The sequence below is a fragment of the Methanogenium marinum genome, from assembly GCF_028912405.1.
GTDB classification, from domain to species: Archaea; Halobacteriota; Methanomicrobia; order Methanomicrobiales; family Methanomicrobiaceae; genus Methanogenium; species Methanogenium marinum.
The window spans coordinates 1,325,457-1,383,127 of record NZ_JAKELO010000002.1 but is presented as its reverse complement, the minus strand read 5'-3'; the positions used below and the strand labels follow the sequence as shown (position 1 = coordinate 1,383,127).

Sequence of the window (57,671 nt, the reverse complement as noted above, 5' to 3'; positions counted from 1 at the left end):
TTTTATCCGGAATTAGTTCATCCTCATCAATATTTATCTCTACGAGGTATCAATGAACTAATAGAGGAGAACGGATTGAATTATTCAACAATACCCATAATTTTGTGTGTCCTGCTCTTTTTTGCAGGAGTCGGAATCATTCCTGCCACCGCAGGTGTGCCCGGTGAAGTGGCATATGAAAATTCCACGGCAACTCTGAATTATACAGCATTGGATGAGGGAGGAAATTTCAATGTATCATCCATCCCGTTCCAGGCGGAATCAGTCGCTAAGGGTTCTTCTTCAATAAAAGAGGATATTTCTGAAATTTCCTATCCTGATTATGTGCCCGGAAGCGTTCTTGTTATCTACGAGAATGATAACCAGAAAACAACATCTGATTCCTTTGATTCGGCAGCACTGAGTGCCAACGCGGTTGTAGGTGCCACTGTTACACAGGAATTCGTGGGTGGTGTTCTACCCGGGTGTCAGGTTGTCTCTCTCCCTGATGACATCACCGTTGATGAAGCAGTCAGCTACTATGAAAATCAGCCTGGTGTGGCGTATGCCCAGCCAAACTACATCTATACGATAGACGCGGTGCCGAATGATCCATATTATTCTCTTCAGTGGGGATTGCAGAACACAGGCCAGTCGACTTCTGGTTTTCCTTCCACGGCCGGTGCTGACATCAGTGCAGAGGAAGCATGGGATTCCACAACAGGGTCAGATGATATTGTTATTGCGGTCATAGACACTGGTGTCGATTACCTGCATGATGACCTTGCGGCAAACATGTGGGATGATGGGAGTGGCAACCATGGATATGATTTCGTCAATGATGACAATGATCCGATGGATGACAACAGCCACGGAACCCATTGTGCAGGCATCATTGCTGCTGTGGGGAATAATGGCGTTGGTGTCAGCGGTGTCTGCTGGGATGCGAGAATCATGGCACTCAAGGTCTTAAATGCAGAAGGAACTGGGACGAGCACGGATGACATCGAAGCCATCAACTATGCGGTTACCAACGGGGCAGACATCCTCTCATGTTCATGGGGTGGAACCGGGTATGATCCCGCGCTGAAAGAGGCAATTGATAACTCCGGTCTCCTTGTTGTATGTGCGGCGGGAAATGATGGTACAAATAATGATGACAGCCCTCATTATCCGTCAAACTATGAAAGTCCAAACATCCTCAGTGTAGCCGCCACTGCACCGGATGACTCCCTCTCCTCCTTCAGCAATTATGGTGCAACGAGTGTCGATGTCGGTGCTCCCGGTACTAACATCTACAGCACTATCCCGCGGGAGATATCGGTAGGGACGAGCGTTTACAGTGATGATTTTTCATCTGCAGCCGGATGGTATGAATATGACAATACCCAATCCGATCGGGAGGCATGGCATCTTGATACCACTACCTACATCAGTGCGGCATCCTCGTTGGCAACAGGGCAGTACGACAATAACTGGGATCAGTGGATCATAAAAGAGGACAAAATATCCCTTGTCGGTCTAACTAACCCGGTTGTCCGGTATCAGTGGTTGGTTGATACTCAGATTTATTCCGATCCCGCATATCTGGGTATATCAGAAGATGGGTCGAATTTTTCATTCAAAGGTTTGTCAGGAAAGACAGGAGGTTTTATCGAACAGACGTATGATCTCACAGATTTCGGTGGCACAGACTACACAGGCAAGGATATCTGGATCGCCTTCCGGCTGAAAAGTGATGCATCAACCACCGGCAGAGGAGTCTGGGTAGATGACATTCAGATCGGGGAGCTGAACGGCCCGATGACGTCAGTCTATGGCTACAAGTCAGGGACGTCCATGGCAACACCGATGGTTTCAGGTGTGGCAGGTTTGGTTCTCGCGGAGAACCCCACTTATACTGCCGCTGATTTGAAGGAGGCAATCGTGGATACTGCAGATCCCATCCCCGCCCTCGCCGGAAAATGTGTCAGTGGCGGCCGGATAAATGCATATGCCGGAATAGCAGGCCGGGTGAATGCGGACTTTATTGTTGATGCAACGAATGCTACTGCCCCATTTTTGGTGAATTTCACAGATATTTCTACCGGAGATCCAACCGACTGGGCATGGGACTTTGGCGACGATGGCATTTCATCTGACGAAAATCCATCACATATCTACAACACCACTGGAATATACAATGTGAGCCTATCCGTCACAAATGGTGCATTTTCGGATACAATTACGAAGACCGGCCTGGTAACGATTTTGCCACCTGCACCAACAGCAGAGTTTGACCTAAACAGGAATTTAATTGTACAAACAGATAATGACACATTCAGCGCCGGAACCTACCATTCTGACCTTACCTACCGGCTCCATGCAGCGAATACTGATTTGAATACCACACTTGGAAATCTTGTGTATCGTGCAGCGGCGGAGAATATCACCTGGGTTGATAATCCGTCTTATGCGACATGGAATACAACCAATGTAGAATGGGATTTCCCGTCCGAATATGTGCTTTTTCCCGGAAGCGGTCTTGATGCACAGGCAAAAACATCATCTTCAGAGGCGAATGTCTACAACCACACCATCACCCGCATTAATAATGTGAGCCTCTTCCGGACAGACGGGGGTCAACGGACAAATGTTTCTGTCGTTTTTAATGGCCTCGACTTTGAATCGGTCTTTGTCGGATTTGCATCGGCAAATAATACAAATGTGACAACTGAAATAATTTCAGATTCGGTTGAAACCAATGCACCACTTGCAGAACCACTTCCATCAGGTGGGGATTATCATCTGAAGCTTGATACAGCAGAGCTTTTCACCGGGAAAGAATATTACTTCACCTTTGATACGGGGGTTTTCCTCAATGGTTCTGCGGTAATTCACAAACCGTTTGTCTATATCTGGGAAGGAATGAGCCATGATGGTGCAAATATCGGTGAAACCTACAAAGCCGAAGTGCCGGCGGCCCTGCTTCCGGCTGATGCCTCAGGTTTTTCCGTTGAGACCAATACATCCTGTGAATGGAACGTTACCCGGCAAAACAACCTGCTTTCCGTTCTGAATGGAAGTTCAGTAAAGGTCAGAACGCCTCCGGTTGCGGATTTCTCCGCAACGCCCAAGACAGGGGATCCGTCAATGACGGTCACCTTCACAGATCTCTCCACCGGAGATGTGGATTCATGGCTGTGGACATTTGGAGACGGCACCAGTTCAACAGAACAGAGTCCGGTGCACACCTACACTGAAAACGGTGTTTATACCGTCACTCTCTCGGTAAACGGAGGTGAATCCATCTCAACGGAAGATGACTACATCCGGGTTACTTCACTTCTCCTCGGAGATGCTAACAGTGATGGGGAAGTGAATCAGGCAGATACCCTGCGTGTGCTGAAAGAGGTCGTAGGGATGATGACACCACCGGTACAGGATACGGATGAATTTGAACAGACCGATGTCCACTGGAACAGTGCCATTGATATTGGTGATGCGATGTTTATCGCCCAATATAAAGTAGGTCTGCGGGACAAGTGGTTTGAACTGGTTTGAGTTAGTCTGAATTTTTTTTCATTTTCTCTTTTCCCTTTTCTGCGATCCTTTTTTTGTGTTTTTTGGCTCGTATTGATAACATAGTATACTTTGGGATGCGAAGGGGGCTGTTATCTGCGTATTTAAACACAATCCCGGTGGGACGGGCCGTGTGGAGAAACAAAAGAAAATCCTGACAGAAATGAAAGAGGCTGGAAGAGTTTCCGAAAATAAATGGGAAAAAAAAGCAACAAACAGGCCTGCATTAAAAAAAAAACCACAGTTACCATAATAGCCAAAATGATACACCCACTTTCGGGGCAAAAAAATAAAATTAGAGGAAGAGTGGTGCAAAGACCACTGCGACGATGCTCATCAGCTTCAGAAGAATGTTGATAGCAGGGCCGGAGGTATCCTTGAACGGATCACCGACGGTGTCACCAGTTACAGCAGCCTTGTGGGCATCTGATCCCTTGCCGCCGAGGTGGCCCATTTCGATGTATTTCTTTGCATTGTCCCAAGCACCACCGGCGTTTGCCATGGTGATTGCAAGCATGAAACCAGCGCCGAGTGAACCAACGAGAAGACCGCCGAGTGCGTCTTTCCCGAGGACAATACCAACGATAATTGGTGCTGCAATTGCGATGACACCCGGAAGAATCATCTCACGCAGAGCAGAGTTGGTGGAAATAGAGATACATGCTGCATAGTCAGGCTCTGTGGTGCCTTCCATGATGCCTGCGATCTCCTTGAACTGACGGCGGACTTCAATTACAATAGCATATGCTGCACGTCCGACTGCCATCATTGTCATGGATGAGAAGAGGAACGGAAGCATAGCACCGATGAGAAGACCGATGAAGACAGTAGGCTGCATGACATCGATTGATTCGAGGCCTACTGCAATACCGTATGACGCAAAGAGAGCGAGAGCAGTGAGTGCTGCTGAACCGATTGCAAATCCCTTACCGATGGCTGCGGTGGTGTTCCCGACTGCATCAAGGGTATCTGTTATCTTACGGACAGACTCTGGCTGGTGGCTCATCTCTGCAATACCGCCTGCATTGTCTGCGACAGGTCCGTATGCATCGACTGCAAGGGAGATACCGAGCGTTGCAAGCATACCGACTGCAGCAATGGCAATACCATAGAGGCCTGCGAAGTGGAATGCGAGGTAGATTGCAAGTCCGATCAGGAGGGTTGGGATGAGTGTAGACTCCATACCCTTTGCAAATCCGGTGATGATGTTTGTTGCAGCGCCTGTCTCACAGGACTCTGCGATGGTCATGGTTGGTTTGCGTTCGTAGGAGGTGTAGTACTCGGTGACCTGTCCAATCAGGAACCCTGCCACAAGACCGGAGACACAGGCAACAAAGACACCGAATCCATAGCTTCCGAGAAGCATGGTTGCGATGAAATAGGTTGCTGCGACGACAAGAACCAGTGCTGCCACAAGGCCCATGTTGAATGCCATGTGAATCGCGGAAGACTCGGTCTTCTTTGTTCTGACGAAGAATGAACCGATGATGGAACAGATGATACCGACTGCGGCAATGATCATCGGGAGGACGACAAGGTTGTACTCTGGCATGCCGCTGAGAGCTGCGGTAGAATCGATGCCCAGAATCAGGCTGATGTCTCCGCCCTTGCTGATAGTGAGAATTGCTGCAGCAGCAAGAAGCATGGTGGAGATGATTGAGCCAACGTAGGACTCGTACAGGTCCGCACCCATACCTGCGATGTCACCGACATTGTCACCGACATTGTCTGCAATAACAGCAGGGTTTCGTGCGTCATCTTCGGGGATACCTGCCTCGACTTTACCGACGAGGTCAGCACCAACGTCTGCGGCCTTCGTAAAGATACCGCCACCGACACGGGCGAAGAGAGCAATCGAACTTGCACCAAGGGAAAATCCTGCTATGACATTGACAATCTCATAGATGTTGGCGCCTTCCATCAGAGTGGACACTCCGATAAATGCAACGGAAAGACCAAAGAGGCCGAGACCAACAACGGTCATACCCATGACCGTACCGGATGCAAAGGAGACGCGGAATGCATCAGCAATGCCACGGGTGGCTGCATGTGCTGTCCGGCCGTTTGCGGAGGTTGCGGTGAACATGCCAATATATCCGGCAGTTGCGGAGAGAACCGCTCCGATGACGAAACAGACCGCGGTTAACGGGCTGATGATTAACGTCAGGATGATCGCGAGTACAATCACAAAGACCGCGATATACTTGTACTGGGTGTTTAAGTACACCATCGCACTTTTGTGTATCACGGTTGTGAGCTTCTTGATGAGCTCACTGCCTTCCCCTTCGGACTGAACCTTTTTAAAGGACAGTCCCGCAAAGAGAAGAGCAATCAGGGCACATAATGGTGCCAGATAGACGAGTGAATCCATGGTTTATTCAAATCCCCCTTTATGGTTTCAGGCACAAAACCACACGGGTAATCGATTCCATAGAAATTAGGGTTCTCTATATAAAAAAAGAATAGGAATGATTTAGGGTAATGCGGTTGGTTTACCCCACTGTATCTTATGAGATTCCTGTTTCTTTTCATTTCTTTCTCCCTGTCGTTATTCTGAGCGTGCGTCCGGGTTAAACTCAAAATTTAATTCATTTTTTCTGGTTTCTCTTTTCGAATAAGGATTGTCCGGATACCGAGATACAGGGATACTGAGAGTGCGATTATTTTATTCAGACGGCAGAAACTGAGTTGAAATCGCGGGTATAGAGTATAGATTTGGAAAAATGAGGGATTTGGTGAGTTTAATGATTCTGAAAAAAATTGGAGAGAATTCTCCATCTCACTGTATGTCAGATCCCCGCACGACGAGCACAGGTTGGTGGGCGCGGCGGATGACGTCAGCGGAGACTGATCCAAGAAATGCCTGTTTGAGGCCTTTTCTGGCGTGGGCACCCACTATGATGAGGGAGGCATCCCGGCTCTCTGCAATTCGCACGATTTCATCTGCAGGGTTGCCGCTGATGATCACTGGTTCAACTTCGAGCCCTGCTTCCTGGAAGCGGGTTGCGGTCTCCAGCATAAGTTGTTGTGCTTCCCTGTGAAGATGGTCACGGAGGGTGTCCTCATAAATTGTGGCCGAATCCGCATCAAGACCGGGGGGTTCACTGATGATTAAGTGGTGTTTTGGGCCATCGGAGACATGTAGGAGGACAACCTTCCTGCACCCGGCATTCGTGAGCCGGAGGACATAATCTACCGCCCTCGCTGAAATAGGAGAGAAGTCGGTTGCAAGGCAGACTGTGTCAAAAAGCATACATCCTCCTCTCTGGAACGGTATGTGGCATTCTCTGGTATATCATGAAAAACCTTCCTGACAGAAATGGTAATTCAGGCAATAAAATAGGTTGTGGCATTTATCTTCGTTTTTGTGGCTGAAAACAGGTTTTGCACCACCTGTGTACTACAAAATGAAGGTGAGACAGTGAGTATGCATCCGTGTCTGAAGTGATGATCTGCTTTGTCACACCAATGAATCATCGATAGGATGATACTGTGCAGAATGGAAAAAAAGAGAGTACTATAAGTGTCTGTACGAAGAAGAGCGCACAATGAAGACGATGCAGGAAGTCCGGGACCGGCTGACACGAGGGGAGGCTGCCGTCTGGACAGCGATGGAGATGAAAGAACGGGTGCGAAAAGGGGACATTCCCACAGTAGACGAGGTGGATATCGTCACGACCGGCACCTTTGGGATTATGTCGGGCACTGCCGCTGTGATGACCGTTCCCGTCGCAGCACCTGGTACGTTTATCCGGGCAGATACTGTCACCCTTAATGGTGTTCCTGCTGTCCCCGGACCCTGTCCGAATGAACGTCTGGGCACCGTTGATCTCATCGTCTATGGTACTGCTGCTGCATCAGAGTCTTATGGCGGCGGTCATATCTTCCGGGATCTGGTGGATGGTAAAGAGGTTGATGTGGTGGCAGAGGCCGGTGGGAAGACCTATGAGAACACCATCTACATCGAGGATCTCACTACCGCCCGCATCTTCACCACACGGAGTTGTTTCCGTAATTATACCGCCTTTGTGAACCGTGCGTCGGACTCCATCCACACCATCTTTTCGGTCCTCCCCCTGAAGGGTCGTATGAGTGCAGCAACTGTCTCCGGGTGTGGAGAGATAAATCCGGTCGAAAATGATCCTGACCTCACCCATATCCGGCCGGGCACGCCACTTCTGTTAAATGGTGCCCCTGGTCTGGTGATGGGGGAAGGTACCCGGAGTACGCCGGAACGTCGCAACCTCGCCGCCTGTGCTGAACTCAGTGCGATGGTTGGTGAGTGGATGGGGGGATTTATTACCTCTCATGGTCCGGAGTGCCTCACCTCGGTTACTATACCCCTACCCATCCTCTCTGCAGATGACATCACCCGCCTCTCTGTTACAGATGATCAGATTTCTCTCCCGGTGGCAGATATTACCGATCGTATCCCATTTTCCGCTGCTTCCTATGGCGATGTCTGGCAGCAGACCGATTTCACCGTGCAGGTCAATCCCATGAACTGTCTCTTCTGCGGGCCCTGCACCGCTGCCGAGGCCTGCCCGACAAAGGCTGTGATGATGGGTGGTGGAATTATGCGCTCACGCTGTGTTGCCTGCGGGACCTGTGTCCACACCTGCCCGAATGGTGTATATACAATGAAAGCCGGTGCCCTGCACCTGAGAGATGACAGTGAAGCAGTTGTGCCAATTGTGCTCCGACAGTCAGACCGATCACGGGCTGAGATGCTTTGTGGACATCTGAAAGATCAATTGTTAACGGGGGAATTTCAACTATGATAGCTAAATGTCGCATTATAGCAGCAGAATCCGCAGCAGATATTACTCCAGGGGGGGTAGTGGATGGTGACTTCCTGTCGGCGGTGTCGATACTTTTTTGTGATGGAGGAGATATGCCTGAAGGGGAGATCCCTCCGGAAACGGAGCAGATGTGTCCCGGGGAGATGATGTTCTATGCATGAAGAAAGCGCCCTGCGCTACGCTGCTTCTGCCGGTGTGGATACGGTTGTCAGCCTGCCTTGTGATCGGACACAGGGTCTCTATTGTATGATTCAGGATAATTTCCGGCATATTACCGTTATGCGGGAGGAGGACGGTGTCGGCCTCTGTGCGGGTCTCTTCCTCGCAGGAAATCGTCCGATGATGCATATACAGAGTTCAGGCCTTGGTACGATGCTCAATGCAATCATGACACTTCCTGTGCCGTATGAACTCCCACTCCCCATCCTTGCTTCGTGGCGAGGTATTCACAGGGAGAGAGTTGAGGTTCAGATGCCGTTTAATATCCGTATCCCCGACCTTTTGGATGCACTGGATATTGTCTATACGGTAGTCCATGAGGCAGGCGATCTTGACCGCATTGAGGGAGCCATTGCTGATGCATTTGAGCACCACCGGCCGCATATAATCCTCATCTCTCCGAAGGTTTGGGAAGGAATCGGAGGTACCTCTGGCACTCCTCCAGCTTTGGATTATCCTCCCCGCAATCGTGAAATAAACCTAGCTTATGAACGAACTATTACCACACCACTCTGGCAGAGGGCAGATGCCATCGCTGCGGTGGCACCACTTTTAACCAGTGAACTGGCAGTATCCAATCTTGGAATCCCTGGTAATGAGCTCTATGCGGCCCGGGACCGGCCGGAAAATTTCTACATGATGGGGAGCTATACACAGGCGACGCCCATAGGGCTGGGCCTTGCTCTCGGACAGGACCGTGATGTGGTTGTCTTTGATGGGGATGGTAGTCTCCTGGGGACTGCGATTCTCCCGGTGGTGGCAGCAGAAGCGCCAAAAAATCTCACGATAATCGCTCTTGACAACGGGTCATTCGGCAGCACCGGTAACCAGCCGACTCATGCATATGCCACAGCCGACCTCGAACTTATTGCCCGTGGGGCAGGGTTTACCCGGACCTGCAAGGTGCAGGATGAGGAGAGCATCCGGGCAGCATATCGTTCCCATGGGCCGGGTCCCCACTTCATCCATGCGGTCATCGCTCCCGGCAATACGAGAGCACCGGGTATTCCCTTCCGGGCACGGGAGATCAGGGATCGGTTCATGGGGGCGGTCTGGTCTCCTGCGATGAAACAAACTTTGTTTGGTTAAAGCAAACACATTTTAGTTAATCGATCCAACGGTAGTGAGAATACCTATGTCAGAGACCTCCCGTACCCGTACTGTCAGTATTGTCACCATCCTTGTTGCAGCGCTTGTCTGTGCATTCTTTTTTGCACTGAGCCTTGGGCCAACAACGGTTCCATTTGCTGCATTTATCCCGGACGATATGGTGGGAATGATGCTCACACTTTTCTCCGGCGGGGACATTGCGGGGTTTTTTCCTGACCAGACGTCATACCTCATCATATATTCCATTCGTCTGCCACGGGTTATTGCAGCGATACTCGTCGGTGCCGGCCTTGCTGCCGCCGGCACAGCGATGCAGGGGCTCTTTCGTAACTCGATGGCGGACCCCTATATCATCGGAACATCTTCCGGAGGAGCGTTTGGTGCTGCCTTTACCATTGTCTTTATGGGCGGTCTCTTTCTGCCGATCTTTGCTTTTATTGGTGCCATTGGCTCAACTTTTCTGGTCTATGCCATCGCGACCTGCAACGGTCGTGCACCGGTGGAAACTCTTCTGTTAACTGGTGTCGCGATTTCAATGTTCTTCTCATCCATCCTCTCGTTTCTTATGTATTCGGCAGGGAACAGCCTGCACCAGATCATATTCTGGCTGATGGGTGGCTTCTGGAACGTCTCCTGGGATGATGTCTGGCTTGCGCTTCTCATCCCTGTTGGAGGTATTATCCTGTTCATCCTTGCCCGTGACCTGAATATCCTCTCCCTCGGTGAGGAGGATGCTCTGCATCTTGGGGTCAATGTGGAGCAATTCAAGCGGATTTTACTCTTTGTCGCATCGGCTCTTACGGCGGTTGCGGTTTCCATTGCCGGGTCAATCGGTTTCATCGGGCTCATCACCCCGCATGTGATGCGGCTTGTTGTCGGACCTGATCACCGGATTCTCTTTCCGACGGCGATGCTTGCAGGGGGTCTCTTTCTCCTCGGTGCTGATACCATAGTCCGCTCGTTTCTGGGAGAGATGCCGGTGGGTGTTATTACCTCCTTTGTCGGGGCACCCTTCTTCATCATGCTGCTGCGCAGGAGGATGCGGGCATGATTAATGTGGACGATCTCTGTGCGGGATATGGTGGAAAAGATATCATCGGGGACATCACATTTGCAGCGGGAAAAGGGGCTTTCATCGGCATAATTGGGCCCAACGGCTCCGGGAAGACCACGCTCCTAAAAGCAATCAGCCGGGTGCTGGATATCTCCAGCGGTGTGGTGACCCTTGAGGGGCGGACTCTCACTGACTTTGGACAGAAGGAACTGGCCAGAACAGTAGGTGTCGTCCCGCAGGAGACGGCGATGAACTTCTCGTACACGGTCGGAGACATCGTCATGATGGGCCGTTTCCCCCATAAAGAACGGTTTGCAAAGGATGATCCGGATGATTACCGTATTGTGCGGGAGGCAATGGAGGTGACCAATGTTGCCCACCTTGCAGACCGGCCGGTGACCGACATTTCCGGAGGTGAGCGGCAGCGGGTAATCATTGCCCGTGCGCTTGCCCAGCAGCCAAAGGTGATTCTTCTGGATGAGGCGACTGCCCATCTTGACATCAACCACCAGGTGGAGATCCTCTCCATCGTCCGTGACCTGGGTGAAAGTGTCACAAAAATCGGGGTATTCCATGACCTGAACCTGGCGTCAGAGTTCTGTGACCGGATTGTTCTCATGTCAGAGGGTCGTATTCGTGCAATCGGCACACCTGCTGAGGTGCTCACGATGGGTCACCTGCGGGATGAGTATGGGATAACAGCGATGATCCAGACCAATCCTATCACCGGTCGGCCGCTGGTGACACCCCTGAGTGAAGGGGTGCCGCCCGCCCTGCGGGGTGCCCGCATTCATCTAATTTCTGGCGGGGGCACCGGAGCAGGTCTGATGTATATGCTCTCAGCTGCCGGTTGTATTCTGACGACAGGTGTGCTTTCACCCATGGATTCAGATTATACTGCAGCTAAACAGTTGGGAATCCCCTGCATAACGGTGCCTGCATTTGCACCTATCACCCCTGCCGTTTGTGATGCACTCGGGTCATACCTTGATGAGTCAGATGTGATTATTCTCACCGCAATGCCAGTAGGGGAGGGAAATCTCCCAAATATTCGGGCCATCACCAGTGCACGGCGCTCCCGGCTTGTGCTCTATGTGCCTCCTGAAGAGGGATTCACCGACTGCACACCGGCAGGAGATAACTCCTTCCTTGCAGCGATCCGGTCTGCGGGGTGTTCGGTTGTTTCATCCCGGAGCAGCTTGTATTCGGAGATTGAGCGGCTGGTTTTGGTCCGTGAGCATCTCTAATCGGTTTCCCTCCTTTTTCACATCATCATGGGTAATACACAATTAATCGGATATAACTAAATATAATTTGAGCAAACCAAATTGTGTTAGGAGCAATTGGTTTGTTTATGATTCCCAAAACTACTCTTCGTCTTTCTCTCCTCATCATGGTTATTTTCCTCATGGTGCAGGGTTGTACAGCATTTGATTACCCGACGTTCCACGGCGATGCCCAGCGTACGGGCTATGTCGAGGATGTGGGCCCACTTTCTGAGAATATCCGCTGGTCGGTTTCACCCGGGTCGATTGATTCATCCCCTGCCGTGGTGGATGGTCGTGTCTTTGTTGCGACCGGTCCCGATATGAACGATCCAGAGGTAACGCTTGCGGTATACTGTTATGATACCGACACCGGAGACGAGCTCTGGATGTATGAAATCGGATCAGAATCCGGTCTCACTGTCGCAGATGATCTGCTCATTGTTGGTGACCTTGACGGCTACCTCACCGCACTGGACACCACAGATGGGAGCGAAGAATGGTCAGTTCTTGTGGATGAAAATGCCGGATTCTTTGGTCTTACCTCATCACCACTCTATTATGGTGATCTCCTCTATGTGCTGACCCCATCCGACGGCGGTCTGCATGTCTATAACCTGGCAGACGGTAGTGAGGAATGGTCGGTCGCATTTGGTGCCTGGGACGTTGGGTGGACCAATGCGACGTATTTCACTGCTCCTGCAGCAGCAGATGGTGTGGTCTATTTCCCGTCCAATCTTTCAGAACTCTATGCGTATGATATATCAACACAAGAAGAGATCTGGAACATCTCCCTTGATTCTACCATCGCATCGGCACCGGTAATCGATTTAGACTCGCTTTATATCACGACCTCCACGACGCTCTATGAAGTATCTCTTGCAGATGGGAGTATACTTGAGACACGGGAGATTGCAGGCACCTCCAGTACGCCGGCACTGGACAGCTTGAACAACCGAGTCTATGTAGGAACCGGAAGCGGTCTTATCTGTCTGGATGTAACTGATATCTGCGGAGTTCCTGTATGGAATGCGGATATAGCAAAAATAACTACTTCACCGGTGATAGCAGGTGAGTATGTTTATGCTGCAACGAATGAAGAAAAATCTTCTCTCTATGCCTTCTCTGCCGTAAATGGCACAGAAATGTGGAGCTATCCTCTCCCGGAACCGGAAGGTGGTAACTGGGCCTCATTCTGGGGTTCTTCTCCTGCAGTTGCTGATGGGACGCTCTACATCGGTGCTGAATACACGAACACCCTCTTTGCATTTGGTCCGGGTGCTTCCTGTGAAGCAAGCGTGGTCCTGCGTGAAGGAGAACAGACAGCGCTCTCTGACGGCACGCTTGTGAACGAGACAACTGCGGCAGGAGCTCTGCAAGCCGCATCCGAGGCCTTTGGATTTACAACCGACACCTCAGCCGGTGACTGGGGCTCAGTTCTGAACGTTCTTGGTGATATGGGATATGACGCTGACACAGGACAATACTGGCAGCAGTTTGACAATGGCGAAGTTTCCATGATTGGGATTGACCAGAAAGTCCGTGACGGTGACACCATCTCATTCTGGTACTCAGGATGGGGCGATGTGCTCCCTGCCGAACCAACCGGTGTGGCCAACCTCGTGACAATTCACGTGAGTGTTCCCGAAGATGACATTGGCGCCTTCACGATTACAGAAACAGAAGTCCCCCAGGGTGGGTCAATTCTCGGGCGCCTCGATGTGACGAAGGCATCTGCGGGATGGTATGTAATTGACGTTTCTGGCGTAAATTCCGAAGGAAACAGCCTTTCAGGTCTTGCTACCGTTGAACTGGAAGCAGGCACGGAAAAGACCGGAGTTCCGGTGTATATACAGGTGCCCCTGAATGCCCCGGCCGGTGAGTATGAACTCTTTGCCGTGGTTTACTCTTTCGATACTTTCCCATACACAAAGCCAGTTACCTCAGAGGGAATCGTATGCACCGTGCTGTAGGCGTCTGTGCGGCATTCCTTGCCCTTCTTATCTGTGTGACAGCACCGGCTGCTGCGATCAGCATTCTGAGTGTCACTCAGGACGGGGCTGGTGAACCGGTGATGGTAACACTTGACAGGGAAGGCACCGTCTCTTTCCAATATAACGGTGGTACACCTATTTTTGCCCACGGAATAACCGTGAAGTTCATTCCACCGGGAGAAGGGGTTGTCACATTCTCGGCAACTGATCCAGTCTCCGGCATGATCACTACCCCACGGAGTATCACTATCACTGATGAAACTCTTTCCCCGACACCGACTCCACAGATTGGGGGAGGCGGTGGTGGCAGTGACACGCCGTCTGTTGTCTGGAAGAGTGTGACTCTGCCCGCGGGCACCTTTGACGTCGTCGCAGACAATTCCGAAGAGACCTGTGCTGTCTCATGGCAGAGTGCCTTGGGCACCCTGAAAGCAGCGGGTGTCAGCTTTAAGGTGAGTGATAAATGGGATGGTGGCCTCTTCATCTTTGAAGTGGATGGTACACCCTCTGAAGATGTCGCAGGCTGGATGTACCAGGTAAACGGAGCATCACCGGTTACAACCGCAGAAAAATGCACTGTCTCAGCGGGTGATAAGGTGATCTGGTACTACAGCGAGTCGATGAGTCAGACACCTGAACAGTCACCAAAGGCATTCTACTACAAAGTGCAGACAAGCACTGCCCCTGCTCCCGGTGTTTCATCCACTGAAAATGGAGAAACGGAAAAAGGGCAGGATGTAACGGCGGATGCGGTCTCGTATCCACTCTCCCTTCCGCCGGGATCTGACCTCCGCCTGAGCGAGGGCCGGATGTACCTGAGCGTCAATGTTCCGATGGCCGCGTCCGCAGGAGATGAGATCACATTTGTTGGCAATACGATGTTCATCACCCGTGAAGATGTCGTCTTAAAGATACGCTTTGCAGATTTCACCGACAAGAGCGGTGTTATCTCAGGAGAGATCACAGATGTTACCGTTGAGACCACACCGGTTATGGTTACCTGTGCAAGCGGGGCGGCTCCTGAGATTTGCCTCCTGATAAATCTCATGACGATCCCGATGGATGCAGACATTGATGTTATTGCGACTCCAATCTCCGGTCTCTCTGCTGTACCGGCACAGATTCTGGGTGCTGCAAATGCAGCACTCGGCGTTGAAGGAAAGTGCGTCAGCACTGCCGGATGGCAGATGGACGCTGAAAAACGGGGTTTGGAAAATGGCGTGGATGTGGGTGATGTAATAGTCCGCATCACGGCAGACCCCGCATGTATCACAAAGATGGGTGGTCTCTCTGTCCTGCGTCTGGTGCATATCATGGATGATGGCACAGCAGAGGTTCTCGCTCTTCGGTCTGCAGGCACCACAGAGGATGGGAAGATGATCCTTGAAGCTGATCCTGCAGCAGGACTCTCATCATTCATCTTTGTCTCCATCGCTAAAGCACCGGCCGCGTCCGGCACAGCAGTCACAACAACGGCCCCTGAAGCGCAGGCGACTCCTGAACCAACCGAGTCGGGAACACCTCTCACCGCACTCTGTGCAGCAGTGGGCCTCCTTGCAGTAACCGGCATATACCGGAACAAAAAAAGATAACTAAAACAAGACAGGCTGAATAAAATGGACAAAAAAACACATATTTTTTTTTTAATACTTCTTCTCGTTCCGTGCCTTGTGGTCACGGTCGGGGCATATCCGCTCACAGCAGACAATGATGAAGTCAATAGTGCGCTTGCCTACCTTTCCTCCTGCCAGCAGGCAGACGGTGGGTTTGCTGAAGATGGAAAAGAGTCTTCTCCCGCACTCTCCACCTGGGCTATCATTGCAATAGCGGCAGCAGGCAGCGATCCTGACCAGTGGTCGGCGGGCGGTGCCTCAGCGGGTGAGTACCTGCATACTGTGGCAGATGAAACTGTTGGAATCGATGGCACCTCAGAAACATCAAAACTCATCATCACGCTTGTTGCAGCAGGCGAAGACCCCCGGAATTTTGAGGGGTATGACTTCGTTGAACTCCTGCAGAAGAAACAGCGGGAAGATGGTCGTTATGGAGAACATATCTACACGACAAGCTGGGCAGTGATGGCCCTCTCTGCGGTCGGTGAGGATACTGCAAACGCGGTTGCATGGCTCAAATCTCAGCAGAATGAAGATGGCGGCTTTGGCTGGGCAGTAGGAGCTGAAAGTGACTGTGATGATACATCATCGGTAACAGAGGCCCTCATTGCAGGGGGCACACCAAAAGATGCACCTGTTATTCGTGATGTGGTTATGTATCTGAAGTCCAAACAACAGGCGGACGGTGGGTTTAATTACGGCGGATCGAGTGCGACAAACTCAGCTTCAGACTCCTGGGTCATTCAGGCACTCGTCGCCGCAGGTGAGGATCCTCTTACCTGGACGACTGCGACTGGCAACACACCGGTCTCCCACCTGTTGGCATTCCAGGCAGATGAGGGATATTTCCGGTGGACGTCCGTTCTGACTGACCTTCCCTGCAGGATGACAGCGACTGCAATCCCGGCATTAACCGGCAAACCATTTCCTATCATTCCGGATGAGAATGCAGTACCCGTTGCACCGCCAACACCCGTGGCAAAACCGGTGGCAACAGTGACCCCCCCTCCCTCTCCCGGAGCAATCCCTGTCCAGGACGCAGGTGGGCGAACTGTTACTGATGATTTTGGAAAGGAGGTATACATCCCTGCCAAACCTCAGCGGATTGTCTCTCTCGCACCTGCAAATACTGAGATCCTCTATGCACTGGGTCTTGGGGACAAGGTGGTTGGGGTGACCGACTACTGCAACTACCCTGAAGAGGCACTTACTGTTGAGAAGGTTGGCGGCTACAGTTCGGTGAATATCGAAAAAGTCCTGCAGGCAAAACCCGACCTTGTTTTGGCGGCGTATGGCAATACTGCAGAGGTAATTGATCATCTGGACAGTCTGGGCCTCACTGTCATTTCCCTCAACCCTACATCGATTGGAGATGTGATGGACAATATTCAGCTCGTTGGTGAAGCGACCTGGTCGGATGATGAAGCCGCAGCTGTGGTGGGTGACATGCAGGCCAGAATTGACGCGGTAAAAATTGCAGTTGCATGTGCTGACACCACCCCGTCTGTTGTTCATATGGTATGGAATGATCCCATTTGGGTCAGCGGCAGTGGTTCATTTCAGGATGAGATGTTTGCTATGGCTGGTGCTACCAATGCCTTTTCTTCGGTGAGTGGCTGGGAAATTGTGAGTATGGAGGAGTTCATCGTCACCGACCCGGATGTCATCATTGCGAATTCCGGTTCTGGCATGGGAGTGAGCAATTATGATATTCTCTATCGTTATGTTACCGAAGAACCCCGGTTCCAGGGTCTCTCCGCTGTCAAAGAAGAACGGGTATATCTGGTTGACTCTGACGTCATCGACCGGGGCAGCCCGCGTATTGTAGATGCACTTGAGATAGTGGCACGTGATATCCATCCAGAGTGTTTCACTGAAGGAAATACTTCTCATCCGGTTGCAACACAGACCCCCGCTCCGTTCATAGGTGCTCTGGCTTCCTTAGCTGTTGCAGGGCTTTGTCTCAGGGGGCAGAAGGATTGATTGGACGGATACCGGCTGTAATCGCCATATTCCTTTCTTTTCTCTTTCTCTCTTCCCCGGCCATGGCAGGGGAATGGGTGCCCGCTGGTGCTGATCAACCCGGATTTCGCATCACAGATGTGGCAGTTTCCGGTGACGGTGCATATGGCGCCCTCGTCGGGGATGCCGGCATTGTTCTTCTCAATATGAATTTTGTTGAGCTCTGGCGCAGCCCTGTGGGGAGTTACAGTTCTGTTTCCCTCTCTGGAGACGGTGAAATACTGGTGGCAGGTGGTGATGGCATTCTTGTGCTGCATCAGGACAGCACGGTACTTGCAACCGTACGATCCAGAAATTATGTGAATGATGTGTCTGTGACCGCGGATGGCAGTCGGGTTGTGGCTGCCCTCGATGATGAGACATTGTGTATCTATAATGCCACAGGATCCCTCGTCGGGAGCACGGATACAGGCAATGACGTGGTTTCGGTTGCCATTAGCCCTGATGGAACGTATATCGCAGGGGGAACAGACACTGGGGATGTGGTACTCTTCTCGGACACCGGAGAGGAACGCTGGACCTACAGCCTCTCCCACCAGCCAGTGACATCTGTTGCCCTGGCAGGCAGTGCACAGACCATCGCTGCGGTATCAGAAGATGGTAGCGTCGTCCTTCTCTCACGGGCAGGCGGTCTCCTCTGGTCAGGCACTTCACCACACTCGGGGGGTGTCTCGGTATCCGGAGATGGAACGATTACTGCTGTTGCAGACCGGCAGGGTATCCGATTTATAGGGAGGGATGGCACACCAGTTGGCCTGGTTCCGGGTGTGGACGCCTCGGTTGCCTCTGCAATGGATGGTGACGGTACACTGATCGCGGTGACTGATGGCACCCGTGTCAGTGGATTTATTCAGCAGAGTGCTGCAGTACCGGAAGAGATGGGACAGAAGGTAGGTATCGAAGGAAACAGTTTGAGTTCCTCTGTGGCCGTTTCGACCCAGACAGCGTCAGAGAGCCTGCTGTCTGGTGAAAATTATCCGGTTCCTACACAATCACCTGCTCCCCTTGTTGTGGTGATAGCAGGCCTGCTTTTTGGAGCGGGCTTCGCTGCAGTAGGTGGAAGGTCCCGAAAATAATCAGGTTTGGTTTATCAAATTCGATCCTTTTTTTGCACGCTTTTCCGGGTGCTGGAGACGTATTTCAGGCAATCTCTCTGAGAGATACTACACATTCTTTATGCCTGTATAAATCCGGGGAAATCTGAAAAATCTGAAAAATCTGAATTTGCCATTTTATTCCCGGATGCGTACCAGAGATTCAAAGGCCGCCCGGTAGGCATCCGGGCTGGGTCTGATGATGGCCACCGGAATATCGACGATACGCTCCACGAGGGTGGTGAGAATTGGGGCACAGATGATGCCAATGGCGCCATCTTTTTCGGCATGGACTGCGGCGATGATCACTTCTTCCATCGTATTTGCGCTATAACCATGGATGCGGTAGGTCGTATCGTTTACTGTATATTTCACTGACTGCATTTCATCGAGGAGAAACTTTGCAGCAATAATCGCTACGAAGTCTTTCTCTTTAGGGTCTAATGCATCCGCGATTGCCTTCACCAGTGAGAAGCGGGGGTCACGGTCCCCGGACGTGATCTTATAGAGGGTAGCAGGAGAGATGCCCACCATTCCTGCCAATTCCTTTATGCTCATGCCACGCCGGTCAAGTTCTTCTTCCAGTGCGGTCCTGAAATCTGTCTCAAATACGCGGGCTGCAAACATCAATTCTCCATTAGAACAGCATCCTCTTAAGAGTATCCGAGTCCGGTGCTGAGGCAATTTTGCTATATATGTGGGTGTGTATCCGGCTCGTTCTTTCTCACAGACATGTGTATCCCTGCGGAGTATAGGATGAAAATGGAAATGTTTTGCATCATCATATTACCGGAGTATCTGTCGGTGACAGACTGGGAAAAGAGGGTCAGACCGGGGGAGCCCGGATAACTTATGGATTAAATATGAGGGGATGGTATAGTATTTTCCATGGAGAGTTCAGAACCGTTTCTTGTGGGCGGCGAGTGGCGTACCAGCCCTGCTGTCCTGGACGTCGCTGATCCATATCTCGGATGTACGGTGAAATCAGTATGTTTAGCAGGAAGAGAGGACTGCAATGATGCTCTCATTGCAGCAGAAGCTGGTTTTAAACAGATGCGTATTCTTCCCGCATATCGGCGTTCAGAGTGTCTCATGGCAATGGCAGACTACCTCGATGAGCACGCAGACGAGGCAGCAGCGCTCATCGTTTCTGAGGCCGGAAAACCCCGGCGGTCGGCAGAAGGGGAGGTGATACGCTCAGTTGACACCCTCCGTGTGTCAGCAGAAGAGGCACGCCGTATCGGGGGTGAAATTTTGTCCCTCGACTGGACCGAAGGTGGGGAGGGGCGGACCGGATACCTTTACCGGGTCCCACTGGGTATCATCCTCGGTATCACTCCTTTCAACTTCCCGCTCAACCTCGCCTGCCACAAACTCGGGCCTGCCCTTGCTGCAGGCAATGCCTGTATCCTGAAACCAGCATCAAAAACACCGCTTTCTTCCCTCTTCCTCGGTGAAGCAGCTCTGGCTGCGGGTGTGCCTCCTGAGGCTATCTCGGTTCTTCCCTGTCTTTCTGAGACTGCAGAGGCAATGGTTCGTGACCCGCGGGTTTCCATGGTCTCGTTTACCGGCAGTCCGGAGGTGGGATGGCATCTGCAGGGGATTGCCGGAACTCCACGGGTCGGCCTTGAACTTGGGGGTAATGCAGCAGTTATTGTCCACGAAGATGCTGACCTTACCTACGCGGCCGCCCGGATCGTGCAGGGTGCCTTCTCGTACAGCGGACAGGCCTGCATCTCAGTTCAGCGTGTTCTCGTTCATCATGCGGTTTATGAGGAAATGCGGCTCTTAATCTGTGAACGTGCCGCAAGCCTTGTCACCGGCGATCCGGCGGCACCAGAGACCGATGTTGGTCCGATGATCAGCGAATTTGCGGCGATTGCAGCAGAGAAGAAGATTCTGGAGGCAGTGGAGGCAGGTGCGGTCTGCTGTACCGGTGGAAAACGTGAGGGTGCGATTCTCCATCCGACAGTTTTGGAAAACACCGCCCCGGAGATGAACGTAAATGCAACAGAACTCTTTGCCCCCGGTCTCACTCTCACCGCATATCATACATGGGCAGAAGCAGTTGCAATGGCAGCGGATACCCCGTACGGTTTACAGGCTGGCATCTTCACCAATAACCTGACCCGTATTCGGGAGGCGGCCCGTGGCATCCCTGTCGGTGGGCTCATTGTAAATGACATCCCGACATTCCGGATGGATCATATGCCTTATGGAGGTACAAAACGCTCTGGAATTGGCAGGGAAGGTCCACGGTATGCCATCAGAGAGATGACTGAGGAACGCCAGATTGTCATCAATGGGCAAGTTGGGTTCTGAAAAAATATCTCCCCTTTCTCTCTTCATATTCTGCAGAGCTTTTTTCCCTTCGGCATCGCTATATTATCATATATGCTCAGCAGGTATAGGGGATGCATGCTGGGTGCTGCCATTGGTGATGCACTGGGGATGCCGCAGGAGACGCTGCCCCCCTCCCTCTCGCGTCTTGATGAGGGTTATGCAAAACCGTTGCGCCGCCACCCAAACGAGGGCCTCCGGCCAGGTCAGTTCACAGATGATACCCAGATGATGTTATGTGCGGCAGAATTGTTAGGGGAAGGGGCGTTTACTCCGGAAGAATATGGCCGAAAGCTTGCTGCCATGCATGCAAGAAAAAGGCTGAGATTCCCTGATGGAGCTGTTGCTACCGCCTGTGCACATATCACTGCCGGATTGCATGACTCCGGTCGTGCTTCAACAACTGCCGGATGTATGCCCCTGGCGGTTCCATTTGCCCTAGTCTGTAAGGATGGCGACGAGATGCGCGAGTGCCTGCAGGCTGCCTGCAGGGTAACTCATACCCATCCGGCTGCCTATGGTGCCACTATCTCTTACGCCCTTTTTCTTCGTGCGGTGATGCACCGGCATCCTGACCCCTTCCGCGTGGCAGAAGAGATTGCAGGAGAGTATGACTCCCAGCTCGCGGGGTCAATCAGGAATGCCTGTGTTTTGGAAAAAGAAGGCCTTTCGCTTGAGGCCGCACTGATTAATGTGGGTAATGATGTCTCGGTTTATCACACCTATCCCTTAGCTCTCTTCTTAATTTCTCGTTTTGGTCATGATGATGCGTTTTTGAAGGTTGCTACCCATGTTGGGGGAAACACCGACACTATTGGTTTTATCTGTGGATCATGGCTTGGTGCGGCAGAGGGAACTGCCGGTTTCAGCAGTGAAATGGTGATGCATCTTGAGGATCAGGCATATATTGAGGAGACTGCAGAGCTGCTCTTTGACGTAGTTTCAGGAAAGAATTAATTCCTGTATAGAACGATACCTTTTTTATGCAAATTGCGATCATCGGAGCTTCAGGTTTTACTGGTGGAGAGCTCATCCGCCTCCTTGCTAGTCACTCTGAAGGAGAGGTGGTCTGTGCAACCTCCCGAAAGCTTGCGGGAAAAGCGGTTGCCCTGACCCATCCGCACCTCAGGGGATTTACTGACCTGGAATATACGAATCCTGATGTGGGTGATATCGATGTAGATGTTGCCTTCCTTGCTGTGCCGCACACTGCTGCAATGAATTATGCCGGTTCCCTGATAGAGCGAGGGATCCGGACCATTGATCTCTCGGCAGATTACCGCCTCCCTAAGGACACTTATGAGAAGGTATATGGTGTTGAGCACACGGATTACCATACTGTGCCTTATGGCCTCCCGGAACTGCACAGAAATGAGATCCCACGGTCCATCCTTGTGGCAAATCCGGGTTGTTTCCCGACTGGTGCAACACTTGCCGCAGCCCCGCTTGCGAAACGGGCTCATACTATTATCTATGACTCAAAAACCGGGGTATCCGGTGCGGGTGTCTCACCCTCGGTCACCAATATGTATACCAATGTTGGCGACAACTTTACCGCATATAAGATGACTGCACACCGGCATGTGGCAGAGATGCGTCAGGAGATGGGATTTTTGGGTTCTTCTGCCTCTGTGCACTTCACCCCGCATCTTTTGCCGGTGAATCGTGGCATCCTCACGACCGCTCACATCCTTCTTGATGAACCGATTACTCAGGAGGAAGTGGATGCACTCTATGAGGATTTCTACGCCCGTGAATTCTTTGTGCGTCTCCAGAGGCCATCTCTTTCCGGTGTACGGGGAAGTAACTTCTGCGATGTGGCATTCGAAGTTGAGGAAGGTGGAAAACGGGTTGTTGCCGTCTCTGCAATTGACAATCTGGTAAAAGGTGCCTCCGGGCAGGCAATCCAGAATATGAATCTGATGTGCGGGTGCGCAGAAGCTGATGGCCTGATGGTCGTCCCTCTGCAGCCCTGATAAAAAACAGCGGTGAACACGTGATGAAAGTTCAAGATGTAATGACTCCACGGCCGATAACGGTCACCACAGATACTCCGGTAAGCAAAGTATCCCTCCTGATGAAGAAGAATCGTATCGGCGGAATACCAGTAACAGAGAATGGAAAAGCGGTTGGTATTGTGACTGAGACAGATATCCTCTCTCTCCTCACAATGCCGGAAATAAATGACGACCTCTGGCTACCATCGCCCTTTGAAATTATTGAAATCCCCATTCGTGAACTGATGAACTGGGAGAAGACAAAAGAGGCACTTTCTGATGTCGGTAACATGCCAATCTCAGATGTGATGTCAGATGATCTCATTTGCACCTCACCGGGTATGGATATAGAGGAAGCAGCCAGTCTCATGATGAAAGAGGGCATTGCCCGTCTGCTTGTCATTGAAGACGAGAAACTGGTGGGTATCGTAACCCGGGCAGATCTGGTCCGTGGAATTGGGGCACGCTACGGAGAACCGGAGGAGTAATGAAGAGCATCTGCCTCGTTGAAGGTGTCCGGGCGGCCGGTGTGCGTGAGGGTAAGTACGGGATTGCGCTTATTGCCGCATCCGGAACTGCTGCAGCAGTATTCACAAAAAATCTGGTATCGGCGGAGCCGGTTCGCCTGATGCGTGAACGCATGATGGCAGGTACCCTGGATGGTATTGTCGTCAATGCGGGGAATGCCAATGTCTTTACCGGCGAGCAGGGTTACGCCGACGCCTGCCGGATGGCTGAGGATGCAGCGGCTGTGCTTGGGACCGTCCCGGAACGTATTGGGGTCGCATCAACGGGTGTCATCGGCCGATATATGAAGATGGACACTGTGACCCGTCAGATCAGAGAGGCAGGTGCTATGCTCCGCAGCGATGACTCAGCAGAGACTGATGCTGCACGGGCTATCATGACAACTGACCTCACCGAAAAGCATGCGGCAGTGATTCGTGACAACTTTGTGGTAGCGGGAATAACCAAGGGGAGCGGTATGATTGCCCCGAATATGGGAACAATGCTTGCTTTCGTCTACACCGATGCCACAATAGGAGCTCCGGATCTTCAGGAAGCACTTCAGATGGCGGTTACGCGGAGTTTTAACCGTGTCGTTGTCGACGGTGACACCTCAACGAATGATTGTCTCTTCTGTACTGCCACCGGTTATCGGGAAACGCCGGATATGTCTGTCTTCCAGGAGGCACTGGAGGAGGTATGTATCTCTCTTGCACGCCAGATTGCTGCAGATGGTGAAGGTGCGACCAAACTTATCGAGGTCAGGGTTTCAGGCGCTTCTACAGAAGAGGATGCAGCCACTATTGCCCGGACAGTTGTTGGTTCCCCATTAGTGAAGACTGCAGTCTATGGAAATGACCCAAACTGGGGTCGAATCATCGCTGCTGCCGGCCGTGCCGGGGTGGACTTTGATCCGTTCGGGGCGATCATTGCTGTGACAGACGGCACCCGAAGGGTAGTTCTGGCGGATAAAGGCAAAATCTGTGCAGACAATGTGATGTACCCGGAGGCACTCGCGGAAGCGGCGTCCCTGATGGGTGGGTCGGAAGTTATTTTTGAAGTGCTGCTTGACGATGGGACCGCATCGGCTACTGCATGGGGATGTGACCTGACAGAACGGTATGTGGAGATAAACGGGAAGTATACAACATGAAACGCGAAGAAGTGCTTATCGAGGCGATGCCCTACATCCAGAGGTTCCACGGGAAGACGATCGTCATCAAACTCGGCGGGCATGCTATGGTGGATCAAACGATTCTCGATACTGTCATCCAGGATGTTGTTCTCCTGCGGTATGTGGGAATAAACGTTGTCCTTGTCCATGGTGGTGGCCCTGAGATTACCGAGAAGATGGTGGCGATGGGTAAAAAACCGAAGTTTGTGGCAGGTCTGCGTATAACAGACTCTGAAACGATGGAGATTGCCCAGATGGTACTTGTGGGCAAAATAAACGACAATATTGTCTCCGACATTGCAAAGTTTGGTGCTCTCGGGGTGGGTATCTCCGGTAACGATGGAAACCTGCTCATTGCACGCAAGGCAGGGACAAAGACTGTGATGGTGGATGAAACCTCACAGGAGGTCGACCTTGGGCTTGTTGGTGATATTGAGGAGGTCAATCCCAAAATTCTAAAAGACCTGCTGGAAAACCACTATATCCCTGTGGTTGCCCCGGTTGCAATCGATCGAAAGGGGCATTCCCTCAATGTCAATGCTGACACTGCCGCAGGCGAGATTGCAGTTGCCCTGAATGCATATAAGCTCATAAACCTCTCAGATATAGATGGGGTGATGAATGAGAACCGCACCCGCACCTATCAGCGTCTGACGGTGCAGGAAGCAGAGTCACTCATCATGGATGGAACCATTGTGGGTGGGATGATCCCAAAACTGGATTCATGTCTCTATGCACTGAATCACGGTGTTCTTTCAGCCCATATCATCAATGGCAACCGAGAGCATAATCTGCTCCTGGAACTGTTCACCGATAATGGAGTAGGGACGATGATTCATCTGTCCTGAAGTGGAAACACCTCTTCGACATCTATTTAACACAGTATACCCGAAAATTTGTTATGAATATGGCAGAAATTGGTCAGGATTCTCAAAGGGCAATGGAATTAATTGTTATTTCCAGCCTGACCGTTCTCTCATTTGTTGTTGTGTCAGCAGGTCTCATGATGGGTGTCACGATATTGCTGGCACATCTGTTCTATATCCCGATAGTGTTAGAGGCATACTGGTTTCGGCGGAAGGTTCCACTTTTTGCGCTTTCAGTAGGCATCATCTATATTTTACTTGTGGCAGGATTTGGCAGCACCACGCTGGTCATCTTAACAGCCGGTGGTCGGGCAGTGCTCTTTGTTGCGATCAGTGTTCTTGTCTCATACCTTTCAGGACACCTACATGATGAAGAACATCGGTTTTCGTGTCTTGTTGACAGTGTAAGTGATCCTTTGATCTGGATGACAGCGGGAGGCACGGTTGCGTATGTAAATGAAGCTTACTGCACTCTTACCGGTACCACACATGAAGCCATAACCGGAAAGTCATACATCCCTCTTTTTTTTAGTAATGGTGCAACAGGAATGGAGGAATTTCTCTCCTCTCTTTCCCCGGCACACCCGACTGGTATGATAGAGTCGGTGATTGCCACCGGAGAGGGGGATGAGCATGTGATCCAGTGGAACGTACATACACACTACAAAAGGGACGGCACCATATCCGGATCAATTACGATTGGGCGTGATATCACTGCGCTCCGGAAAACTGAAACAGCGCTCACTGAAAATGTGGAGACTCTGAAGGCAGTATTTTCCAATGCACGTGAGTGTCTTATCATTGGTACCTGTGACAAAAACGGGATGCCGGATCGGATATGGGATGTGAACCGGTATGGATGTGCAATATTTGGATATTCCCTTGCGGAGATGCAGTCGCACCGGGTGAAAGGGCTCTTCCCGGATTCTCTATCGTATCTCTCCACCGCAATGGAGGCCGGGCAGGTTGGCATCACTGATGGCCACATTGAGGTCAGAGCACGGGGAAAAGATGGCGCCCGGTTTCCGGTGGAAGTGGCCGTGTCCTCCTATGAGATGCATGGCGAGACGCGTTTTGTGCTCGCGATGCGTGATATCACCGCATGGGTAACTGCGCAAAAGACCCTGACTGAAAGTGAACGAAGGTTCCATGATTTTGCTGATTTTCTCCCTCTTCCTGCCTTTGAAGTTGAGTATGATGGGGGGATTATGTTCCGAAATCTTACTGCAGATACCCTCTTTGGCTACGGGGAAGTGGACTGGATGGAGGGGCTCGCCATCTTCGCTCTCATCCCCTCCGGTGAGCAACCGGAGATGCGGGAGATGTTCCAGGTATGCCTGGTAAAGGATACCATTCTTAGTAGTGAGTTTAGTTGTGTCCGTCAGGATGGTTCCCAGTTCCCTGCTATGATCTACTGCCGTCGGATGATGGAGAAGGGTATCGTCACCGGGCTGCGTGTTCTGGTAGCCGATCTCACCGAACAGCGTGGAGTGGAACAGGCGCTGAACCGATCAGAGACGATGTACCGTACCGTATTTGAGAATACCGGGACTGGAATGTTCCTTTTGAACGCAGATGGTACCATTGTGAATACCAATCGTACTGGTGCTGATCTGGCGGGTTATCCCCTCGGCACGCTTATCAGTGGGAATTTGTCCTTTGCAGACCTGGTAACAGGCGACGATCGCATCGGGTTCCGTGAAAATGCTGTCCAGATGTTTGCAGGAGCAGTACCTCCCCGCACGCTTCCGTCAGTTGGTCTGGTCGATGCCGGAGGAATGGTGCATGATACCTCCATCACACTCTCATTTATCCCTGACAGTTACCAGCTTGCGGTTTCTATCACTGATGAGACTGGAAAAAATCAGTCTGAACGGCTGATAGCTGTTTCAAACGGTATTATTCAGCTCATCATCTATGAAGATGACACCACTCATCTGCTCTCTGCTGCCTGTGCAGAGTTTGGCCGTCTTGATCAATACTATGTTGTTTCAATTTCCCTCTGTATGGATAATGAACTTAATGTGTCGGGTGTTTCATCCATGGCATTTCTGGAGACGAATGCAGCGTTTATCAGCACATCCCCTGCCCCGAGTGAGGCAATAGCATCAAAAATGGTGAGTTATTCCCCATGGACTGTGGGAGATGTTGAGGCAGGCACTGCAGAAGAGATTGATGTCTTTGTCCTCCCGATGGTCGCAGGAGACCAGGTTGAGGGAGTGCTCTCGGTATATATCCGTTCATCTGCTACGGTGACGGAACAGGAACTGACAACCCTGCAGGCGCTTGCAAATGATATCGCGTATGGCATCCAGTCCCGGTGTCTTGAGGAGGAGAAGGTGGAGGCTCTTTCACAGATCGAGAGGAACATGGAGGACCTTTCAATTCTCAATGACCATATCAGAAATCCTCTCCAGGTAATATTGGGGCTGGCAGAAAATGGTGATGAAGCCCATTGTGATATCATGGCGGCGCAGGTACAGGAGATTGACAGCATCGTCCGTCGTCTTGACCAGCGGTGTCTGGAATCAGAAAAGATACGGGACTTCCTGCGTAAACATTACCATTTTGAATCAAAGGACAAATGACCTGGAATGAGGGATAAAAAGCCGGAGGTCAGGGAAGGTTTCCTTCTCCGGAATATTCCCGCTGCCGTTCTTCGTTCATTGCAATAAGAATTTCAAAGATTTTCCGTACTTCCACCGGGTCAATATTGCAGGTGACGGCATACTCAAAAGCCCGGTTCAGCACATGGGTACGCTGGTCCTGATCTTTTATTGGGACATCTGTGTGGTGTTTTTCGCCAGCCACCACTGCCGCGAGTTTCTGACGTTCTGCAATGAGGTCAATTAATGCAAAGTCAATACGGCCAATCTCTTCACGGACAGTTTCCAGTGTCATACTGTCTTCTCTTTTAGTCCGGAATGTAAAAAAATATCTCTTCGGTCTGGTACAACGGGTGTCAGGTAACGACGTATTGAATACAAAGGGAGTGGAAAATATACTCATTCATGATCACTGATAAAATTGGCCGCGAGGAACGCAAGGACCTGGGCATTGCGTGCCTTGCACTTGCGCTTGCGTTTACCCTTGTATTTATCCGTGGGGGCTGGGATACGTGGATTGATCTGGTATTTATTTTCGTTATATCAGTCATCACCGTTGGTGCCGCCTTTATTCTCCACGAAATGGCACACAAATTCACCGCAATGAAGTTTGGCTATTATGCGGCATTCAGGAAGGACAATGGGATGCTTCTCATGGGTGTGGCACTTGCTGCCCTTGTGGGCGTGGTTTTTGCCGCACCCGGGGCAACGGTTATTTATGCACAACCCGGCCGTGAGATGACGAAAAGAGAGAATGGCATCATATCTGTTGCCGGACCCGTGGTGAATCTGTGCCTTGGTGCGCTATTCTTTGCGATTATCATTGCAGGATTTGCTGTGCAGTCAGTGCCAATCATTGTCATCGGGACGATGGGACTCTCGGTGAACGGGATGATTGCCTTCTTCAACCTTCTGCCAATCAGTGTCCTGGACGGGAAGAAAGTCCTTGCATGGAACCCGGTGATATTTGTAGTATTTATCGTATTATCACTTGGGATGATTCTTTTTGGGATGAACTATGGCGGTGTGATGGACACGGTCATAGCTGCAATATTCGGGTGGTAATCCCGTTTTTCACAACATTTTTTCAATTCAATATTTTCGTTGATACAATGGCTTGTTTTTCTGCATGTCTGATATTCGGGTCATTTTCTGCTGATTGTTTTTTGTCACCGTATCATGCTTACTGAAGAATGTGGGTCTGGCGAAACAGCCAGAGATTTCTGGAGCAAATGGTATTTGTTTCCACATAGAATCGGGTTTTATCGTGCTTTCGGATGGAATAGAAGGCCTGATTTGCGATAACGTGGGGGTGCCACTCTCCTGATGAACAGTGTGGGTAGGTCTGTTATGCTCTCCTATATGGGCGGACAACTCCTTATGAGGGGTGAGTTGTTCAGCGGGTGATGGAGGAAGGTGTCCAGCAATACTGGAGAAAAACAGCTTCCCAGTAGCAAATATATGGAGCTTTCTGCCTATCCGGTCTTTGGGGATTATAACCCATTTTTTCCTCGCCACTTTTACATGCACAGGCATATTCTCCCCGAGGGGGGCAGGTAGCGGTACTCTATACTGACAATACGGAACTTGTCAATCTGAATGAACAGAAGAAACAATCATTGCAGGCTGGGACTGAACGAAATCTGTTTCGCCAGAATGGCAATATATTGACCAAAATAGACTTGACTTGTGCCATTTAGTTAATCAAAGGGATAAAAAATGGCCTATTGTCGACATCAAATAGGGTTGTGTCCCAGCCTGATTGATGCAGATTGAGCATAATTTTGAACAGCTTGCAATCCCTGAACGATGAGATAAGAAATCCCCTGCAGGTAATCATCGATCTCTCCTCGCTTTCACCCATAGATGAGTGTGAAAAAATTCTGAAACAGACATATGTGATTGATATATTGGCGAAGGAACTGGACCAGTGCTGGCTGGAATCAGAGAAAATACGTGATTTCCTCCGCAAACACTATGCATGTCCCTGAGGGTCTCTGTGCCACCTGTCCTGCACCCCACCCTCTCTCCTTCAACGCTTGTTTTGCTCTTTCGGGGTGTGGGGCGGGGACCCCCTTATTTAGAGTGTAAGTAAACTGTCTCACATGTAGCGGGGTAATGGGCCCACGGTCGGTTTCGTTGAAAACCATAACTATAAATGCCTGTTTTTTGACTATACCCGTGGAGATTTTGATGAAGGTTGTAGCTTTTAATGGAAGCCCGAGAAGAGATGGCAATACCGTCCGTTTGCTGCGGGTGGTATGTGAGACTCTTGAAGATGAAGGGATTGAGACCGAGATTGTGCAGGTGGGAGGGAAGAGTGTGCACGGCTGCACTGCCTGCATGAAGTGTGCGGAGAATCTGGACCGCAAATGTGTTCTGACAGGAGATCCCGTGAACGAGTGGATGGAGAAGATGTTTGAAGCGGACGGCATCATCATCGGCAGCCCGACCTATTTTGCTGATCTCACACCGGAGACGAAGGCACTCATCGACCGGGCAGGATTTGTCGCTCTCGCCAACGGAAACCTTCTCAACAGGAAAGCAGGTGCCGCCGTGGTTGCGGTCCGGCGTGCAGGTGCTGTTCATGTATATGATTCCATCAACCATCTCTTTGGTACTACAGGAATGGTGACTGTTGGTTCTTCGTATTGGAATCTGGGTGTCGGTCTGGTCCCTGGTGAGGTGGACAGTGATCAGGAAGGCCGGCAGACGATGGTGGATCTCGGGAAAAATATGGCATGGGTGCTGAAAAAGCTTGGTGCGTAGATGTTCTCCCTTCCGTTTTCCTTTCTCTTCATTTTTTCATTCATTATCTGATGCATTTCATCATTAGTGTGCGAGAGGGTGCCTTTGAATTTATATTGGTCCGGATTACATTTCGTTAGAGACAGAGGAATTCATGCCAATTTCTTCTCAATCCCTTCATCCTTCAATGCCTATTTATCCCTTCAGTACGCATGGGTCAGACATGCAGATTCCCCCGTTTGCCCTTGAACGTTATTTCGGAAAATACGAATTCTCAGCTCCTTATATGCTCTCCGCCGCTGACTGTGAAACGTGGTCAGCAGGCGAGATATTTGCGATGGAGGAAGGATCACTCGATGCCTTCTGTTCGATGCGGTTCGGGTATACCGAATCGCAGGGAGACCCGGCCCTGCGGGATGAGATATCTGCTGTTTCAGGTGATATTGGCCCGGACCGGTGTGTCATCTTTGCGGGTGCAGAGGAAGCGATATATGTCACGATGCATGCCCTCCTTTCTCCCGGAGACCATGTCATTGTCCTTTCGCCGGTATACCAGTCTCTTCATGAAATCGCCCGTCACATCGGGGCTGAGGTCTCCTACTGGCAGATGAAAGAAGAGGATGGGTGGCGGCCGGATATGGCAGAACTATGGTCTCTCATTCGTCCGGAGACCAAATGCATTGTGATAAACACGCCACACAATCCGACCGGATTCCATTTTCCCGCTGCAGAGCTGGACAATCTCATCGGGATTGCAGAAGAAAAGGGCATATGGCTTTTCTCTGATGAAGTCTACCGCTTCGGTGAATACAACTCCGATGCCCTCCTCCCGTCTGTTGCTTCATGGTATGAAAAGGGTATCTCTGTTGGCGTGATGTCAAAGAGTTTCGGCCTTGCGGGCCTTCGGTTGGGATGGGTTGCGACACAGGACACTGATCTTATCCGCCAAATTCTTGCATGGAAGGACTATACTACCATTTGTACCAGTGCTCCTGCAGAGTTCCTCTCAACACTTGCCCTTCGCCACAGAGAAGAAATTATCTCCCGCAACCGGATGATTATCAACGAAAACCGTGCCCTGCTTGCCGCATTCTTTGCCCGTCACCCTCGCCTTTTTACCTGCCAGGAGCCGTGGGCCGGGCCGGTCTGTTTCCCCCGCTTCAAAGGAAAAGAAGGTGCGGAAGCCTTCTGTGACACCCTGATCCGGGAAACCGGTGTCATTCTCCTCCCGTCAACGGTATTTGGCATCGGTGACCATCACATCAGGTTTGGGTTCGGGCGGCGGGATATGGTGCCGGCTCTTGCGGTGCTGGAAGAATATCTGGTCAAAAACGGGCGCTGAATGTTCAGCCGGGAAAAAATGAATTCTACCCATTGCCCCCTTTCTGCATTTGGTGGGTGAGGGTTAAAAAACAGGGCCAGAGACTGGAATGCAGTGTTCCATTCTCTTTTCTTTTATAAATTCGGCGTTGTTTCGTTGCTCCTTTTGTTTCCATTCTTTTTGATGAGTTTTTTCACATAGAGGCTGGCCCATGTGAATGCAAAGAGGCCGCCTGCGACATCGCCCAGAACAATACCCCACCATGCGCCTGATTCTCCAAGGCCGAAGGTAATGGCAAGGAGGGAGGCGAAGAATGCAATAAATACGATATTCCTGAAAAAGGAGAGGACGAAGGAAGTGGGACCTCTTCCCGTGCCCTGAAAGATGGAGGACGACATAATCCCCATCGGGACGAAGGGGTAGAAGAAGCACATCGTCCTGAGAAATGCCGTCAGTTGTGGCAGCAGATGGGCACTTTCCGGGGTGTAGGCAAAAAGTGTGGCAATCTGCGGTGCAAAGATCCAGGTGAGGATGCTGATTGCGATTGCTATCACCGTGCCCAACCAGACAGAGTAGAAGTGGACTGTTTGGATATCTCCATAGCGTTTTGCCCCGTACAGGGCGCCGGTAACTGAGATAACAGCTGCGCTGATGGCAATCATTGGGACGATGGCAAACATCACCACCCGCCAACCGCCGGTATAGACCGCAACCCCGTCTGTCCCCGCCACTGTGACAAAAAGACCGTTTAAGATGATTGCTACCCCTGCCATCAGCAGGAATTCCCCGCTTGCCGGCAGGCCGACCTTCAGAATATCAGCGATAATGGCCCGTTGGTAGTGAAAGGATTTCCGGTGAATGGAGACATACATGTCGCGTTTTCCCAGAAACCAGTAGATAAGGATGGCAGAGACAAGCCCTATTGAAATCACTGTTGAAAGGGCAGCACCTGCCATTCCCATGTCAAGTCCATAGATGAGGATGGGGTCAAGGATCAGGTTGACGATAGATGAAACGGCCATCGCGTACATCGTCCGTTTCATGTCCCCTTCCGCACGGAGGATACCATAGGCAACATTGGTGAAGAGGATAAATATCGTTCCTGCGAAGACGATGTTGGCATATTCAAGCGCAAGGTCGATGGTGGTCCCGGCTCCGACCAAAACCAGGATAGGTCTGAGGAAGACAAGGAAGCAGATGGTCAACACAACTGAGACTGCTACTGTCAGGTAGAGGGCATGCATCGCAGTATTGTTAGCCGACTCCCGATCTTTTGCCCCTATTCTTCGGGCAATCGCTGAAGTGGCCCCGGAACCGATGCCGTTTGAAAAGCCAATCAAAACCATAAATACCGGTGTCACAAACCCGATTGCGGCGAGTGCATCCGGGCCAAGGCCGGCCACCCAAATCGCATCGACGATATTGTATATGGACATGAGCAGCATTGCAACGATCATCGGACCTGAGAGTTTGATGATGGCCCGTTTTGGGTCGCCGGTGAGAATCGAAACGCCTCTGGTGGTGCCCGGAGCGGCGGTAGCGCCTGATTCAGTCTGTGCTTTCTCTGTCATTTATATCGAATTCTCTATCTGCCATTGTACTGCTGGTGTATGCCATTGATCGGAGAATGGGCATCAGGTATGTCTGTGCTTCTTCCGGGAGATTTCCGGTAATTTCATGGTCAACGGTGTCTGCTGCTGCAATTACTTTTTCTGCGACCCGTCTTCCCTTTTCTGTCATAAATATACAGAATTTCCGGCGGTTTGTCTCATCCGGGATGCGTATGATGCAGCCTTCCTCTTCCAGCCGGTGGATGGTCCGCGCAATGGCTGCCTTATCGATCATGAGTCTGCGGCTGATTTCATCCTGGGTGGCGTCCGGGTGTTTTGAAAGATAGATGATGGGACCTACCGCACCTGCTGTGATTCCCATACGTCCCGTATGTTCATTGAGGAGAATATTACGGTTTCGGTGAATGATAGAGAGCAGAGCTCCTATCGGAAGGTCGGGAGGAAAAGGGACGTTCATAGTACATATAGCGTTTGTCAGTATTTAGTGGTTGATGTGACAACAGTTGATTTGTCTACAATTGAGATTTATCCTTTTCTGTAGATACCTGCTGCACACTGCCATAGACGCATACACAGGAGGAATCCTCATCTGGGATGGTGCAGAACACTTCTGCAACAGGGGAATGATATGAAAGAAGACGGGAAAGGAGCAACAGGTGACAGCGGCACAGACGCAGCAACGATTCTTGAAATATTCAGCCGGATTGCAGCAATTCCCCGTTGTTCTGGGAATGAAGACGGTATCGCCTGTTTTCTTCTGGATTGGGCGGAGAACTCGGGTTTCACGGCAGAGAAGGACGCAGCGGGTAATGTATTCATTTCCCGTCCGGGTAGCAGGGGTAAAGAGGCGCTACCGCCTGTCGTTCTCCAGGCGCATATGGATATGGTCTGTGTGGCGGCCCCGGGCTGTGACCATGACTTTGCCCGTGAGGGTATTGACTGGTATGAAGAGGATGGCATTATCCGGGCACGGAGAACTTCCCTTGGGGCGGACAATGGCATCGGCCTTGCGATTGGGCTGCACCTCATGGAACATCCGGGAGAGACTCACCCGCCTCTTCAGTTGATTGCAACAAGGGAAGAGGAGACGACGATGCGCGGCGCCGCATCACTTGACCCTGCACGGGTGACCGGGACAACGATAATCAATCTTGATGATGAGGAGGAAGGCGCCATCACCACCAGTTCGGCGGGGATGATGGCAGTGGCATTTACCTTTCCTGCTCACCGCATTCGGGTCAGGGGTCCGGTCAGCTGGCAGACAGTGGAAGTGGCAGGTGGCAAAGGTGGCCATTCGGGTATTGAGGCTGGTTCCGGGCGGGCAAATGCCCTCTCCCTTTTGGGAAAGCTGCTCTCAGGTCTTATGGCGGAAACCGGGTGTGCAGTTACCTCTTTAACTGGTGGTGAACGGGATAATGTCATTCCCGGACAAGCACGGGCCTGTATTGGTCTTGATGGTGCGGTGGTGAAACAGGCGGTCCGGTTCATACGCGAGGAGGGTCGTGCCTGTCGGGAAGCATACCACGAAACAGATCCTGAGATGCGGATACGTATCTTTCCTGCCACCCCACAGGATAATGTCTTTGCTCCGGACACTGCGGCGGGTATTGTTTCCCTTCTCGCAGATCTTCCTGCAGGTGTCTGTGCAACGGATCCCGTCATCCCTGGTCTCGTTGCCACTTCATCCAATCCGGCAACGGTCCGCGAGGAGGCAGGCATGCTGACCATCGGCCTTTCGGCCCGTAGCAATAAAGATGCAATTCTCACAGTGATGGGTGAGAGATTTCGCAGGCAGGGAAAGGAGGCAGGTGCGGCCGTCTCCATTCCGGGGGTTGCACCCGCCTGGCATTACAGGGAGGACTCCCCCATCCGTGAGGCAGTTGTGGAAACGTACCGCGATCTCTTTGGCACCACTATGCGTCTCCGGGGTCTGCATGCGGGTCTCGAAACTGCCTGGATTGCACAGAAGATTCCTGAGGCAGACATCATTGCCCTCGGGCCGGATATTTGGGAAGCGCACACACCTCGGGAATCAGCATCCCTCCCTTCTGCAGGGCGTGTCTGTGTCCTTCTCCGGGAGACGCTCCGGCGATGTGCCGGTGTCCCCGATATATAACCAAAACCAATCTTTTGGCAGAATATTTTTCGATATAAATTGTTCTGATTGTTGATTCATTCACTGTATCGAATTTTCCTAAAAATGCGAAAAAAAAATGTTATTTAAGCGTGTTATTTAGCACGGTAATTTTTTTTAGTTTTTGCGGTACCCGCACCATTTTGCGGAAAATATGTATAGGAGAAATTGAGAGATTTTGATTTCTCTCTCATACGGTGAATTCCGGTTTGCTCTTTTTTCCTCTCTCTTTCTCTCTCTCAGGCCGCGTGCCGGATAACTCCCGGCCCTTTCACTGTACTTCTTCCGCCACTCTCTTTTTTGACCCTGATGACGGTTCCTATTCGTTCGTTTAAGGCAGGCACATGAGAGATAACACCGATGATTTTTCCCTGATCCCGCAGTGAGGAAAGTGTGGAGAGAGCCATCTCGAGGGCATCCCCGTCCAGTGTCCCGAATCCTTCGTCAAGAAAGAGGGAATCTACCTTTATCTTCCCGGATGCCATCGAAGCAAGACCGAGGGCGAGAGCCAGACTCACAAGGAAACTTTCGCCGCCGGAGAGATTTCTTGTCGACCGGACGGTTCCACCCTGGTAGTTGTCGGTTACCGCAAGTTCCAGGGGCAGATCTGGATTCTGAATCAGAATATACCGGTCACTCATCCCCTGTAACTGGCGGTTAGCTGATGTAATCATCACCGCAAAGGTGAGGCCCTGTGCAAAATTGCGGAACTTTTTCCCGTCTGCTGACCCGATAAGAGCATGGAGTTCATCCCACCGGCCGGTTTCGGTCCGCTGCGCAGCAATCCGTGTTTCCTGTTCAGCATACCGGGCTGCCTCCTCTTTCTGACGCCTGAGTTGCTGTCGGATTTCGCCTCTGCGGGTGTTTGATTCCTGTTCTGCTGTGGTGAGAGCACTTAGTTCTTCAGTGAGGGTTTCTTCATCCTTTTGCGTGCCTGCTGAGGCGTGGTGTGCCTCTGCCTCTCTTTGGGCGGTTGCATGCCGTGCTGCAAGGCCTGCCTGCCTCCGCTCCAGACGGTCGCGCTCGCTCCTGAGGACTGCTGTTTCTTCTGGTGAAAGGAGGGCAGCAGTGAAGTCACCTTCCCCGAGGAATCCCGCACTGCACACCGCCTCCTCAAACTGGTGTTCAGCCTCTTCCAGTTCTTTACCCTGTGTCTGGATAGCCACCCGGAGTGTTTGTATTTTCCCATCGAGGTTTGCATTTGCCTCTAATATGTTCTGATGATGTTCCTGTGCAATTTTCAATGCCGCATCTTTCTCCTGGATTATCCGGCCAGATTGGCGTTCAGCTTCGTCCGGGTTGATATCACCAAAAAGGTTCTGACGTTTGTCCCTGAGGTGTTCCAGGTCACTCCGGAGCAGGGTGGTGCGTCCTGTACAGTGCTCAGCAGCCCCGAATATCTGAATTGCCTGTTGGCAATAATGAATGAGATTTTCTGTTGACCGGGCCTGATCTTTGAGTGCCCTTATGGCAGTATCTGCTGCATTACAACGTTCAATTGTCTGGCTGACAGCACTGAGGGCCACATGCACAGCCTCCTCACGGTTAGGTGTATTGAGGTTGAGGTCAAGGGGGAATTCGCGGCACCCTTCAGTCCAGGCTTCCCCCCGGTGTATGGCCCGTTCCCGTATGGCATTGAGTCCCTCCTCTGCGGCTTCCGCTTCGCTTTCACTCCGTGCAATCACCGAAAGAAGGAAGGCCTCTTTCTCACGGATAGTTTCAATTGTGGCCCGTTCCTGGCGAAGTTCTTCCTCTGCTGCACGGGGGAGTGTTGCTGTGTCCATGACATACGGGTGGATGGTGGCACCGCAGAGAGGACAGGGTTTGCCTGCCTCCAGATGGGAGCGTTCCTCCTCCAGGTCATGAACCCGGGCCGCAAGGCGGCAATTTTTCTCCATCTGGTCTGCAAGGCGCTCCCGCGTTTCACGCTGTTGTCCACATTCTTCCCCTGTTTTCTGATATTGGACTGCCTCCTGTTTTTTCTCACGGATACGTTCGGTGAGTTCACTGCTTCGGAGTGCATCGTCTGCACCGTCCCTGAGACGGTCCAGAAGACTGTTTAGCCGGGTTATCTTCTCCTGGCAAACGGTAGTTTTCTCTCTGAGAGTGTCAGGGTCTCTGTACCAGGGAATATCTGCAAGTGTCCGTTCCAGGGAGATGACCTGTTCTTCTGCAATGGTGCACGTTTTTGTGGTTTCCGGGGGAAGCAGCCGGAGGGCATCACCCGGCACTGCATCTGCTATCTCTTTTGCGATGGTTGTCAGGGTCAGATAGATGGTGTCCGGACTCTCTGTAATGCCATGTTCTTTCAGGAACAATTCTGATTTTTCAGCTGCTGCCGGGGTGATGAAATCTGCTTCTGCTGTTTTGGAGAGTTCTTTCCGGGCGGTGTCCCAGTCACGTTCTGCTCTCTCCTGTTCCCTCAGGCGATCATGGAGATGGTCTCTTGCAGACTGCATCTGCAAGTCAAGTGCCCGCACTTCCCGAATGACCGGAGCAGCCTGTTCCGCCTGTTTCTGTGCATTCCGGAGGTTCACTTCTTCAGAAGAGACTACGGCTTCAGCCTTCCTGGCGGCGGCTATCCGTTCAGGCAGTTCTGTTTCAATCCGGATGATGGAAGTTTTGTCATTTTCCTGTCTTTCCCGGAGGGTGGTCACCCGGCGGTAGGGGCCTTCCTGTGTGGCGGCCACTTCACCTCTCCGGAGACGAATGAGCCGCTCTTTCGCTGCAGCCCGTTCTTCTGTCAGGTCTGCCTCTTCCTGTTCTGTTTCAGCAATGGTGTGGGAAATTCTCGCCCCTTCCTGATGCCAGGCAATCCCTGTCCTGCATTGGCATATACCTCTCTGCAGTTTATCGCCGTTTTCTACAAGGGTTACTTTCTCTTCACGGAGTCTGGTTACCTCTTCATCAGGGAGAAGGTTGATTCCGCTGCTTTCTGCCTCCAGAACCTTAAAAATCTCCTGTTCTTCCCGTCTTCGGAGATGCACGGCTACCGATATTCTCGAATAAATTTCCGTTCCGGTTATCTGCTCAAGCAGGGGAGAGCGTTCGTCCGGCGAAGCGTTTAAAAATGCTGCAAAATCACCCTGTGCAAGCATCACAGAGCGGGTAAATCGGTCGTAGTCCATACCGGTTAACTCCTCAACCCGTTTTGGCACCTCACGTTTCCGTGTGGTGAGAATATCCCCGGAGATTGCATCAGCAATTTCGTGGTGCGGAGTCTGCAGAGCACCGTCCGGTTTTCCACGGGCCCGTTCCTGTGCCCATGTACACCGGTAAACGCCACCTGCTGTTGCAATCTCCACTTCCGCACTACAGTCAGCCGCCCGGCGGTGCATAATCTCATTGGTTGACTTGCTGATGGTCTTCAGCCGGGGTGTGCACCCATAGAGTGCAAGGCAGATGGCATCAAGGATGGTTGTTTTCCCTGAACCTGTGGGGCCGGTGATCGCAAATATTCCATCTGCGCTGAAGGCTTCGCCGGTGAGATCAAATTCCCAGTCTCCTGCAAGAGAGTTGAGATTTTTTAGCCGTACTTTCCGTATTCTCATGAGAGGTTACCTCCATCAGTTCCATCAGAATCCATCGCGCTGAGCACTTCCCGGAAGGTGGCCATCAGCCGTTCCTGCTGTTCGGATGGTATATCTGCTGTCTCCATGCAGCGTTCAAAAACTTCGGTCTCTGTCAGTTCTTCAAGTTCCTCGCATGACTGGTATGCCGAAAGAGCCTCAGAAACAAGACGAATGTCTTTGACCTTAAGAACCTCAATCTCTGACCCTTCCGTCATCCCTGTTACCTCTCCCATCAGGTCACCCGGGAGAACAGAACCGTTGTATATTACCTCGGCCCAGACCGGTCCGCCAGTCATTCTGAGTTCACCGATTTTATGTCTGATTGTCAGGAGGTCCCCCTGGATGGTGGCGAGACGGCGGAACTGTGGAACCGGGACGGGGCGTACCACAGTCGGTATCTCAGACCCGGTTGTTACGAGAATTACTTCCTTTCTCTGTTCTGCTTCGCCAAATCCGACCGGGATCGGCGATCCGGGGTATCGTATTGTATTGATGCCTGCCACAGTCTGGGGTACGTGCAGATGTCCAAGAGCCACATATGCAGCATCTGTTGGGAAGATGTCCGCACCGACCCGTTCTATAAACCCGGCGACCTGGTCCCGGACACCATCCCCCTCGATGGTCTTTCCTCCTGCAGCAAAGAGATGGCCGGTAATAATCACCGGCACCTTTGGGCCGCTGGATGGCTGCATGGCACAGGCAGCTTCCCATGCCTCGTTGTACAGGGATCGGACTCCTTCCCGGACTTGTGAGGCTTTCTCTCCGATGGAGGCGCCGGGTGCTGACCGACGGATATCACGGTCACGGAGGAAAGGGACAGCAGCCACGATGAGTTGAGGGGTTTTGTCAGACCCGTCCAGAAGAAAGGTGCCTCCCGGTTTTCCTGCACCAGCGGTTCCCACGACATGGATATTGAGTGCCTCAAGGATCTCATGCGGTGCCTCAAGGAATGCCGGAGAGTCATGGTTGCCTGCCGTGATGATAATATGGCGGCAGCCTGCAGCGGCTGCTTTTGTCAGGAAGCGGTAATAGAGGGTCTGTGACCGGGCAGACGGGGTACCGTTGTCAAATATATCGCCGGTTACAAGCAGGAGGTCAACGGATTCTCTCTCTATAACATCTGCCAGCCAGTCGAGAAATGCCGCAGCCTCGGTGTCCCGCCGTCTCCCGCAGAGAGTCATTCCAAGGTGCCAGTCAGCGGTATGAAGAACGTTCAGAGGTCTCCACCTCTCTCATGGAATCCGATCGAACGGGGTGCTATACGAGAGGTTCTGCCCTGCATATGATGTATCCCTCTCCTGGTTACCAAAAAGAGGGGGTCTGCGGTGCGAAACTGTGCTGTGTGAATACGATGTCCGGCTGCCATAGAAATATCACTGAATCCTGTTGTCCTGTGGTCTGTTCAAGAGATTATCGCCGGGTTCATATGGTTGTATCGAAGAGTGTTTCGGGCAGATATATGGGTATTCATCTTCCAAAGACCGGCATCCTTATCCACATGTCTGCTGGATATCCCGTAAGAAAGAGGAGAAAGAGACAGGGATGGATAAGAAGATACTACATACCATAGAGACTGAGCGTCTACGGGTCACATATACAGAGAGTGGAGGGGGTCGCCCCCTTCTTCTTATCACCGGGTATGGGCAGACCGCAGAGGAATGGCCTCCGGAAATGATCCGTTCTCTTTCCGGGGAATTCCGGGTCATCTGCATGAACAATCGTGGTGTTTGTGGCACAGGGGGTGGGGACGGTTCCTATACCGTCCCGGGGTGTGCAGACGATGCCGCTGCACTGATGAGTGGCCTTGACCAGGGGCCGTGGTATGTGGCGGGATATTCGATGGGTGGGATGATTGCACAGGAACTTGCACTCCGGCATCCCGGGCGGGTGGGACGCCTCGCCCTCATCTCTGCTACGTGTGGAGGAGCACAGGCCACCCCTGCCTCCCCGAAAACGATTGCCCTGATGAATGCACCTGCAGAAAGTGCCCTTGAAATGCTGGAGAACACCGGACGCTATCTCTTCCCAGGTGCCTGGCGGGCTGCCCATCCAGATCCCTTCTCCTGGTTTCCCCCGGTTACCTGCATCCCGCCCCCGGAGATCTATACTGCCCAGCAGGAGGCAATTGTTACGTGGGAAGGGACTTGGGGCCGCCTTCCCGGCATCCGTATCCCCCTCCTTATTTTGCAGGGTCCGAAGGATATTATCACTCCCCCGGACAATGCCCGTATCATTTCAGGACGGGTGGAAGGGTCGGTGATAATTGAAATAAAAGGGTGCGGGCATGGCATCTGTTACCAGGAACCGGAGAAATGTGCAACCATTCTGACCGGATTTTTTGAAGAGGGAGAGGAGAAATGACCAGTGCCGGGTATACCAAACCCTCTCATGTGTTCCTTATTTCTCGCGATATCCCTGGTATCCATCCTCAGGAAGGTGCATCACAAACCGTGACCCTTCACCTTCCTTTCCTTCCTCAGTGATGGTAATGTAGGTAAGGGCAAGGATCTCTTTACTCAGGAAGAGACCAAATCCTGTATTCTGTCCATACCCTTGTTTGAATATCTTCTCTTTGAATTCCTGAGGCACACCCCTGCCATCGTCTTCCACCACCAAACAGCTCTCATCAGGATGGTGCTCGAAGCGGACGGTTACTGCGGTGACAGATTTCCCGTGGCGGTGGGCGTTTTCAAATAAGTTCTCCAGCACTTTTCTAAACATTGGGTCGGCATAAATTTCCAGCGTGCCTGTATCGCATGAGACTGCAATCCCGGTCCGGCTTATGATCCCTTTGGCCCATGCGGCTGCATCTGCCACGTTCTGCCACGAGGGTGTGTAGGTACCAAGGTCTTCATAATCACGGGTAAATGAGATCTGATCCTCAATCACCTCAGCAGAATGGTCAATCTTTGCAATCATCTCTCTCACCTCAGAATTCATTGCCCCATCAGGTTCCATTTCGGTGAGTTCTGCTACCATGCGGATCACCGTCACCTGGTTGAGGATATCGTGCCGGGTGATTGAGGTGAGCAGTTTTATTTTGGTATTTGCTTCCATTATGGCTGAGCGGGCCGCATAGTGGGATGAGACGTCCTGGGTGATGCCCACAATCCACACTGGTCTTTTGGCATTATCCCGTTCAATGACCTGACCAGTGATCTGGATCCAGCGGCCTTTCTGTGGGTTTCCCACGGGAAATTCAATGGAGAAGGTGTCCTTCCCACCAGTCACAATATCTGCAAGCGGTTCATCAAGTGAGGTCTCATATCCGTTTTTCAGGTACACCTTCAGTTGGTCTATGAGTGCTTCCACGGTAGTAACATTTGGTATCGCCCGGTCGGTAAGTGGATTTTCATAGGTTACATAGCCCTGCCCTTCCCGCCATTCCCATGAAGCAAGACCGGCACCCTCCATTGCTATCTTCAGTCTGAGGTCCTTTGCCTTCATCTCCTCCTCTATACGCTTCCGTGCTGTAGCGTCCCGGATGAGGATAATTGTCCCTCCTGATTGGGTGTCATACCCTTCAATTCTGCTGACAGTCAGGTCATACCAGCATATCTCCCCGGCAGTATCTGCATGTGATATGGTGAGTGAACGGGCCTCTCTGAGTGCAGTGAGACTGGTTTTGAATACCCTGCCAAGGAGTCCATCCGCAGAGGAGGAAATTGCTTCATTCTCTGTCACACCTGCTGACGTGCAGGCGGCACTGTTGATGTCGATGATAACGCCATTTCCGTCAGCGACAATCACCCCTTCATGGATTTCGGTGATGATACGAGTCCGTGCAAATGGCATGATACTGAAGAGGCCCAGCCAGAATATGGTGATGAAGACGAGGATGGCACTCAGGGCAAAGAAGAGCGGGGTGAGATCGACAGCGTTCCCCTCCACATCTGTGAAAACGGTGAAAATATTTGCTGTGAAGGGAAGGAGTGCACTCATAATAAGGAGATCTATCTGCCATCGGAAGTGCGGAGGTGAGGACGTCAGAATGCCGGTCAGAAGGAGCAGGGAGGCGGTAACGAGGGCATATGAGTATATCAGGTTTATCCAGAACCAGATGCCGTACTGGCCGATGTAGTTGTTGAATATCCAGAGGGATGGGTCAGCACTCTGTAGATAAAATAGGCCAGTCCACGGGTTTGTGAGTGCGAAAACGATGCTTGCCGCAGGAAAAAGGGAGATTGCTGCCCGCTGCCATCCCGGCATATGTTCATCCTTCCCGGTATATGCGAGGGTGAAAAAGAAGAACATGAGAGGGGTGAGGATGATGAAGATGTACTTGAAACCTGAGAAGACGAACTTGAGGGAGATATCGGGGAAAACGATTATAGCGGCATCGCAGCAGAGCCATCCGGTCAGTGCTGCAGCGGTATATGAGAGCCAGATTGCGCCGCGGGCCTCATGGCGGGACCGGAGTGTCCAGGCAATACCTCCGGTAATACATGCTGATCCCAGTAAGAGTATGAAGAGAAAGAATCCCGGATTATCCATCGTTATCAACTCTGCTTTTCCCCTGTTATGACTATTCTGGTGGCTCTATTACTGACGATATGAGTATTTGTTCTGCCTGATGAATTGGATCTGTTGTCATTGGGGTTCCTAATTTATGATGATATAGATGAGTGAAAGGCGGGTGGCAGCTGCGGCGGTTCCAAAAAAACCGTTTTTCATCTATTGAGATGCCAATGGTAATCGTTTCTCTGTTTTTCTCCGCGCTTCAGGATATGGCAGGGATATATATCTCCCACTCTGCACCTATTGAAATTCCCATCCCGATTTTTAATTATTCTATGTGTGATACGTATTTTCCTGTTTTTCGAGGTGGGCACCAGTGTTCGGACTTCACCCTCGGGATACTGGCACGGTGTGTACCTTTTAATATCTCAGACGTTGTTGTTTTTTAAGTAACAACAGCCTATATTTGTGGATCCCGGGCATGCCATTTTTCTCTCATGGCACAGCAGCTCCTGACCTGTTGTTCTGCATCCGTGGATCTTCTGGAACCAAAAACCGATATCAAATAATAATGTGATAGCATGCAGTCACCATTCGCCCTTCTGGCCAATTCCATCAATCATCACCCGAAGACCGTAGCAGCGGTAGTCGTGGGTGTGATCCTGGTAATGATGTTCTTTGCGTCCGGTGTTACGATGAAGACCGGTACCGAGACGTATGTGGACATCACTTCACCATCAGGTTCCCTCATTAAACATTATGAGGATACGTACAGTTCTGACTCCATTATTCTCATGTTCGAGGGTGATGGAGTCTATATGCCCCAGACACTGGATTATATCCAGGGCCTCTCTGAGGATATTGGAAATGAATACCAGGTTGTCTCTGTCGCAAGCATCATTGACCTTGTTGATATCTACAATGGGGGGGTAATTCCCGGATCTGAAACAGAGATTAAGAGCATTGTTGATCAGCACAAAGACGTCATTCCGGGAGCGTCAACGACCGGTGCGATGACCCTGATGCAGGTTGTTGTGCAACCCGGGCTCTCGGATTCTGCGTCAACTGCCGCTCTGAATAACGTTCGCTCGGTGGTAGCTGCCCATACTCCCCCACCCGGCATATCTGTTACAGTAACAGGAACTGCGGCATTCGCTGATGAAATGAAGACCTCAATGGGGTCATCCACCGGTATGCTGATTGGGCTCGCCATGCTTTTGATGATCGTTGCAATGGCATTCCTCTTTGGCCATGTCCGCTACCGTTTCCTGCCAGTACTGATTGTGATGATGGGAGTCATCGTCTCCTTCGGTGTGATGGGTGCCACCGGAACAGGACTCACAATGATGGTGATGGCTGCCTTCCCGGTGATGATCGGAATCGGTATCGATTATGCCATCCAGTTTCAGACACGGCTTGATGAGGAGGTGCGAAAGGGCTCCATTGAAGATGCGGTCTTTACTACCGTCACCCAGTCAGGCAGTGCAGTGGCAATCGCAATGGTCGCCACCTCACTTGGGTTTATTGCGCTTACCATGGCGCCATTTCCCATGGTGGTTGACTTTGGAGTAATCTGTGTAGTGGGCGTTGCTTCCTGCTATCTCTGTGCCCTTGTCATTGTTCCCACATTCGCAACACTGGTGAAGTACAGGCCGTTGGAGCCAAAACCCCATAAAAGCGGCACTGGTCATCAGGTGTCTGTGATGGATCGATATGATATCGTTCTGGGAAAGACAGCAGGGTGGATTGCCAATCATCCGGTTGGTGTGCTCCTCCTCGTTGGTTGTATCGCGGTTATAGGCATCACACTGGATGACAAAATTGTCATCAACACCGAAGAGGAGGCAATGGTGCCGCCGACGATGCCTGCTATGGTGAGTATGAACAAACTGGGCAGTGCGATGGGGTCGACGTCCACGATACCGCTCGTGGTCCGGAGTGATGACATATTTGAACCCGATACCCTGCAGTGGATGTATGCACTCACGGAATATGAGGAACTGAAGCATAGTGAAATCACCGGAGCGACCAGCATTGCAAGCATCCTTACATCGATGAACGGGGGGGAACTTCCACAGGACCGCGAACAGATAGCAGCACTCCTGAAACTCATCCCTGAAACTACCATCTCGCGGTATACAGATGGACAGATGGAGGGAGTCATCGAGTTTAGCACTGAGGATCTTGACCTCAATAATATGAAAGCGCTTCTCGATGAGATGCGTGAGGACCTTACCTGGTACGAGACAGACGCCGGTACAACGGGAGTATTTACGGGTACCCTTGTCCTCTTCGGTGACATGATCGATGGGATCACAGAGTCGAAAAGTGACATGAACCTGATGGGATTTGGCCTGATTTTTGCTTTCCTCCTCCTCATTTACCGGAAGGCAACAGCAATCACACCGATTATCCCGATCATCATGATCGTCGGATGGAACGCGGTCATCATGTATGTCCTTGGTCTGGAGTATAATATCCTCACCGCCACCCTTGGTGCGATGACCATTGGTGTTGCGTCTGAGTATACCATCCTCATTATGGAGCGGTATGATGAGGAGCGTGAACGGGGTCTCTCCTGCCATGATGCAATCCAGATGAGTATCCAGAAGATTGGAACGGCGATTACCATCTCCGGCCTGACAACGGTGTTCGGTTTCTCCGCTCTGACGCTCTCGGAGTTCCCTATCATGTCCAACTTCGGTCTGGTGACTGTGATCACGGTGGCATTCTCTCTTGTGGGAGCCATCATGGTGATGCCTGCGGTGCTGGCTGTTGTCAGCCAGATTCAGGACTGGTTTGCTGCACGAAAGTCTGCAAAAGCGTTCTAAGGGTACCGCACATAAAATTACAATGCAGGGCCTGGGATTTGGCTCTGCAGAGACTGTTTTCTATTTTTTTGGTATTTTAAGGTGGGTAAGGAAGACTGTTGCTGATCTGTTCTCACTTAACCCACCCTTCTCCTGAATCAACCTCCTGATCTTGTATGGTGCACCACCGGAGGGACGGACACTCGTCCCTTCTGTGTTCCAGATGTCTGCCGCTATTTAGATTGGGTTATTTTGTCTGTTCTGCAGGATTTTCCCGGATATTGCCGCGCACCGCAGAGAACCAGACGCCTGCCGCACAGAGGAAGCCGAAGGCTACAAAGGCGTAATGTGTTGCTGTTAATAGTTCTCCCGTTACGTTTGGAGTGATGACGACGGTTCCTATCACAATGGAGAACGTCATCATTGCAATCGCCATCGAGAGGTTCTGTCCTAACACCCGCATGGTGGCGGCGGTTGCAGAGGCGATGCCTGCCTGAGCATTGCCAACCGAACTCATGATGGAATTCATATTCGGAGGTGAAAATATGCCGTATCCGAGTCCGAGGACCATCAGAACGGCGAAGATGAGGTAAAACGGAGTATCTCCCCCGATGAATGAGAGTAAAAAGAGGCAGACAGTGACGATGGTCATACCTACCGTGGCGAGTATCCGGGGTTCTGTCCGGTCAGAGATTCTGCCTGCGAGGGGGGCTGTCACTGCCATGAGGACGGGTTGTGCAAGGAGGATGGTGCCTGCTGCCTGCGGGGTGAGGGCCCGGATATACTGGAGATAAAGGGAGAGCAGGAAGGTGACAGCATAGGTGGATGAGTAGTTGATCAGCGCTGCAATATTTGAATACGTGAACGCCCGGTTGCCGCGGAGGAGGCGAACGGGGAATATTGGTTCTTCTGCCTGTTTCTCCCAGAAAAAGAAGCCCATAAGACCACAGGCACCGGTGAAAGCAATGCCTGCTGCCCAGAGTGCAGGCAGATGGGAGGCACCCCAGATGAGGAAGATAAGGGAGATACTGTAGATGACGGTACCAGGGTAATCAAACGCTCTTTTTGGTGCAGTAGTCTTGTCTTTTGGGATCACCCAATATCCAACGGCAAGAGCGGCGAGGATGGCTGGTGCGGTCACAAGAAAGAGGGCCCGCCAGCCAAGAAAGCCGGTGATGATGCCCCCCAAAAATGGCCCTGCGGCGAGGCTCACATAGACGATTGCGGTGTTAATGCCTATGATCTTTCCCCGTTCCCGCAATGGATAATTGGTGGTGAGAAGAGGAAGGGCGGTTGCAAAGGTCATCGCACTCCCGAATCCGGCGACGGCCATTCCTGCCAGGAGGAATCCAAATGATGGTGCCAACCCGGCAATGATGAGCCCGGTGCCCATGATGGCGATACCGGTGAGGAAATACCTTCGTCTCCCGAGCATATCTGCCGTCTTTCCGAAAGGTAAGAGGAACATCGCATAGGGGAGGAGAAACGCGGTCGGTACCCAGCCAAGAAGAGTGGCGGGGACTCCGAATGCTGCTGCAATGAGAGGCAGGGCAATCTGTACTCCGGAGGAGATGAAGGGGGTTGCAAAAGAGGCGAGGCAGACGGCAAGAAGAATCGCGGTGAGGGTTTGTTTCGGCAGAGTGGGTGTGGCAGTATCCATGCAAAACTCCGGTATATATTTCTGTAGGGGCGGCAGGAGAATGAATGTTGGGGGGATTGGTGGGGGTGTGAGAATGGTATGTCTTCTGTATGAAATTACCTGCCCCTGAGATTGCCCCGTGCCGCGGAGAACCAGATCCCCGCCCCGCAGAGGATGGCAAAGGCAGAAAAACAGATCTTAATTGCCTGCAGGAGTTCGTTTACGACTGTGGGACCGATTTCCACATTTCCGATGACAATGGAGAAGACCATCATTGCAATTGCCATTGAGAGCATCTGGCCGATGACCCTCATGGTGGCGGCGGTTGCGGAGGCAACGCCTGCAGCGTGGTTGGGAAGAGCACTGATGATGGAGTTCATATTTGGCGATGAGAAGATGCCAAATCCGAATCCAACGATGGCAAGAATTGCCATCACGACGAATAGTGGTGTCTCTGTCCCGAGGAGTGCGAATCCTGCAAGGCTCCCTGCAACGATGGCCATCCCTATGGTAGCAGGAATCCATGGTTCAACCCGGTCAGAGAGATTGCCTGAGAAGATGACAGCTCCCGTCATCACGGCGGGCTGGGTGATGAGAATAATCCCTGCGAAGTCCGGCGAAAAACCCCTGACACCCTGGAGATAGAAGGAGAGGAGGAATCCGATGGCAAATGTGGCGGCGTAGTTGATGAGTGCTGCGATATTTGAATAGGTGAATACCCGGTTTCCGGCAAAGGCCCTCACCGCAAAGATGGGATTTTGCACGTGTCCTTCCCACCAGAGGAAGGTGATAAGCCCTGCTGTGCCTGCTGCTGTGAGAAACCCGCCATACCATTTTGGGATCAGTGAAAGTCCGGTGATAAGGAAGATGAGGGTAGCTGCATAGATGAAAGACCCTGGATAGTCGTAATTTCCAGCCAGTCGTCCGTTCCCATCGGTCGTAGGGATATCCTTTACACTTGGAATAAAGGAGAGGATGGCGATTGCTGCTGCCAGTGCGAAGACAGCCCGCCAGCCGAAGATGCCCGTTACAATGCCTCCAATGAATGGCCCTGCGGCAAGGGCGATGTAGATGACAGCCGTATTAATGCCGATGACCTTTCCTCGTTCGTTCAGGGGATAGTTCATAGTAAGAAGGGCAATACCGGTCGCATAGATCATTGCACTCCCGATGCCTGCGATAAACATCATCACAAATAGCACCCAGAAATCGGGGGAGATGGCAGCACCTGCAAGGGAGATTGCCATCACCAGAATCCCTGCCAAAAAGATCTGTCTCTGCCCGATGGTATCTGCAACCTTCCCGAACGGGATCAAAAATATGGCTGAAGCAAGGAGGTATGCAGTCGGGATCCAGCCAACAAGGTCAGCACCTGTCATAAACTCCGCTGCAATGAGCGGTAGGGCAATGTTGATAGCAGACCCGATAAAGGGTAAAATAAATGTGGCAGCACTTGATGCGATGAGAATGGCCCGGAGACGTTGGCGTGAATAGGAATGGGGGAGATTTGTGTCCATTGGGAGAAGAAATGTTCATTTTAGATAGGGTTAAGAGTTGTGCAGGTAACCCTTTTTGAAGGGTCACTGTAGCTGGAAGGTATCTGTTTTCCCGGTTTTCGTGCTGCAGTGCCAAATGTTCATATTTAAAGTATGTGTGTGTTTTATCAGAATAAAAGCAAAATATATGTAACGTTATTGGATTCTAAATGTATTGACTGCTGGCATCGTTTCCATTTGGAGTGCAGAATGTCCGCCAGTCTAATCCTGAATGCATCTGATAAAAAAATAGTTTAGAATATTGGTATTTCTCAGAAATGATGGGTGATGTAGGATGAAACAGGTGACATGTATGATATGCATTCTCTTTCTGGTACTCTGCTGTACCGGTTTTGTGGCAGCGGATAGTGCGGTAACAGGAATGATGGATGATGAAAGTGCAGGAAATGTCTCTGTTTTTTGCCATGGCCCATATCTGACCAGTACTACGACGAATGAAACAACGGTGAACTGGCTGGCCCCTATTCCTGTAGGAGGAATTGTGGCATGTGCAAGCGATGCATATTACCAGGAAACGGGCCGGTATAAGCAGCAGGTAATAGATGATGCACCTGTTTCTCTCCATCATGTCCACCTCACCGGTCTTGAGCCGGATACTTGCTATCACTATACAGTCACCATCGGCAGGGAAACGTCCGGTGACCACACCTTCCGTACCTTCCCGGAAAAAGGCTCTTTCACCTTCATTGTCTATGGAGATACGCAGGAGCAGATTCCGTACTTCACCCAGGCTGATCGTCATGCTCTTGTTGCAGAACGAATTGCCGCAAATGAACCGGAGGCCCTCTTTGTTTTGCACGTCGGTGATATGGTCTGCGTGGTGGATGATGAAGATGAGTGGGATCGCTTCTTTACAGCAGGTCGTGCACTTTTTGCCAATGCCACCATCATACCGGTGCTGGGTAATCATGAAAATAATGCAACGGTCTGGTATGACACCTTTGGTATGCCGGAGTGGTACTCCTTTGACTGTGGAGACGCCCACTTCGTGGTGCTGGACTCCAATGACTGGGCGGCCCCGCACTTTGATGAGGAGACGGCATGGCTCAGGGCAGATCTGGCAGCAAACCAGGAATCCCGGGAGGGAAACACGGCGGCCCGGACGTTTGTTGTGTTCCACCATCCCCCTTACAGTTCCGGAACCCGGCATCCTGGCGGATGGGAAGATCTTCGTGAAATCTGGAACCCGATTTTTGAGGAATATGGAGTGGATATGGTCTTCAATGGGCACGTACACTCCTATCAGCACTATTCAGTAAACGACATTGAGTATGTTGTCGCGGCAACGGGCGGTGGAGTGCTGTACAACCTTACCGAAGAGAAGACCGAAGGATATGCCGCGAGTGCTGACCACGAACTTGGATATGTGCGTGTAAAGGTTGATGAAGGCGGTATTTTTTCCGTGTTTGTGCCGGTTGCAGCGGTTTCGGTGGATAACCGGGTGGTAACTGGGAATTTTCCGGTTGGGACAGAGTATGATCCTGTGATTATCGGGGATTGTGAAATGGGTATTTTTGGTATTTTTCAAGGGGGATTTGGCCGGATGATCACTCTTTTTGTGTGATCACGGGTATTCGTTTTCTGGATAATTAGGACCCAATTTTCAGTATTGGAGATAATCTGAAAAAAATAGAATCCCCCCTTCCTAATAGGAATGGGTAAATAGGATGGTTTTTGGTATTGATGGTGGATGGAATATGTCTTTTGATTTTCCTGATACGTTTTCACAGAATTGTGTGAATCCAGCTAAAAAAGGGTGAGATATGTACTTTAGAATGTAAACAAGATTTTTTGGTTTTTCAGTTTATTCCACTCGTTCTTCTGCCTGCATCTTATCGAGTTGCCTTACTGCTTCCTTTCCTGCCGTATAAGCAAATGTGAGAGCGGTGGGGTGCCCTTTAATACCACCCCAACGGTCCATGCCTGGTGCGGTAATATTGTGATCTGGTGTATAACCACATCCAAATCCGTTAAAAAATGCTGTAATGATTGGGTAGGCGTAATCAAAGATATCAGGTCGTTCCATCCCTGCCGTAGTGAGGAAGTAGCCAGGGTGGGCGATGAAGTGCTCTTTTTCGTAGTGTACCATATCGAGTTTGAACTTCTGTGCCCAGATGGTGTGTGCCCGGTCAATGAACGCCTTCATCTCAGAAGTAATGGACATCGAGTAGATTGGGGACGCGAGGGCAACGATATCCGCATCAGGGACTTTTTTTGTGAGAATTGGTATGAAGTCATCATTGATGACACAGACCCCGGTTTTATGGCAGGCATTACACCCCCGACAGGAGCGGAATTCAAGAGTGGAAAGAATTATTTTTTCAGTATCTCCTCCCGCGTCCGCTGCCCCCTCCAAAAAGCGGTCCAGCAACTGTTCAGTGTTCCCCTGCCGATGCGGGCTTCCGGAGATGCCCAGTACCCGTAATGGTTTTCCGGTTTTTGGATTCATGCAGTTTTCTCCTTCTGCTGTCCATAATTCTCAACGGCCTTCATTTTATCTCCTGATTCTTAGGCCCGTATTCTCCTTTTTCGTCTCCTTCTGCAAGCCTCGTTTTGATATCTGTTATCATCTGTCTTCCGAGAGCTGCTGCATCTGCGGTCGCCGTTGGGTGGGCGGCAAGCTCTCCTGCTTTATCCACATTGTTTACCATCAGATACGATATATCGCGGTTTTTTATGTCCGCCAGATGGAAGAAGCATTTCACTGATGGGATGAGGGCATCAAAGACATAGTCCCAGTTCTGACCTGCAGTGGAGAGAAATGCCCCTAGCCGTTTGTCCTGCCGCTCTGCAGGGGCTATTGGGAGGTGAAGTACATATTTCCGGGAGCGAAGCACCTGCATCCGGTCGACAAGGGCTTTTGCCTGAGCACACATCCCCATGCAGTAGACAGGGGATGCCATCACCACAATGTCTGCGTCGACTATTTTATCCAGCACCCAGTGAAGGTCGTCATCCTCCATGATACAGTGGTTTAGTTTCTCACAGGCATTGCATCCCAGACAAGGGCGGATCTCGATTTCATCGAGTGCATATTTCTCCACCGTGACGCTCTCTTCTGCTGCCATAGCTCCGAGAAGGGCATCCAGGAGCGTCTCAGAGTTGCCGTGCCGCCGTGAGCTTGTCGCAAAAGCGAGGACTTTCACACCCATTACGGCACTGTTCGTGTGAATCTTACTTTAGGGTTTCCAACGTTGTGTCAGGAATTGATTTTTATTTTGGGGTGTCCGGATTGAATTCCTGTCACTGGGATTGTATTTGCCTAGAGGACAGATCACTCTCCTGTTTTCATATTGGTCACACATTATCGCCTGAAAATGCTTCAGTGAGAATGGCCGAAATTTGAGAGCAATATGTTATTCCACAAAAATGAGTTGTTTATTGCATTCTGTGATTCCTGTGGACGGCAGAAAAATCGTATCCCTGACCTTACGAAGTCTTGTTACGCATGCAAAGTTTGTTGATTTCGTGCGGGTGTAGCGGGAAATATCTCTGCCTCTTCTTCATCTGGCAGGTATCTGCCCTCCGAAAGTCCAGGACATGGAGTCTGATTAAAAGAACCAAAAAAATATATCTGGAGAGGTATTGTCAATAGCCTGGTGAAAGCCTGCAAACCATTTTTGGGGTGCAACAAGCACTGCTATTTTTTTGACTGCGATACCCTGTCCTTCTTTTTGTATGGGGGTAACTGAATGGAAATACGGTGCATTTTTTTCATTTCATCTGCATGGTAATGCGGGGGTTACAGCATCCCGCTCACTTCGGCAGTGAGATGACTGGTAACATTGTGCCTATGGCCGCATGTAAAAGACCTGGCGTGCGTCTGTGAAGTTGAACTTCCTGACCACAAAGCCTTCCTCAATGAGCCTGCGCAGTGCGTTTCTGACCGTTCGTGGTGCCCATTCAACCTGACAGGATATCTCCGAGAATGTACGGGGTTCGTGATCATCGAGTATAACCAATACGGCCCGAGCTGAACCCGGAAGCTTCTCTTCTGCGATTTGGGGTTTGATCAGGTCCTGGCCGGGTGTTACAGTATATGTTGTCATTGTTGTCCTCCTTGACTGGTGTATGATTTCCCCGGTGCTGATTTTTTTAGCACCGGTTTTCTGAATAACTGTGCATCTGATGGTTACTGCGGTGGTGTGGCCGAAAATATGATTGGGTTAGGGAGATTGCAGTCTCCTCCTATACAATAATTTTTCTGGCTCACAGGTGTAGTATCTCCTGCATTTTTTGCACTGTCTCGTTCGATGAAAGGGTCTCCACATGTCACGCATGGTGGGGCTGGTTTCGTGAACTTTTGGTGGAGATTTTCCCCCCATAACAGGTTCCCATCTCGCCGGATTTGATACGGAAGCTGGCATTCCCGAATGCCTGAACAATCTTCCCCGGGTCATTGGTGACGATTCCCCTGGTGTGTGGGGGGAAAACCACACTTTTCCCGCCCCCCGTCTCAACATGTTTCATTCCCTTTCACCGTTCTGTCAAAGTAGTCGCAGTCTGATTTGGTGGTGGTCCAATGCGACATTTGACACCCCTATCTCTATGCCAATCAGTATTAAAGGTTTCGCATAAATGCATCTATTAGAAAAGTATGATAAATCCAATTATCGTTTAAAATCAAGTTTTTGTCGAAAATTGCCTGATAATTACGTTTGTGGATATTTGGGGGCTTTCCTGCGAGGTAGGCTTTAATCCATGGTTGACTGCATCTTCTATAAGGTCATATGTCTGACTGTGTGGATGCTACCTGGGGGCAAAAGGGGCCGGGCGCTGGATGATGCCCGGTGTATATCGGGTAAACAATTCATTGAGGCGGGTGGTCTTTCGGTTTTTATGGCATTCATAGAGAATAAGGAACTCCCCGAGCACTTTTTCGGGGACACCTGTTACATCAATTATTTCATTTACACGGTAGCTCCGTGCATACAAAACCACGGTGTCGGTGAACTGTCGATGGTATTTCCGCACCATATCAGGTGAAACGCCGCATTCATTGGCTGTATTATCAATATCTTCGCCGCAGAGGAAACGGTCCACACAGACTGAACGTATGGATGGAATATGCCCGTATTCATAGATTGCACCCCGTGTCGGCAACCGAATCCCTGCAGTTCTCAGTTCCTTAATGTCCCGCTGGATTGTGCGTGAAGAGGTGGTGAGCAGAAGTGCAAGGTCATGCTGTGTCAGGAGGCCGCCCTGGTCATAAGATTCGCGGGCGAGGCGTATCAGTTTGTGTCTTCGCATCCCCTGCAGACCTCCTGTCTCAAATGCCACTGCGTCATCAGATTCTGAAATGGTGAGGAATACGGGGCGCAGAGGTATGTCTCCGATTGCCCGACCCGGCCGTTCCCGCATATCAACCGCATGGTAGATAATCTGCATATCGCCGCGGTGCCAGCCGTAGGGCTTTTCGGAGAATTCATTCATTAAATGGACAAGGGAACGGCTGGTCGCATGTTTAAAACCGTATTCCTCTTCAAGAATGGCAAGGAGCTGATACTCTTTCGTCTTCGTCCAGGCGCTTCTCAGCGACGGGGTCTCGGTACGCTGCATCTGCATAAGGATATATCCTGATGGAAGATGGATCGTTCTGGATGATAAACCCTGCGACAAATGTCAGATCAGTTTTTATGGTAAGAAGTGATAAAACCATCCAACCCTGCACGTTTCGTTTAGATGCGAGAGACACAAAGTGATTCCCTAACAAAAAGGAGGGGGTGATCTCAGATATCTTTAAAGCAGAGATACCAGTCTTTGCATTCGTAGCCCTCTTTCATACGGGCCTCTGCTCCTTTTTGGGTGGCAGGTGCCGGCACAACCACTTTGTCACCCGGCTGCCAGTTGGCAGGGGTGGCGACACCTTTCTCGTCTGTTGTCTGAAGTGCCTTTACCAGCCGGATAATCTCCGGGATATACCGGCCATTCGTGAGTGGGTAGTAGATCATCGCCCGCATAATACCCTCCGGGTCAATAAAGAAGACACACCGCACCGTCGCCGTGCTGCTCGCCCCTGCCTGGATCATGCCATAGAGCTGGGCCACATTCATGTCAAGGTCGGCAATGACCGGGAAGGGAATATCAACTCCCATTTTTTCTTTTATGTTCCTGACCCACCCGAGGTGGGCATGAACTGAGTCAATCGAGAGGCCGATGAGATAGGCATTCAATGCTTTTAGCTCCTCATAGACCCCCGCAAGTGCAATAAACTCGGTGGTGCATACCGGGGTGAAGTCTGCAGGGTGGCTGAAGAGCACCACCCATTTCCCCAGATAATCTTTTAGTTCCATTGGCCCGTGTGTTGTCACAGCGGAGAATTCCGGTGCAGGTTCACCCAGCACAGGCCCTTCATGGCAGCAAAGACATTCGTCAAATAACTCTTCGTCATTCATATCTATTCCTCTTCAACATCAGGCCGCTGCCGCTTGTCGGTCAGGGCCATTACAATCGTCTGATTCTCACCGGCAGAAGGCATAAATGTCCGCAGAACCGCGTCTAAAAGCTCCGCTCTTCTGTACAGATCATCGAATAAGGATGCTGCCGAAAGGGGAGTGCCTGATGATCTATCTTTTCATCAGGTCTTCGATTGCGGTGCGCCCATAGGTATAGGCGGGCATACCTGCCAGAAGGAATGTTACCCTGAGTGCCTCTTCCACCTCTTCAAAGTTGACACCGAGGTTTGAAGCCCCTGCTGCCTGGGCACGAACCGCGTGCTGGTCCCGGAGGGCGGCTGCCACACATATGGCAATTATTTTTTTTGTTTGTTTGGAGAGTTTTCCATCTTTCCAGATGAGTTTGTCCATAGATACGACCCAGTCTTTCAGTGCAGGGTCTTCATCTGCCCACTTCTTCACAATAAGAGGAACCTTGCCAATATCTTCTTCCAGTTCTTTAAGCTGTGCATCCATAGTATTCTCACTCCCTCAGGGCCATTGGTTCGCCGCAGCAGACGAGTTCTCCTCCGCCCACTTCTTTTACTTCAACAACATTTCCGCAGATTTCACATTCAAATTTTTGACCTTCACTTTCTACATTTACCATCTTTTATCACTCCATGGTTTGGGGGGGAACAGATGCCCCCCCTTTCTTTTCTTTCTTTTTCAGCGTTTTGGAGGATGTCTGGCATCTTCCGGGGTCTTAATGTCTTCCCGGATGTGTGTCATCGGGAAACAGTCATAATACTCACAGGCACATGTAGGGCATTTTCTGAGATCCTTATCAGATTCATCGATGGCAAATTCGAGACCGCAGTCAATACACTTGTATGTTCCTGGTCCGACTTTATCGCCGGCTTTTACTCGCTTCGGGCTTTCACTCATGGACAAATACCTCTGTGCCTACATCAGACTAAAGCATTATAAATCTTTTCCAGATGGAAATAGTTTTTAAATAGTTCCTGAGTTTTTCTTTAGAAATAATTATCTGTATGAGCACCGTACTCTCCATAATGGCACCACAGATCATTGCCCTTTTGGGAAGCCCCCGCCCGAAAGGGAATACGGCAAAACTGATGAATGAAGCGGTGCGGGGAGTCTGTGATGCGGGTTGTGAGGTTGAGATTGTCTCTGTGCCAAAGTTGAAGTTCAGCCCTTGTAAAGAGATATTTTACTGTCAGGAGCATGCCACCTGTGCAATTAAAGATGATGTGACCCCTTA

At 51.1% G+C, this 57,671-nt stretch carries 46 protein-coding genes (1 of these 46 only partly in view); 26 read left to right on the top strand and 20 right to left on the bottom strand.

Features of this window, described 5'->3' with window-relative positions; translation table 11 throughout:
• The first annotated feature begins 75 nt into the window (after positions 1-75).
• A complete protein-coding gene (locus tag L0665_RS07060; RefSeq protein ID WP_274924993.1) occupies positions 76-3,522 on the top strand; it encodes a S8 family serine peptidase in 3,447 nt (1,148 codons plus the stop codon).
• Positions 3,523-3,835: 313 nt separating this feature from the next.
• On the opposite strand, the gene L0665_RS07055 is transcribed toward L0665_RS07060, so the two are convergent.
• Positions 3,836-5,911, bottom strand: a complete 2,076-nt coding sequence (locus L0665_RS07055; RefSeq protein WP_274924992.1) for a sodium-translocating pyrophosphatase — start codon at positions 5,909-5,911, stop codon at positions 3,836-3,838.
• Positions 5,912-6,319: 408 nt separating this feature from the next.
• Positions 6,320-6,793: a universal stress protein gene (locus L0665_RS07050; protein WP_274924991.1), complete on the bottom strand. Its 474-nt coding sequence runs from the start codon at positions 6,791-6,793 to the stop codon at positions 6,320-6,322.
• 295 nt (positions 6,794-7,088) lie between these two features.
• Between L0665_RS07050 and L0665_RS07045 the strand changes: the two genes are divergently transcribed.
• From L0665_RS07045 to L0665_RS07005, 9 genes are all read left to right on the top strand, one after another.
• On the top strand, positions 7,089-8,321 hold the full coding sequence (locus tag L0665_RS07045) for a methanogenesis marker 16 metalloprotein (RefSeq protein ID WP_274924990.1): 1,233 nt from the start codon (positions 7,089-7,091) through the stop codon (positions 8,319-8,321).
• The gene (locus tag L0665_RS07040) at positions 8,318-8,503 is read left to right on the top strand and encodes a hypothetical protein (protein ID WP_274924989.1); all 186 of its coding nucleotides are present in this window, start codon (positions 8,318-8,320) and stop codon (positions 8,501-8,503) included. Before L0665_RS07045 ends, L0665_RS07040 begins: the two co-directional genes overlap by 4 nt.
• The gene (gene comE / locus L0665_RS07035; protein WP_274924988.1) at positions 8,496-9,650 is read left to right on the top strand and encodes a sulfopyruvate decarboxylase subunit beta; all 1,155 of its coding nucleotides are present in this window, start codon (positions 8,496-8,498) and stop codon (positions 9,648-9,650) included. Before L0665_RS07040 ends, comE begins: the two co-directional genes overlap by 8 nt.
• 46 nt (positions 9,651-9,696) lie before the next feature.
• Positions 9,697-10,722, top strand: coding sequence for a FecCD family ABC transporter permease (locus L0665_RS07030; RefSeq protein WP_274924987.1), 1,026 nt, complete (start codon positions 9,697-9,699; stop codon positions 10,720-10,722).
• Positions 10,719-11,972, top strand: coding sequence for an ABC transporter ATP-binding protein (locus L0665_RS07025; RefSeq protein WP_274924986.1), 1,254 nt, complete (start codon positions 10,719-10,721; stop codon positions 11,970-11,972). Before L0665_RS07030 ends, L0665_RS07025 begins: the two co-directional genes overlap by 4 nt.
• A 107-nt stretch (positions 11,973-12,079) precedes the next feature.
• Positions 12,080-13,963, top strand: a complete 1,884-nt coding sequence (locus L0665_RS07020; protein WP_274924985.1) for an outer membrane protein assembly factor BamB family protein — start codon at positions 12,080-12,082, stop codon at positions 13,961-13,963.
• Positions 13,948-15,576, top strand: a complete 1,629-nt coding sequence (locus L0665_RS07015; protein WP_274924984.1) for a DUF4430 domain-containing protein — start codon at positions 13,948-13,950, stop codon at positions 15,574-15,576. Before L0665_RS07020 ends, L0665_RS07015 begins: the two co-directional genes overlap by 16 nt.
• Before the next feature lie 24 nt (positions 15,577-15,600).
• Positions 15,601-17,580 (top strand): helical backbone metal receptor, encoded by a 1,980-nt coding sequence (locus tag L0665_RS07010; RefSeq protein WP_274924983.1) that lies wholly within the window; start codon positions 15,601-15,603, stop codon positions 17,578-17,580.
• Positions 17,577-18,695 carry a WD40 repeat domain-containing protein gene (locus L0665_RS07005; RefSeq protein WP_274924982.1) on the top strand — a complete coding sequence of 373 codons (1,119 nt, stop codon included), beginning with the start codon at positions 17,577-17,579 and terminating at the stop codon, positions 18,693-18,695. The genes L0665_RS07010 and L0665_RS07005 overlap by 4 nt, the downstream gene beginning before the upstream one ends.
• 156 nt (positions 18,696-18,851) lie before the next feature.
• On the opposite strand, the gene L0665_RS07000 is transcribed toward L0665_RS07005, so the two are convergent.
• Entirely contained in the window at positions 18,852-19,340 is a 489-nt protein-coding gene (locus tag L0665_RS07000) for a helix-turn-helix domain-containing protein (protein WP_274924981.1), read from the bottom strand.
• A gap of 261 nt (positions 19,341-19,601) precedes the next feature.
• On the opposite strand from L0665_RS07000, the gene L0665_RS06995 reads away from it, so the two are divergent.
• The 7 genes from L0665_RS06995 (at position 19,602) to L0665_RS06965 (ending at position 28,185) form a co-directional block, all read left to right on the top strand.
• Entirely contained in the window at positions 19,602-21,035 is a 1,434-nt protein-coding gene (locus tag L0665_RS06995) for an aldehyde dehydrogenase family protein (RefSeq protein ID WP_274924980.1), read from the top strand.
• 72 nt (positions 21,036-21,107) lie between these two features.
• Positions 21,108-22,010, top strand: coding sequence for an ADP-ribosylglycohydrolase family protein (locus L0665_RS06990; RefSeq protein ID WP_274924979.1), 903 nt, complete (start codon positions 21,108-21,110; stop codon positions 22,008-22,010).
• 26 nt (positions 22,011-22,036) lie between these two features.
• Complete coding sequence (argC, locus tag L0665_RS06985) at positions 22,037-23,029, top strand: N-acetyl-gamma-glutamyl-phosphate reductase (protein WP_274924978.1); 993 nt, start codon at positions 22,037-22,039, stop codon at positions 23,027-23,029.
• 23 nt (positions 23,030-23,052) lie between these two features.
• Entirely contained in the window at positions 23,053-23,538 is a 486-nt protein-coding gene (locus L0665_RS06980; protein WP_274924977.1) for a CBS domain-containing protein, read from the top strand.
• A complete protein-coding gene (gene argJ, locus L0665_RS06975) occupies positions 23,538-24,710 on the top strand; it encodes a bifunctional ornithine acetyltransferase/N-acetylglutamate synthase (RefSeq protein ID WP_274924976.1) in 1,173 nt (390 codons plus the stop codon). Before L0665_RS06980 ends, argJ begins: the two co-directional genes overlap by 1 nt.
• On the top strand, positions 24,707-25,579 hold the full coding sequence (gene argB, locus L0665_RS06970; protein WP_274924975.1) for an acetylglutamate kinase: 873 nt from the start codon (positions 24,707-24,709) through the stop codon (positions 25,577-25,579). Before argJ ends, argB begins: the two co-directional genes overlap by 4 nt.
• Before the next feature lie 53 nt (positions 25,580-25,632).
• Entirely contained in the window at positions 25,633-28,185 is a 2,553-nt protein-coding gene (locus tag L0665_RS06965; protein WP_274924974.1) for a PAS domain S-box protein, read from the top strand.
• A 28-nt stretch (positions 28,186-28,213) separates the two neighbouring features.
• On the opposite strand, the gene L0665_RS06960 is transcribed toward L0665_RS06965, so the two are convergent.
• Positions 28,214-28,498 (bottom strand): chorismate mutase, encoded by a 285-nt coding sequence (locus tag L0665_RS06960; RefSeq protein ID WP_274924973.1) that lies wholly within the window; start codon positions 28,496-28,498, stop codon positions 28,214-28,216.
• Positions 28,499-28,608: 110 nt separating this feature from the next.
• Here L0665_RS06960 and L0665_RS06955 point away from each other — a divergent pair, with 110 nt between their 5' ends.
• The 4 genes from L0665_RS06955 (at position 28,609) to L0665_RS06940 (ending at position 32,293) form a co-directional block, all read left to right on the top strand.
• Positions 28,609-29,268 carry a zinc metalloprotease gene (locus tag L0665_RS06955; protein ID WP_274924972.1) on the top strand — a complete coding sequence of 220 codons (660 nt, stop codon included), beginning with the start codon at positions 28,609-28,611 and terminating at the stop codon, positions 29,266-29,268.
• Positions 29,269-29,987: 719 nt separating this feature from the next.
• Complete coding sequence (locus L0665_RS06950; RefSeq protein WP_274924971.1) at positions 29,988-30,194, top strand: hypothetical protein; 207 nt, start codon at positions 29,988-29,990, stop codon at positions 30,192-30,194.
• A gap of 202 nt (positions 30,195-30,396) precedes the next feature.
• Entirely contained in the window at positions 30,397-30,972 is a 576-nt protein-coding gene (locus tag L0665_RS06945) for a flavodoxin family protein (protein WP_274924970.1), read from the top strand.
• A 202-nt stretch (positions 30,973-31,174) separates the two neighbouring features.
• The gene (locus L0665_RS06940; RefSeq protein ID WP_274924969.1) at positions 31,175-32,293 is read left to right on the top strand and encodes an aminotransferase class I/II-fold pyridoxal phosphate-dependent enzyme; all 1,119 of its coding nucleotides are present in this window, start codon (positions 31,175-31,177) and stop codon (positions 32,291-32,293) included.
• 113 nt (positions 32,294-32,406) lie between these two features.
• Here L0665_RS06940 and L0665_RS06935 read toward each other — a convergent pair whose 3' ends face one another.
• Positions 32,407-33,843, bottom strand: a complete 1,437-nt coding sequence (locus tag L0665_RS06935) for an MATE family efflux transporter (protein WP_274924968.1) — start codon at positions 33,841-33,843, stop codon at positions 32,407-32,409.
• Positions 33,821-34,300 carry a MarR family winged helix-turn-helix transcriptional regulator gene (locus tag L0665_RS06930; RefSeq protein ID WP_274924967.1) on the bottom strand — a complete coding sequence of 160 codons (480 nt, stop codon included), beginning with the start codon at positions 34,298-34,300 and terminating at the stop codon, positions 33,821-33,823. The genes L0665_RS06935 and L0665_RS06930 overlap by 23 nt, the downstream gene beginning before the upstream one ends.
• A 171-nt stretch (positions 34,301-34,471) precedes the next feature.
• Between L0665_RS06930 and pepD the strand changes: the two genes are divergently transcribed.
• Entirely contained in the window at positions 34,472-35,959 is a 1,488-nt protein-coding gene (pepD, locus tag L0665_RS06925) for a beta-Ala-His dipeptidase (protein WP_274924966.1), read from the top strand.
• 257 nt (positions 35,960-36,216) lie between these two features.
• On the opposite strand, the gene L0665_RS06920 is transcribed toward pepD, so the two are convergent.
• Positions 36,217-39,528, bottom strand: coding sequence for an AAA family ATPase (locus L0665_RS06920; RefSeq protein ID WP_274924965.1), 3,312 nt, complete (start codon positions 39,526-39,528; stop codon positions 36,217-36,219).
• Positions 39,525-40,766, bottom strand: a complete 1,242-nt coding sequence (locus L0665_RS06915) for an exonuclease SbcCD subunit D C-terminal domain-containing protein (RefSeq protein WP_274925732.1) — start codon at positions 40,764-40,766, stop codon at positions 39,525-39,527. Before L0665_RS06915 ends, L0665_RS06920 begins: the two co-directional genes overlap by 4 nt.
• Before the next feature lie 325 nt (positions 40,767-41,091).
• Between L0665_RS06915 and L0665_RS06910 the strand changes: the two genes are divergently transcribed.
• A complete protein-coding gene (locus L0665_RS06910) occupies positions 41,092-41,910 on the top strand; it encodes an alpha/beta fold hydrolase (RefSeq protein WP_274924964.1) in 819 nt (272 codons plus the stop codon).
• A 36-nt stretch (positions 41,911-41,946) separates the two neighbouring features.
• Here L0665_RS06910 and L0665_RS06905 read toward each other — a convergent pair whose 3' ends face one another.
• Entirely contained in the window at positions 41,947-44,043 is a 2,097-nt protein-coding gene (locus tag L0665_RS06905) for a sensor histidine kinase (RefSeq protein ID WP_274924963.1), read from the bottom strand.
• Between the two features lie 545 nt (positions 44,044-44,588).
• Here L0665_RS06905 and L0665_RS06900 point away from each other — a divergent pair.
• On the top strand, positions 44,589-46,838 hold the full coding sequence (locus tag L0665_RS06900) for an efflux RND transporter permease subunit (protein ID WP_274924962.1): 2,250 nt from the start codon (positions 44,589-44,591) through the stop codon (positions 46,836-46,838).
• A 226-nt stretch (positions 46,839-47,064) separates the two neighbouring features.
• Here L0665_RS06900 and L0665_RS06895 read toward each other — a convergent pair whose 3' ends face one another.
• Positions 47,065-48,477, bottom strand: coding sequence for an MFS transporter (locus L0665_RS06895; protein WP_274924961.1), 1,413 nt, complete (start codon positions 48,475-48,477; stop codon positions 47,065-47,067).
• A 95-nt stretch (positions 48,478-48,572) separates the two neighbouring features.
• The gene (locus L0665_RS06890) at positions 48,573-49,973 is read right to left on the bottom strand and encodes an MFS transporter (protein ID WP_274924960.1); all 1,401 of its coding nucleotides are present in this window, start codon (positions 49,971-49,973) and stop codon (positions 48,573-48,575) included.
• Positions 49,974-50,304: 331 nt separating this feature from the next.
• On the opposite strand from L0665_RS06890, the gene L0665_RS06885 reads away from it, so the two are divergent.
• On the top strand, positions 50,305-51,576 hold the full coding sequence (locus tag L0665_RS06885; RefSeq protein WP_274924959.1) for a purple acid phosphatase family protein: 1,272 nt from the start codon (positions 50,305-50,307) through the stop codon (positions 51,574-51,576).
• 240 nt (positions 51,577-51,816) lie between these two features.
• Here L0665_RS06885 and L0665_RS06880 read toward each other — a convergent pair whose 3' ends face one another.
• The 9 genes from L0665_RS06880 to L0665_RS06840 form a co-directional block, all read right to left on the bottom strand.
• Positions 51,817-52,461: a flavodoxin family protein gene (locus tag L0665_RS06880; protein ID WP_274924958.1), complete on the bottom strand. Its 645-nt coding sequence runs from the start codon at positions 52,459-52,461 to the stop codon at positions 51,817-51,819.
• 40 nt (positions 52,462-52,501) lie between these two features.
• A complete protein-coding gene (locus L0665_RS06875; protein WP_274924957.1) occupies positions 52,502-53,164 on the bottom strand; it encodes a flavodoxin family protein in 663 nt (220 codons plus the stop codon).
• Between the two features lie 639 nt (positions 53,165-53,803).
• Complete coding sequence (locus L0665_RS06870; RefSeq protein WP_274924956.1) at positions 53,804-54,061, bottom strand: MarR family winged helix-turn-helix transcriptional regulator; 258 nt, start codon at positions 54,059-54,061, stop codon at positions 53,804-53,806.
• A 223-nt stretch (positions 54,062-54,284) separates the two neighbouring features.
• The gene (locus tag L0665_RS06865) at positions 54,285-54,482 is read right to left on the bottom strand and encodes a hypothetical protein (RefSeq protein WP_274924955.1); all 198 of its coding nucleotides are present in this window, start codon (positions 54,480-54,482) and stop codon (positions 54,285-54,287) included.
• A gap of 279 nt (positions 54,483-54,761) precedes the next feature.
• Positions 54,762-55,577: a DUF1670 domain-containing protein gene (locus L0665_RS06860; protein ID WP_274924954.1), complete on the bottom strand. Its 816-nt coding sequence runs from the start codon at positions 55,575-55,577 to the stop codon at positions 54,762-54,764.
• Between the two features lie 164 nt (positions 55,578-55,741).
• Positions 55,742-56,407, bottom strand: a complete 666-nt coding sequence (locus tag L0665_RS06855; RefSeq protein ID WP_274924953.1) for a peroxiredoxin — start codon at positions 56,405-56,407, stop codon at positions 55,742-55,744.
• A 171-nt stretch (positions 56,408-56,578) separates the two neighbouring features.
• The gene (locus tag L0665_RS06850; RefSeq protein WP_274924952.1) at positions 56,579-56,923 is read right to left on the bottom strand and encodes a carboxymuconolactone decarboxylase family protein; all 345 of its coding nucleotides are present in this window, start codon (positions 56,921-56,923) and stop codon (positions 56,579-56,581) included.
• Between the two features lie 7 nt (positions 56,924-56,930).
• Positions 56,931-57,056 (bottom strand): desulfoferrodoxin FeS4 iron-binding domain-containing protein, encoded by a 126-nt coding sequence (locus L0665_RS06845; RefSeq protein ID WP_274924951.1) that lies wholly within the window; start codon positions 57,054-57,056, stop codon positions 56,931-56,933.
• Between the two features lie 59 nt (positions 57,057-57,115).
• Entirely contained in the window at positions 57,116-57,334 is a 219-nt protein-coding gene (locus L0665_RS06840; protein ID WP_274924950.1) for a zinc ribbon-containing protein, read from the bottom strand.
• A 128-nt stretch (positions 57,335-57,462) separates the two neighbouring features.
• Between L0665_RS06840 and L0665_RS06835 the strand changes: the two genes are divergently transcribed.
• On the top strand, positions 57,463-57,671 hold the beginning of the coding sequence (locus L0665_RS06835) for a flavodoxin family protein (protein WP_274924949.1). 397 nt of this gene lie beyond the right edge of the window; the window shows 209 of its 606 coding nt (coding positions 1-209); its start codon is at positions 57,463-57,465; its stop codon lies beyond the right edge, outside the window.

Coding starts and splice junctions, on each gene's coding strand:
- L0665_RS07055 (WP_274924992.1), bottom strand. CDS start 5,911: ATGGATTCACTCGTCTATCTGGCACCATTATGTGCCCTGATTGCTCTT.
- L0665_RS07050 (WP_274924991.1), bottom strand. CDS start 6,793: ATGCTTTTTGACACAGTCTGCCTTGCAACCGACTTCTCTCCTATTTCA.
- L0665_RS07045 (WP_274924990.1), top strand. CDS start 7,089: ATGAAGACGATGCAGGAAGTCCGGGACCGGCTGACACGAGGGGAGGCT.
- L0665_RS07040 (WP_274924989.1), top strand. CDS start 8,318: ATGATAGCTAAATGTCGCATTATAGCAGCAGAATCCGCAGCAGATATT.
- comE (WP_274924988.1), top strand. CDS start 8,496: ATGCATGAAGAAAGCGCCCTGCGCTACGCTGCTTCTGCCGGTGTGGAT.
- L0665_RS07030 (WP_274924987.1), top strand. CDS start 9,697: ATGTCAGAGACCTCCCGTACCCGTACTGTCAGTATTGTCACCATCCTT.
- L0665_RS07025 (WP_274924986.1), top strand. CDS start 10,719: ATGATTAATGTGGACGATCTCTGTGCGGGATATGGTGGAAAAGATATC.
- L0665_RS07020 (WP_274924985.1), top strand. CDS start 12,080: ATGATTCCCAAAACTACTCTTCGTCTTTCTCTCCTCATCATGGTTATT.
- L0665_RS07015 (WP_274924984.1), top strand. CDS start 13,948: ATGCACCGTGCTGTAGGCGTCTGTGCGGCATTCCTTGCCCTTCTTATC.
- L0665_RS07010 (WP_274924983.1), top strand. CDS start 15,601: ATGGACAAAAAAACACATATTTTTTTTTTAATACTTCTTCTCGTTCCG.
- L0665_RS07000 (WP_274924981.1), bottom strand. CDS start 19,340: ATGTTTGCAGCCCGCGTATTTGAGACAGATTTCAGGACCGCACTGGAA.
- L0665_RS06995 (WP_274924980.1), top strand. CDS start 19,602: ATGGAGAGTTCAGAACCGTTTCTTGTGGGCGGCGAGTGGCGTACCAGC.
- L0665_RS06990 (WP_274924979.1), top strand. CDS start 21,108: ATGCTCAGCAGGTATAGGGGATGCATGCTGGGTGCTGCCATTGGTGAT.
- argC (WP_274924978.1), top strand. CDS start 22,037: ATGCAAATTGCGATCATCGGAGCTTCAGGTTTTACTGGTGGAGAGCTC.
- L0665_RS06980 (WP_274924977.1), top strand. CDS start 23,053: ATGAAAGTTCAAGATGTAATGACTCCACGGCCGATAACGGTCACCACA.
- argJ (WP_274924976.1), top strand. CDS start 23,538: ATGAAGAGCATCTGCCTCGTTGAAGGTGTCCGGGCGGCCGGTGTGCGT.
- argB (WP_274924975.1), top strand. CDS start 24,707: ATGAAACGCGAAGAAGTGCTTATCGAGGCGATGCCCTACATCCAGAGG.
- L0665_RS06965 (WP_274924974.1), top strand. CDS start 25,633: ATGAATATGGCAGAAATTGGTCAGGATTCTCAAAGGGCAATGGAATTA.
- L0665_RS06960 (WP_274924973.1), bottom strand. CDS start 28,498: ATGACACTGGAAACTGTCCGTGAAGAGATTGGCCGTATTGACTTTGCA.
- L0665_RS06955 (WP_274924972.1), top strand. CDS start 28,609: ATGATCACTGATAAAATTGGCCGCGAGGAACGCAAGGACCTGGGCATT.
- L0665_RS06945 (WP_274924970.1), top strand. CDS start 30,397: ATGAAGGTTGTAGCTTTTAATGGAAGCCCGAGAAGAGATGGCAATACC.
- L0665_RS06940 (WP_274924969.1), top strand. CDS start 31,175: ATGCAGATTCCCCCGTTTGCCCTTGAACGTTATTTCGGAAAATACGAA.
- L0665_RS06935 (WP_274924968.1), bottom strand. CDS start 33,843: ATGACAGAGAAAGCACAGACTGAATCAGGCGCTACCGCCGCTCCGGGC.
- L0665_RS06930 (WP_274924967.1), bottom strand. CDS start 34,300: ATGAACGTCCCTTTTCCTCCCGACCTTCCGATAGGAGCTCTGCTCTCT.
- pepD (WP_274924966.1), top strand. CDS start 34,472: ATGAAAGAAGACGGGAAAGGAGCAACAGGTGACAGCGGCACAGACGCA.
- L0665_RS06920 (WP_274924965.1), bottom strand. CDS start 39,528: ATGAGAATACGGAAAGTACGGCTAAAAAATCTCAACTCTCTTGCAGGA.
- L0665_RS06910 (WP_274924964.1), top strand. CDS start 41,092: ATGGATAAGAAGATACTACATACCATAGAGACTGAGCGTCTACGGGTC.
- L0665_RS06905 (WP_274924963.1), bottom strand. CDS start 44,043: ATGGATAATCCGGGATTCTTTCTCTTCATACTCTTACTGGGATCAGCA.
- L0665_RS06900 (WP_274924962.1), top strand. CDS start 44,589: ATGCAGTCACCATTCGCCCTTCTGGCCAATTCCATCAATCATCACCCG.
- L0665_RS06895 (WP_274924961.1), bottom strand. CDS start 48,477: ATGGATACTGCCACACCCACTCTGCCGAAACAAACCCTCACCGCGATT.
- L0665_RS06890 (WP_274924960.1), bottom strand. CDS start 49,973: ATGGACACAAATCTCCCCCATTCCTATTCACGCCAACGTCTCCGGGCC.
- L0665_RS06885 (WP_274924959.1), top strand. CDS start 50,305: ATGATATGCATTCTCTTTCTGGTACTCTGCTGTACCGGTTTTGTGGCA.
- L0665_RS06880 (WP_274924958.1), bottom strand. CDS start 52,461: ATGAATCCAAAAACCGGAAAACCATTACGGGTACTGGGCATCTCCGGA.
- L0665_RS06875 (WP_274924957.1), bottom strand. CDS start 53,164: ATGGGTGTGAAAGTCCTCGCTTTTGCGACAAGCTCACGGCGGCACGGC.
- L0665_RS06870 (WP_274924956.1), bottom strand. CDS start 54,061: ATGACAACATATACTGTAACACCCGGCCAGGACCTGATCAAACCCCAA.
- L0665_RS06865 (WP_274924955.1), bottom strand. CDS start 54,482: ATGAAACATGTTGAGACGGGGGGCGGGAAAAGTGTGGTTTTCCCCCCA.
- L0665_RS06860 (WP_274924954.1), bottom strand. CDS start 55,577: ATGCAGATGCAGCGTACCGAGACCCCGTCGCTGAGAAGCGCCTGGACG.
- L0665_RS06855 (WP_274924953.1), bottom strand. CDS start 56,407: ATGAATGACGAAGAGTTATTTGACGAATGTCTTTGCTGCCATGAAGGG.
- L0665_RS06850 (WP_274924952.1), bottom strand. CDS start 56,923: ATGGATGCACAGCTTAAAGAACTGGAAGAAGATATTGGCAAGGTTCCT.
- L0665_RS06845 (WP_274924951.1), bottom strand. CDS start 57,056: ATGGTAAATGTAGAAAGTGAAGGTCAAAAATTTGAATGTGAAATCTGC.
- L0665_RS06840 (WP_274924950.1), bottom strand. CDS start 57,334: ATGAGTGAAAGCCCGAAGCGAGTAAAAGCCGGCGATAAAGTCGGACCA.